Consider the following 54,706-nt stretch of genomic DNA (forward strand, 5'->3'; position numbering starts at 1 on the left):
CTGGCCAGCAGCGGCAGGATCCCGGCACTTGCCGCGCTGCACGACAGGGCGCTCAGGCAACTGGCGCCGAACAACTCGGACAGTTCGGATTCGTATTGGTCCAGAATCGCCAGTTTGCAGCGGTTCCTGGAATTGGCGATGCGAAGTGTGCCGGTTTCCCACAGCGTGGTCATGGCGCCGTCGAGAATATCGGGATGGTGATCCAGACCCAGGTATGACGTCGTACAGAAATCATGAAACGCTCTCCCGTACTGATCGAGCATGCGGTTGGCACTTTTTATCTCAACGTTGAGCCCCGCGATTTTTCCGGTTTCGGCGGCCTCCCAATCATGGTCAGCCAATGAAACGAGTTTGCGGTAGTTGGTGAAGGTGTGCGCCGTGTACGGTATCTGGCTCATGTGTAAGTGACATTCCTTGAATGAATCTATCCGTGGGTTTGTTGCAGTTTGTGTGTGTTGCCAGACTTTACAGAGAGTCCCGATGGGCTTTGAATCGGCTGTTTCCGGTAGTACTGAGAGTTGTAAGAGAATTAGTTGTAGGGCGATGCCCTGGGGTGCTGTGGGTAATTGGATGGCGGGCACGAATCGAATCCGGGCTATCCTGCCGACTCAGTCGAACCGAAATCATCGAGCCCTGCCATGCTGCAAAAAAGCCTGATCCGCCGTCTCGACCTGATCACTCTCCAGCTGTTTGTGGCCGTTCACGAAGAGGGCACCTTGACCCGTGCTGCCGCCCGCGAAGCGATCGCGGTGTCGGCGGCCAGCAAGCGGTTGATGGAGTTGGAGGAGGCGCTGGGCATCAGCCTGTTCGTACGCCAGGCCAAGGGCATGACGCTGACACCGGCCGGTGAAACCCTGCTGCACCATGCCCGGCAGATGCTGTTCAACGTCGAGAAAATGGGCCTCGAACTGGGCGAACACAGCCACGGTGTACGCGGTTATGTGCGGATGCTCGCCAACCTGTCGGCGATCATTCAATTCCTGCCCGAAGACCTGCGGGACTTTTCCGCGCGCCATCCGCAAGTCAAGACCGACCTCGAAGAGCGCCCCAGCAGCGGGGTGATTCAAGGCGTGCTCGATGGCGTGGCGGACCTCGGGATCTGCTCCAGCGACAGCGACGTCAAAGGGCTGCACAGCGTTGTTTATCGCCAGGACAAACTGGTCGTGCTGATGCCGGCCGATCATCCGCTGGCGAGTCGTTCGGCCTTGGCTTTTGCCGACACGCTGGACAGCGATTACGTCGGTCTGCATTCGGCCAGTTCCATCAACATGCGCACCCATGCGGCCGCGCGCAAGGCCGGCAAGGTGCTGAGGTTGCGGATCCATGTGCCGGGGTTCGACGCCATGTGCCGGATGGTCCAGGCCAACATGGGCATCGGCATCCTGCCGCTAAAGGCCTACGAACTGTTTGGCCGGGCGCTGGGGTTGCACGCGGTGCCGCTGACGGATGACTGGTCGGATCGTGCGTTGATTCTGGTGGTGCGCGATGAAGTGGCGCTGTCGCCGGTGAGCCGGATGTTGTTTGAGCATTTGCGCGGCCAGACCTGACAGTTCTCGATTGCATGGACGGGCATTCGCGTTTCGCGAACGGTCGTTGCCAACAGAAGGTTGGATTCCATGCCACTCGGTCCTCTAGCCTTGGCGCATATTCCAAGAACAAGAGGTACCCCCGCGATGACTGCCCCCTTGAGTGCAATCAAAGTGATCGAGATCGGCACGCTGATCGCCGCGCCGTTTGCCGCGCGCATGCTGGCCGAGTTCGGCGCCGAAGTGATCAAGATCGAAGCCATGGGTCAGGGCGATCCTCTGCGTAAATGGCGCAAGCTGCACGAAGGCACTTCGTTGTGGTGGTACCTGCAATCGCGAAACAAGAAGTCCCTGGCGCTGAATCTGAAATCCCCTGAAGGCATCGAACTGGTCAAGCAACTGGCGACCGATGCCGATGTGCTGATCGAAAACCTGCGCCCCGGCGCCCTGGAGAAACTCGGCCTGGGCTGGGACGTGCTGCACGCCCTCAATCCCAACCTGACGCTGGTGCGCATTTCCGGTTACGGCCAGACCGGCCCGTACCGTGATCGTCCGGGTTTCGGGGCGATCGGCGAGGCGATGGGCGGGATTCGCTACACCACCGGTACTCCCGGTTCGCCGCCGGCCCGAGTGGGGGTCAGCCTCGGTGATTCCCTGGCTTCGCTGCACGCGGTCATCGGTGCCTTGATGTCGCTGCTGCGGGTCAAGACCGGGCAGGGCGGCGGGCAAGTGGTCGATGTGTCGTTGGCCGAAAGCGTGTTCAACGTCATGGAAAGCCTGGTGCCGGAATACGACATGCTCGGTCATGTGCGTGAGCGCAGCGGCGGGGCGTTACCGGGTATTGCGCCGTCCAATACCTACCTGACTGCCGACGGTGCCTACGTGGTGATCGCCGGCAACAGCGACCCGATCTACAAGCGTCTGATGGCGGTGATTGGCCGGGCCGACCTGGCCGAAGCGCCGGAGTTTGCGCATAACGATGGCCGCGCCGCCAAAAGTAATGTGCTCGACGCAGCCATTACTCACTGGACCAGCAGCCTGCCCATCGATGAGGTGTTGGCGGCTCTGGAAGCTGCCGAAGTCCCGGCCGGGCGCATCTATTCGGTGGCCGACATCGTTGCCGATCCTCACTATCAAGCGCGGGGCATGCTGCTCAACGCCGAACTGCCGGGTGGTGCCTCGGTGAAGATGCCGGGCATCGTTCCGAAACTGTCAGAGACCCCCGGTGGCGTGAACTGGTCGGGGCCGAGTCTGGGTCAGCACACCGACGGCATCCTCGCGGGGCTGGGCCTGACTGACCAGGACATCGAACGGTTGAAAGCTGAAGGGGTGGTGCAATGATCACTGATTATTCCCAGACGCTGATCGTTCAGGAGGTTTCCCCGCGTGACGGCTTGCAGATCGAGCCTACCTGGGTCGAAACCGCCGACAAGATTGCGTTGATCGATCAGTTGTCGCTGGCGGGTTTCAGCCGCATCGAAGCCGGTTCGTTCGTGTCGCCCAAGGCGATTCCGGCGCTGCGCGATGGCGAGCCAGTGTTCAAGGGCATCGCCCGACAGCCGGGCGTGATCTATGTCGCGTTGATCCCTAACCTCAAAGGCGCACAACGAGCACTGGACTCGGGGGCTGACGAGCTGAACCTGGTGATGTCCGCCAGCCAGACCCATAACCTGGCAAACATGCGGATGCGTTGCGAGGCGTCATTGGCCGCGTTTGGCGAGATCGTCGAGTTCGTTCGCAGCACGCCGGTGCGGCTCAACGGCAGCATCGCCACGACCTTCGGATGCCCGTTTGAAGGCACGATCGATGAGGATCGCGTGCTGCAGATTGTCGAGGCTTATCAGGAGCTCGGCATTACGGGCATTACCCTGGCCGACACCACCGGCATGGCCAATCCACGCCAGGTCGACCGTGTGGTGCGACGGGTGTTGCAACGGGTTTCACCGGCTGATCTGACCCTGCATTTCCACAACACGCGCGGCCTCGGTCTGTGCAACGTATTGGCAGCTTACGAGGCCGGAGCCCGGCGCTTTGACGCAGCCCTCGGTGGTCTTGGCGGTTGCCCGTTTGCACCGGGTGCCTCGGGCAATATCTGCACCGAAGATTTGGTCAACCTGTGCGATGAAGTCGGCATTCGCACCGGCATCGACTTGCCGTTGTTGCTGCGATTGTCGCGAGGCTTACCCGCATTGCTGGGCCATGAAGTGCCCGGGCAGCTCGCCAAGGCCGGACGTAACTGCGACCTGCACCCGACACCGTCCTGAACCACCGAACAAACACTGTAGGAGCGAGGCTTGCCCGCGAAAGCGGTCTGACATTCAGCATCGATGGAGGCCGACACACCGCCTTCGCGGGCAAGCCTCGCTCCTACAAAAGCCGCAACGAACCAGACAACAAAAACAATCGGACGCCCACGGGACGTCTGCCTGGAGAAACCACGATGAGCCTCAATGTTCTGGAGGCGGGCGTGAGCCCGTCCGTTAGTCACGACGCCGAAAAAGCCCTGGTCCGCAAAGTCGCCTGGCGACTGATGCCGCTGATCATGGTCTGCTACCTGTTCGCATTTTTCGACCGCATCAACATCAGCTTCGCCAAGTTCCAGTTGCAGGCCGACCTGAGCCTGAGCGATACCGCTTACGGCCTCGGCGCCGGGCTGTTTGTAGTCGGTTATGTGATCTTTGAAGTGCCGAGCAACATGATGCTTTACAAGGTGGGTGCCCGGCGCTGGATCGCCCGGATCATGATGTCGTGGGGGCTCGCGACGGCGGCCATGGTCTTCGTCAACAGCGAATGGCAGTTCTACGCCCTGCGTTTCGTGATCGGCGCGATGGAGGCGGGTTTTGCGCCGGGCGTGCTGTATTACCTGACGCTGTGGTTCCCGCAGCACTATCGCGGGCGCATCACCTCGATGCTGTTTCTCGCGTCGGCGTTTGCCGGGCTGGTTGGCGCACCGTTCTCCGGGTTGGTGCTGCAACACCTTGATGGCTTCCTCGATATGCGCGGCTGGCATTGGCTGTTTCTGCTCGGTGGCGTGCCTTGCATCGGCCTCGGTTTGTTGGTGCTGACCGTGCTCAAGGACCGCATCGAAGATGCCCATTGGTTGACCCCGTCGGAGAAGACACTGCTCGCCAGCCGTATCGCGCACCACGAACCCCACAAGAGCGGCGGCTCCTTGCTGGCCGCACTCCGGATTCCGGGTTTCCTGATGCTGGGGCTGATCTACTTTCTGATTCAGGTGGCGTCCTACGGCTTGAATTTCTGGGCGCCGCAACTGATCCGTAGTGCCGGCACCGAGAGCCCGGTGATGATCGGCTTGCTGACCGCCATTCCCTACATCTGCGGCGCCATCAGCATGGTGGTGATCGGGCGGTTATCCGATGCCACCGGCGAGCGGCGCAAGTTTGTCGCAGGTCTGGTGGTGGCAGGCGCGGTGGGATTCTTCTGCGCAGGAATTTTCGCCAACCACACGACTTTCCTGATTGTTGCCCTGGGCTTGCTCGGTGCCGGGATCATCGCGTCCATCCCGAGCTTCTGGACCCTGCCACCGAAACTGCTGGCCGGTGCCGGGGCAGGCGCCGCTGGCGGGATCGCGGTGATCAATACCCTTGGCCAGTTCGGTGGGATCGTCAGCCCGGTCATGGTCGGGCGGATCAAAGACCTGACCGGCAGCACCACCCCGGCGCTGTACGTCATCGGCGTCGCCGCGCTGATCGCCGCTGCGTTGTTGCTGTGGGGGTTGCCGCAGAAGCTGCGCACGCTCGACAAGTTCTGAAGTTCGCGGCGTCAGAAATACCGCTTTCGCGAGCAAGCCCGCTCCCACATTGACCGCGTCGGGCACAGGATTCGTGCCCGCCGCCACTCCCTGTGGGAGCGGGCTTGCTCGCGAAGACTGACTATCAGCCAACAAAGCCCCCGTCGGCTGTACGCTCAAGGATGTTTAAGCTTTACTCTCCGCTCGCGACCACCCAGAGAGACTCAAGGTTACCCAACCCATGCTAACCGGCCTCAACCACCTGACCCTCGCCGTCACTGACCTGAACCGCAGCGTGGCGTTCTATCGCGATCTGCTGCAGCTTCAGCTTTCAGCCACTTGGGACACCGGCGCCTATCTCTCGCTACCCGGTCTGTGGCTGTGCCTTTCTTTCGATCCACTGCGCGAATCCACGCCCGCCGCCGACTACACCCATTACGCCTTCAGCCTCGAAGCTGTGGACTTCCTGCCGTTCGTCGAACGCCTGCGATCCGCCAACGTGCGGGAATGGCGGGATAACCGCAGCGAAGGTGCGTCGTTCTATTTTCTCGACCCGGACGGGCACAAGCTCGAGGCGCATGTCGGGTCTCTGGCGTCGCGGCTGGCGGCTTGTCGGCAGCGACCCTATGCGGGGATGAAGTTCTTCGACGATCAGTGAGTCGATATTCGGCGTCCTGAGATAGAATTGCGCCCCTTCACCCGGCGTCCTCAGGAATTTCCATGACACCATCGCTGCTAATGGCCGTTCTCGCCTCGGGTTTCATTTATGGCATTACGCCGGGGCCCGGTGTGCTGGCGGTGTTCGGCATCGGCGCGGCACGCGGACGGCGGGCCGGGGCGGGGTTTCTGTGCGGGCATTTGCTGGGCGACGTGGTCTGGTGCAGCACTGCACTGATCGCGATTGTCGGTGCGCGGGAAATCGGCAGCACTGCCTTCGATGTGCTGGGTGTGCTCAGCGGGCTTTACTTGTTCTGGCTGGGCCTGCGCGCGGTTCGCGCTCGTCGCGCCAGTGCCGAGGCGCCTCAGGGCCCGGCGCGGCAGCCATTCTGGCACGGCATCCTGTTCGGCCTGACCAACCCCAAGGCATACCCGGTGGCGGTGGCGACCTTTACTGCGCTGTTGTCCAGCCGTGCAGAGTTGCTGCATTGGTCAATGTTGCCCTGGTTGATCATCTTGAGCTTCATTGGTGGCCTTTTGGCCTACGCTATTCTCATTGGCATCGTCGGTGCGCGTCAGGTGCGCACGTTGTATCAGCGTCATGAACTGGCGATCACCCGCTTGTGCGGGGTCATGTTCATCGGTTTCGCCATCAATGCCCTGGTGCATGCGCTTCCGGGGTTGGTGACGAACAAGGCTTGAGGCTGAACGCAGGGAAGCGTCGGCTGCACAGTCATCGCTCGGGCGTATGACCGGTCAGGGAGGGTTGTTCAATGTTGCATTGTCCGGACATGCTCTCGGCATCATGGAAACCAGAAATTCCGCGCCACTGGCGAGCTACATCGATCTCTTGCTGGACGCCGTCTGTGCGGTGGACAAACAAGGTCGCTTCGTATTTGTCAGCGCGGCCTGCGAGCGCATTTTCGGTTACACCCCCGACGAGCTGATCGGCCAGTCGATGATCGACCTGGTTCACCCTGCCGACCGACAGCGTACCCTCGACGCCGCGCGGGAGATCATGGGGGGCGAACCCAAGCTCAACTTTGAAAATCGTTACCTGCGCAAGGACGGTCGGGTGGCGCACATTCTCTGGTCGGCACGTTGGTCGGAGGTCGATCAGTTGCGTATCGCCGTGGCGCGCGACATCACCGAGCGCAAACAGGCCGAGTCCCGACAAGCGGCGCTGTATGCGATCTCCGAAGCGGCCCACGCGGCGGAAGATTTGCTGGCGCTGTTCAAACGCATCCATTCGATCATCGGCGAATGGCTGCCGGCGTTGAATTTCTCCGTAGCACTGTATGACGAACACTGCGCGCAGCTGAATTTCCCCTATCACGTCGACGACCATGAGCTGCAACCCGAGGATCCCGGGACTGTTACCGGGCGTTTGTGCGCAGAAGTGATTCGCAGTGGCTTGCCGATCCTGCTGACCCCGGATCAGGACAATCTGCCGGAGGGGTTTGCAGCGTTGGTCGAGGGCCAGGATTCACCCTGCTGGCTGGGCGTGCCATTGAGTTCGCAGAACGGCACCATTGGCGCGCTGATCGTCAAAAGCGTGCCGGGTGGCGAGCGCTACACCGAACAAGACAAGGAGTTGCTGCAGTATGTTTGCGCCCAAGTCGCGACCGCGATCGAACGCAAGCAATTGCACGCCCGGCTCCAGCGCATGGCCCAGTACGATCAACTGACTCAGCTGCCCAATCGCGAATTGCTGCGTGAACGCCTCAAAGCTTCGCTGGCGCTGGCCCGGGCAGACTCCGGTCGAATGGCGTTGCTCTATGTCGACCTCGACCGCTTCAAGCAAGTCAATGACACCTTCGGTCATGCGGTCGGCGACATGCTGCTGCAAGCGGTCTCCAATCGGCTCAAGGGCTGCGTGCGCGAAACCGACACGGTGGCGCGCATTGGTGGTGATGAATTTGTCGTGTTGTTGCACAACATCCACGCCGCCGAAGATGCCGAGAATGTGGCGGGGAAAATCCGCCAAGTGCTGGTTCAGCCCCTGCGTCTGGACGGGCACAACCTGACGATCCAGCCGAGCATCGGCGTCGCGCGATACCCCGAACATGGCACCGAAGAAAAGCAGCTGTTCAGGCATGCCGATGAGGCAATGTACGCTGCCAAGCGCCAGCACCATTCACGTCTCGGTGTCTGAAAATCCGTCACCGTTCGTCGCGGCGCTGCCAGGTTTTCTAAACCTTTTTGGGCATGGAAATTCATATCCTATGCGGGCGATTGCTCGCCGTGATCATCACCAAGAGGATGAGAACCATGCCTACTTCAAAAAATCCGAACCCGGGAGGCTTCGCCAACGATCGAACCAAGGCGTCTGAAGCGGGTCGCAAAGGTGGGAAAACCACCACGACGACCGTTGATAAAGACCCTTCGAAAGGAAGCATGGGCCGCAAAGGCGGTCAGAAGTCTCGGTAATAGGTGAAGGTGGTTTTGTTTAATAGACGGGGGCGCAAGCTCCCGTTTGAATTTCAAGAAGGAGGGCGCGACCATGAGCTGGATGGCCACCCGTTTACGCAATGCCGGTTTTGCCACGTTACTGGGCCTGTGCGCCAGCAGTGCCTTTGCCCAGTCTCCCGCCGAATTCGTCAATGAGGCGTCGGCCCAAGGCATGGCCGACATCGAAGCCAGCCGCCTGGCGCACCAGAAAACCGCATCCAAAGAGGTCAAGGATTACACCATCGTGGTGATCAACGATCGCACCACCGCCAACCAGCATCTGGCGAAAATTGCCAAGCAACTCGATTTACCGGTCGCACCACGCGAAGAAGTGGTCGACAAGGCCAAAGCCTTGATACCGGAGATTAAGGACGATACCTCTTTCGATCAGGCGTACGTCGACAGTCAGGTAAAGACCACCCAGGAAGCCATCGAGCAACTTCAACAACAAGCGCAGACAACGGACGTGCCGCAAATCAAAGCGTTCGCCGAAGAAACCCTGCCCAAGCTGCAAAACCATCTGCAAATGGCCAGGGCGCTGCAAGCCAGTCGTTAGCTGCATGCCCGCGATTGACGTTGGTCACTCGCGGGGGCATGGCTCAGCATTGATTCAAATCCTGCCTCTTTATTTCCTCGACGACGGTGCTGTCCAGGGAAATCGACCGTACGGGCATGATGAGAGTTCTGCTTGAAAATCCCGTGTTTGATGAAAAGCCAATGCTCTGAAGGGCACTTGCTGCGTTTGGAATCTTTCTTTGTGCCGGTTTGTGTCTAGTATCAATAGAGGTCAATTTGCCAGCACGCAAACACACGGATCGACATCAAGTAAGAGGTCACTCATGGAATTCTTTGAGAAGTTAGCAAGTCTAGCCGCCAAGGTTCGTTTGCAAAGCGCTGCCATTCAGACAGAGGAGGCCACCAAGAATGCTTTCGTCATGCCCTTTATCAGTACAGTGCTGGGCTACGATGTCTTTGATCCGAGTGAGGTGACTCCGGAATTCGTTTGCGATATCGGAACGAAAAAAGGAGAAAAAATTGACTACGCGATCATGAAAGAAGGGGAGGTACAGATCCTCATCGAGTGCAAAAAAATCGGCGAGCCGCTGCACATCAATCATGCCTCCCAGCTGTTTCGCTATTTCCATGTCACCAGCGCTCGAATCTCCATCCTCACCAACGGCCAGGTCTACAAATTCTTCACCGACCTGGATGCGCCCAACAAGATGGATGAAAAACCGTTTCTTGAACTCGATCTTCTGGATATCGACGAGTACTCCGTCCCCGAATTGATCAAGCTCACCAAGTCTGCATTCGATGTGGATTCGATCATCAACGCCGCGGGTGAGTTGAAATACGTCAGTCAGATCAAGAAGGTCATTGCTTCGCAGGTCCTCAAGCCTGATGACGACTTTGTAAAAGTCTTTGCCTCTCGAGTGTATGACGGGGTCATCACCCAGAAAGTCCGTGAGCAGTTTCAAGAGCTGACGAGAAAAGCGGTCGTGCAGTTTCTCAATGATCAGATCAATGACCGACTCAAATCAGCTATGAGTGGTGCCATTCAGCCTGCGCTGGCATCGGTACCGGTTCCTGCTGGCGGCAGTGATCAGACAGGTCAACGTGATGAATCAGAGGATAAAGTACTGACGACTCTGGAGGAGTTGGAGGGGTATCACATTGTCCGGGCAGTGGTTCGTTCGGTTGTGGATGCTAAACGGATAGTGCAACGCGACACGCAAAGCTACTTTGGCATTTTGCTGGATGACAACAATCGCAAACCGATTTGTCGCCTTCACTTCAATCGTTCACAAAAGTACATTGGGATTTTTGACGAAGAAAAAAACGAGACGCGACATCCGATTGGATCGGTTGATGAGATTTACAATTATTCGGACCACTTGAAGAAGACTGTTGGCTATTACGACTAGCACTGTTGGATACGTACCATAAAAAGAACCGGCCTTTGAGGCCGGTTTTTTGTGGCGCGCCGTAGAGATATTGAATGCATCTTAGAGGCCTGACGTTTGACATGAGAGGCTTGGCCAGGCTTGCCAGAACAGCCTTCGATGGAAGGGTTAGACCTCAGGGGGGCAGACAGCGCTCAGCCTTAGGGGCAGGTAGCCAGAGGCCAACCGATGCGCGCAGCACTGAGGAGGCTGGCCTTAACAACCAAGCGGTGAAATGGGGCAATAACGAAGATATAGGCCCGGCCTAGACGGTTGTGGCACTGGACCACGGTTGAAAAAACGAGTTGGCGACTGCCTTCTGGCCCTGTCTCTCCAGAACATAGGATCGATATCCGGAAGTCGAGGTGCTTGTCGTCCTCTCCCAACACGATTTCAGTCTGGTTCGTGCTGTAGACCTTGAAGATTCCAATCCGATTAGCAAGTGATGCTAAATGTTTGGCTGTCTTGAGACCAAAACAGGCAGCGATAGTGTCTCGGACTTTCATGAGCCATCCGATCCAGGATGGCTGGTGGGAAAGGATGAATCGAGCTAGCAAATCTGGATTGCTGGATGTGCCCGCAGGGAGCCGAATCGCAAAAGCGTCCGCCAGGTTCATCGACTTGTAAAGGTGGGTGATGCCGGACCTCGAGGGGACTGGCACGGACATAATGAGCTCAAATTCTCGGGGCATCGGGGATCTCTCCTGAGTTCTAACTACCAATTAGACGACATGCCATGTCGCGTCTCTTGTTGCGATGGTTTGTCGTGTAACGCTCCTTGTCGCCCTGTAAGTGCTTGTCGGATACTGAACCCGATCAAGGCATCATAGAGCTCTTGCTGCCCGGCTGGCAGAACAGGGAGCAACGTCGCACGGCGCTTGTCGACATCGAACCAGGATTCAACCAACCATCCCACCAGATAGAGCGCCGAAAGGCATCCGCCAGCGGTTGCAACGTTCCCCTGGCATACAAGAGGCTGGTCCAGGGGCTCAAGTCCCAGAGCTTGCAAGCTCGATCGTGCATCCGGATGTGTAGTTGCTTGGCCGCTGAGTAGCCCAAGCCGTTCGAGAATGAAAGCTCCGGCGCATATGGAGCCGATTCGCTGGCGTCTGGAGTCAAGTTCAAACGACGGCAGGAAATCTGGGGCGGCAAGTGCAGCGGGTATCCCTTCCTTGCCGCTGACGAACAATACCGCGTCGGCGCTATTGGCCTCGGAAAGCGGACCGTGCACCGAAACAGGCAGGCCGTGCGCCGATCGCACGATAGAGCTGGAACCCAATATTCGGACGTGCCAGTCCTCGGTGTTGCGGCCTAAGATGTCCCACATCAGGAATAGGTCGATATCAGTGAATTGGTCGAAAGCAACCAGAACGATTTTCTTCAAGGCGAGCTCCATGAAAAGTGCTGGCGTGCAAAACGCAACGGCCATCTTTGCTGGTGTTCGCAGCGTATCAATCGGTTGCGCACCATACACAGTCTGTATGGCGCTAAACATGGAGCGAAATAACGGGTGAGAAAACTAACTCGTAACCATTGGATCGCGGCTGGTTTTGAGGCTCTCGACCAAATCGGGCACATTGGCGTTTCGGCCGAGAGTCTATCGCGCCGATTGAATGTGACCCGCGGATCGTTTTATCACCATTTCCGCAATCGCGAAGACTTTGTCCGCACCTTGCTGGCCGCTTGGGAAGAAGACTACACGGAGCGCATGCTCGCTTATGCGGCGCAGGGTCGTAGCGCGGGCGAAACCTTGAAACGCTACTTGAGTATTGCCGCTGAGAAACAACCTGGGCGGGAAATTTCCATCCGAGCCTGGTCGCTGCATGATCCGTTGGTAGGCGAGTTTCAGCAGCGTGTTGATACAAGACGACTGGACTTCGCGATACGCACGTGCCGCCGCTTGGTCCATATGCCAGGCCAAGCAGAAGTGATTGGTCAGGTGGCCCATCTGTGCCTGATTGGTGGTCAACAGGCAGGGCTGCGGCGTGATGCTGCTCGCTTCAACGGTTTCTTGCATCGAGCCTTTTCACTTTTCGAAGGGGCTCTTCCACCGTGGCGGGCCTAAGTCATGAGTTAAATGGGGTAACTGAATAAATAGAGTTCGCGTGCCACTGCCAATGCGCGCCACTGGTCTCCTAGGGCTAAAAACAGGACAAATGAGGTGAGGATTGACAGGCGAATGTAATCAGGTGCGCAACTGGAATGCAGTTTCGCACCTGAAAACTATTGGAGGTTGATTGATACTCCAGACCTGACGAAATGCTGGATTAATGCAATAACGAGCGGCGCCTCGCATAGGCAAAGTAGATCACCAGGCCAATTGCCAACCACGCCCCAAATGCCAGCCAGGTCGTCTGCTTGAGGAAGGTCATCAAGGTTACGCAGAACGCGATGGCGAGCAATGGAACAATGGGCACGCCCGGGCATCTGAATGCGCGAGGAAGATCAGGTCGGGTCTTGCGCAATACGATCACTGCCACCGAGATCAGACTGAATGCGGCCAACGTACCGATGTTGATCAACTCGGCGAGGACGTTCAGCGGAATCAGTGCCGAGATCAGCCCGAAGACTATTCCGACCATCCAGGTGGCGAAAAATGGGGTGCCGAATCGTGTATGAACCCTGGAAAGGCGCTGGGGAAGCAGTCCGTCGCGCGACATTGCGTAGATGATCCTGGTTTGACCGTAAGCCATCACCAGAATGACAGTCGTCATGCCAACGATCGCGCCTAAATCAACGAACCCGGCAACCCAGCTTTCACCGGCATGTTGCAACGCCAATGAAACCGGATGATCAACGCCAAGGAATTGGGCATAGGGCACGATGCCGGTCATGATCATTGAAACGGCAACGTACAACACCGCACAAACGGCCAAGGAACCGATAATACCGATGGGGAGGTCACGCGCCGGTTTTTTCACTTCTTCGGCGGCAGAGGAAACCGCATCGAAACCAATAAAAGCAAAAAAAACCAAGGCAGAAGCACTCAAAATGCCATTGACGCCGAAGGGAGAGAAAGGTTGCCAGTTAGCCGGCTGAACATGTCGCACACCAACGGCGATGAAGAGCAGCACCACGGCGATTTTGATGATCACCATCACGTTGTTTACGCGCGCGGATTCCTTGATGCCTATAGAAAGCATCCAGGTAATCGCCAGCATAATCACCAGCGCGGGTAGGTTGAACCAGGTTTCCACGCCAGGCAAAGAGCCTGGAGCCGCCGTAAGCACAACCGGAAGATTCAGTCCAAATCCGCTCAGCAGGGACTGGAAGTAACCCGACCACCCAACAGACACAGCCGAGCTGGCCAGTCCGTATTCGAGCATCAGATCCCAGCCGATCATCCAGGCCACCAACTCTCCCAGCGTCGCGTAGCTGTAGGTGTAAATCGAGCCTGCTACCGGTACAGATGAGGCGAACTCGGCATAACAGAGCGCTGCAAATGCACAGGCCAACGCTGCTAACAGGAATGAAACCGTGAGGGCTGGTCCCGCAGTCAATGCGCCGGTTCCGGTCAATACAAAGATGCCCGTCCCCACGATTGCACCGATACCAATCAGGACCAAATCCATCGGCCCCAGCACTTTTTTCAACCCGGCAGGCGCTCGGGCAGCAGCAATCATTGCGTCCAGGTCTTTTGTTCTGAAAATGCTCAATATTGCCTCCGTTGTTACTTATTTTTATTGTCAGAGCCAGTGGCTTTGGTGTCGGAAATGACAAGAAATTGTATTTCAGTGCCTCGAAAATTAGTTTTCGAAACGGGTCTGTATTTAGTTATTTTTCAGTCGTTAATTATCCAAAATGTGTTCTTTATGTAATTTTCTTTCTAGTATTTGTAGTTTCTAGAAATGGATGCTTGATCAAGGACCTGCGGGATGGGGCCAATCGCCCTACCGCGTACGCATTGTTAAAGGGAGAGAACACATGGCGGAAATGGATAAGGTTGATCGTTCAATTCTGGAAATTCTGCAAATGAATGGTCGCCTGACGAACGCCGAGATCGCCGCTCGTGTTTGCCTGTCAGCGCCAGCCTGCTGGAAGCGCCTGAAGCGCCTGGAAGAGGAGGTGATTGTCGGGTATCACGCGCACTTGAACCCGAAGACCATAGGGCTGGGACTTTTCGCTTTCATCAGCGTCACCCTCGATAGTCACTCCGAGCAAGCCATGGAACATTTCGAAGCGGGCGTCCTGGCGCTGCCCAACATTATTGCCTGTCACAAAGTGTCGGGGAAATACGACTACCTCCTGCAGGTAGTCGTCAAAGACATGGAGGCATTCCATGAAGTCGCCATGCATCGCATACGTACGCTCGGCAATATCAAGGAAATGTACACCGGTTTTTCGCTCAAGGAGATCAAGCACTGCAATACCTTGCCACTGTAAATGCCTGGACTTGCTTGTTTCTGTACCTACGGTGGTGTGAGAGGACGACGGCTGTGAAGCCGCCTCCTACTCGATAATCTTTATTCACGCCGACAGCGTCACCTCAGTCTTCCACCTGAAATACCCGAGCGCTTCGCAGCGCTGGTTGATCAGCATGAAGCTCAGTTCGCAAGTTGCCACGCCCGTGCTCAGTTGCGAGCACTCCCAATAATGATCATCGGCCTTGTGGCTGCCCGGCTGGTTCGGGTTGGCGGGGTCGGGCGCGGGGACGGTCTGCTCGCCATGGACGATCAGCTTGGGCGGAGAAAGGATCCCGGTATCGTCCACCGTAATGTTGTGGAATACCACGCTGTGTTCGGCGAGCAAACTGACGGTCCTGCCGCGAATATGAAAGACTTTTCCGTTGTGGGTGGTCAGTGTGATATTGCTGTCGTTTTTAACATTTTTCGTTTTTGGTGTAGCGCTGATGCCGAAGATGAAGCCATCTTCAATCACGGTCGGCTTTTGCGGGTCAAGGCTGGGTTGCGGATAGCGCGAAAGCAGCGATTCGGCATCGACGACCAGCAGCACGCTATTGGCGGTCAGGTTACTCGCCGAAGGGGGGGTAATCGGTTCGGAAGTCATCATGGATTCCTTTCATGATGTTGACGCAAAACGGTAGCCGCTTCGGTTTCAAGCAAGACATCCTGTTCCAGCCGAGGCGGCAACGGACTGGGGTGACCCCTCGTTGCCGAGGGGTCGATTCCATCATCAGTTATGGATGGAAATGAATGGGTCCCACGAGCAGCAGCCGACGATCTGGCAGTTGCGGTCGACGATCAGGAAGTTGAAGTGGTAGGTCACACGACCACACGCCAGGGTTTCCGAGGACCAGTAATGGTTGTCGACTTTCTGGCAGCTAGGCACTGACGGATTGCTGGTGTTGGGGACTGCAACGCAAGCGGTAGCGCGGCGCGGCGAGGGTGGGGAGATCAGCTCGTTGCCTGCGTTGCCGATGAACTTGTAGAAAATTACGGCGTTTTCGAAGCTCTGGGACAGGCTGGTTTCACGCCAGCGAATCAGATCGCCAACCTGGGCCTTGAGGTCCAGCTCGCCACCGGCCTGGCCGCTGACCACGTTGTCCTGATTGGTGACCATGTAGACGTGCTTCCAGTCGATCAGAGTCGGCGAAGCAGGGTTTTTGCTGATGTTCGGGTAGTTTTTCAGAATGGTTTCAGTGTCGATGGAAACAAGTACATCCGTGACTCGAGACATAGTGAAGCTCCTTTTAACATAGTGATTGTCTGGCTACTTACCAGGCACGACAACGCTTGCTTGCCTTGTGGCCGTTGCGAACACACTACTGGGGAACCCACTCGATCACGGGGACGAGCTGGCCTTGCTCCTTGCCTTGAAATGACGGGTTGGGTTCCTTCCAACAGGCCGCGATAGGACTATAGATGCCATTTTTATACTGTCAAAACTGCTTTGATGGTCGGTCGACGAACGGTCATTTAGGTTATGACTTCCTACGATTTGGCGATAAAAAAGGCTCATCCAGATCCTCTGTGTTTTCCGATCGTCAAGTGATCCGGGTTCAGGCAATAGACAGACAAGACCTGTTAAAAAAGCAGTGAGCCAGGCAGGAGCATGGTGGAAAAGGGGGCGTTTTTTTGCTGGTTCACTCAACTTGGCTTTCAAGCCAGAGGAGGCGGCATGTTGTTACGTTACATGGTGTTGCTGGCAGTGGTGGTTACCGCAGCGGGTTGTGTGCAGGAACGGGTCGTTCATGACCGGCGTCCGGTGGAGCGTGAATATGTTGAGGTCATCGCACCGCAGCCGCCGCCGGAACGCGTTGTCGAGGTAGAGCCCGCGGGGCGACCGGGTTACCTCTGGTCCAGGGGGTACTGGCGTTGGGAAGGCGGGCGTTATGTCGCGGTTCATGGCCATTGGGTCCCGGAGCGACCGGGGTATCGTTATGTGCATCCGCACTGGGAGCAACGTAACGATGGCTGGCATTGGCGGGTGGGGGCGTGGGTTAACTGACGCGGACGATGTATCGTAGCCAACCGGTTGTCTGCCCCTGGCGACAACAATGCACCCGACAGGAGAGCGATATGAGTTGGTCCGCCAAACAATACGTAGCTTTCGAAGATGAGCGCACGCGCCCGGCGCGTGACTTGCTGGCCGCCATCCCAGCGGTGGACGTCCGTTCGGCCATCGACATCGGTTGCGGCCCCGGCAATTCGACCGAGTTGCTGGTGCAGCGTTTTCCCGATGCCGCGGTGCGTGGGTTGGACAGTTCGACCGATATGATCGAGGCCGCCCGCAAGCGTTTGCCTCAGGTGTGTTTCGACGTCGCTGACATTGATACCTGGAGCGACACCGGCCCGTTTGACGTGATTTTCGCCAATGCGGTGCTGCAGTGGGTGCCGGATCACGCCAGGCTGCTGCCGTCGCTGGTAAACAGGCTCACACCCGGCGGCAGCCTGGCGATCCAGATGCCCGATAACCTCAACGAACCGTCGCACCGGTTGATGCGCGAGGTCGCAGCGAACGGCCCTTGGGCTGACAAGCTGGCAAGGGCTGCTGGCCAGCGAACGGAAATGGAGGGTGCAAGCGGCTACTACTCAATGCTGCGTGGCCACTGCACTCGCGTCGATGTATGGCGCACCACTTACTATCATCCGCTCGCGGACGGCGCATCGGGCGTGGTCGAGTGGTTCAAAGGCTCCGGTTTGCGGCCTTTTCTCGAACCATTGGATGACGTGGAACGGGCGCACTATCTCAAGCAGTATCAGGCGGCAATCGAGCAGGCCTATCCGGCGCTGAGTGATGGTTCGGTGCTGCTGCCGTTTCCGCGGTTGTTCATGGTGGCAACGCGCTGACGAATCAAAGGGGACACATTCGTCCCCTTGATTGATCCGATTTTCAGGCTATCAACTTTGCTGCAAGACCTTGAGCGCCGCCGAGGCCAGAAACCCGGAGCGACTTTTCTCTTCCGGATGGTGCAATACGTACTCATCGATGCGGTTGAGCAGATAGCCGGGCAGGGTGATGTTGAGTTTCTGCGCCTTGCCCAGGTATTTGGTGACATCGATATCCACCACGGCCCACGTGCACCCTGCGTACTGTGGATTAGCCGCATGCAGGGTCACTTTGTTGGCGGGCGGAATTGGTGATCCGTCTTCGGCCAGAATCTCGAAATGACCTTCGATGGCTTCGCGAGCCATGGCCATGGCGTCATCCAGATCTTCACCGGCGGAGAAGCAACCCGGAATATCCGGAACTTCTACGCCCCAGGCGTGTTCGTCATCACCCATGGAAATCGCGATGGGGTAAAGCATGTTCGTTATCCTCCGAGGGCGCAGTCCATCGGTTCGTCAGAGCAGCGCCTGTTGCAAAATACTAATGGCCGTTTTCTTGAGCAGGTCCTTTTTCGGGTGAGGAACCGTCACCAGTCCAGGCTTGGTCGGATGCTTGAAGTGGTGATGACTCCCCCTGATTCGTACCAGATACCAGCCGTCCGCAACGATTTGGCTTATCAAAAAACGGCTATTCACATCACCTCCCTGTGGTGTGCTTATGGTTACTATACCTACTGAAAATCACTAATCAACACTATAACCACCAACGCACCCTGGATACGGATGGAAGAGCTGCATGAAACGAGTCTAGGAGGGCATGTCGCGATGGTTTGGGTAGACCCCGTTTTCTGTATTGCAGGGTTTTGCCGCAGCGCCGAAGCGCCAGGAATGCTCAAATTTCAGGCATAAAAAACCGGCCGCTGCGGACCGGTTTTTTGCGTTCCCGCGCATCATGCGGCGTTTTTAAAGCAACTGATCAATCAAAACCGCATTGGTGTAGATCAAGCTTCCATCGCTCGCTCGATGCCCGACCAAATGGAACTGACCGCGCTCGTAATGCAGATAGACGCGCATCTGGCAGTCGGACAAGGGGCCATATCCCTCTGGCAAGACCAAATCCATTGTGCTCATGTCGACATCGACCATGGCTTCGGGCTCATGGGTCTCTTGTAGACGTTCTTCAGCTTGCTCCAGACGCAGATGAAGGGGGTCATCGACGTCAAAATGGATCTCACCGATCGGGATGGACTTCTGGTCGGGGCTGGGCTTGCACCAGCCTTCGATCGTCAGGGCACTCATGACGAAACCTCCGTCGTGGACTGCTGGATTTTGTGGCTGTTGTTCTCAATACCATCACTTATCTGACTGCTACGCACAGGCAGGGTTCGTCTTTTGGGCCGCTTCTGGCCGATCCCTGCCGTCCGTAATCTGAAATTGAGTATAGCTGGCAACCGGGCCTCGCTTGCCCGCCTCACGGTACAGCCCGATGGCTCTATACTTCTTACTGGCTTTGCCACCGGGATGGGTGGCAGTTGTCTGCCCTGCTTGGACGTCAGTGGCGATGCTTTGGCATAACCAATGAGCAACAGGAACAGGATGAAGAGAACATGGCAATAGCAATTATCTTGATACTAATCGTTATTGCATCAGTACTCTTCCATATACTCGCGCCTTGGCATGCAACACCGGCAGCTTCCAACTGGGGATCCATAGACACCACCCTGTTTATCACCCTGATCATTAGCGGAATATTCTTCATCGCCATCACGGTTTTTATGGCGGTGGCGGTGATGCGTTATCGTCACAAGGAGGGATCCAGGGCGCACTACCAACCAGAAAGTAAAAAACTGGAACTATGGTTAATTATCGTTACTTCGGTAGGTATTGTCGCCATGTTGGCGCCAGGCCTGGTTGTTTACGATGATTTTATCCGGGTACCGAAAAATGCCTATGAGCTTGAAGTGATCGCCCAGCAGTGGCAGTGGGCCTTTCGCTTCCCTGGCCAAGACGGGAAGTTGGGTAAGTCAGATATCAAATTTGTTGATTCCACCAACCCCCTCGGCCTTGATCCCAATGATCCTGCCGGGCAGGACGATGTACTGATAAAAAGCAATGAAGTTCGTCTTCCGCTCGATAAGCCGGTGAAAGTTTTACTGCGATCCAAAGATGTGCTGCACGATTTCTATGTTCCGCAAATCCGCAGCAAGATGGACATGGTGCCGGGGATGGTGTCGTACTTTTGGTTTACTCCGACCAAAACCGGAAAGTATGAAATTCTTTGCGCTGAATATTGTGGTGTCGGTCATTACAACATGCGCGGCCAGATGATCGTGGAAGAGCAGGGCGCCTTCGATCAATGGCTGAAAAGCCAACCGACGTTTGCACAGACATTAGCCACGGCTGCCAAGCCCAGTCAGGACAGCGTGCTGGAAAAAGGCCGCCAGTTGGTCGAAAAATACGGTTGCGGGGCCTGCCATAGCCAGGATGGCAGTGCCAGTCTCGGCCCGGGATGGAAGGGCTTGTATGGCCGCACTGAACAGCTTGCCGATGGCAGCAGTGTGCAGGTCGATGAGGCTTACCTGAAAGAGTCGATCCTCGATCCGAAGGCCCGTCTGGTACAAGGCTACCCGCCGGTCATGGTGACCTATACTCTCAATGACGATGAACTGGGTGCACTCATCGCCCTGATCAAATCACTGGGTGCTGCGCGACAAGGCGACGAATCTGCTGCCGGCCAAGCGCCGGGCCCAGGTGAGGACCTGGCGGCGCAGGGACAGCAGTTGGCTGAATCGCTCGGCTGCCTGGCCTGCCACAGTGTCGATGGCAGCAAGGGCATCGGTCCCAGCTGGCAGGGTCTGTACGGTAAGACCGAAACCCTTGCCGACGGTACGAGCATCAAGGTCGATGAGGGCTATATAAAAGACTCGGTTCTTAATCCCGCTGCCAAAATCGTCAAGGGGTATGCACCCGTCATGCCGGTCTTTGCTCCCAGCGATAAGGAGTTGAATGCACTGATCGCTTTTATCAAATCCAAAGCGAATGCCGACGCTGATACGAGCAAGGCGCAGCCAGGGAAATAGCCGTAAGCAGCCAGCAGTACACCGAAACTTCGACAGGAGGATGACGTGATGGCCTATGCGGAGCAAGCCGAAACAGAAGCACTGCACGAGCCTAAAAGTTTCCTGACCAAATATATCTGGAGTCAGGACCACAAGGTCATAGCCATTCAATATTCCTTGACGGCTCTGTTCGTGGGGCTTATCGCCGTGGTGTTGTCCGACTTGATGCGCTTACAGATAGGCTTCCCCGGCAGTTTGGCGTTCATGGACGCCAATACTTACTATCAGGCGATGACCATGCACGGCATGATCATGGTCATTTATTTGCTGACGGCTCTGTTTCTGGGCGGCTTCGGTAACTATCTGATCCCACTGATGGTGGGCGCCCGCGACATGGTCTTCCCCTACGTCAACATGCTGAGCTACTGGTTCTACCTGGTGGCGGTACTGGTATTGCTCGCCGGTTTCTTTGTGCCGGGCGGTCCCACCGGTTCGGGCTGGACGCTCTATCCGCCGCAGTCCATCACCAAGGGGACACCGGGGGTCGAGTGGGGCATTGTCCTGATGCTCATCTCACTGGCGATTTTTATTGTCGCCGCCACCATGGGCGGTTTGAACTACGTCACCACGGTGTTGCAGGCGCGCACGCACGGCATGACCTTGTTTCGCATGCCGCTCTCCGTATGGGGAATCTTCATGGCCTCGATCATGGCCTTGCTGGCCTTCCCGGCGCTGTTTGTCAGTGCGGTCATGATGCTGTTCGACAAGCTGTTGGGCACCAGCTTCTTTATGCCGGCGATCATCTCGCTGGGGCAGCAGCTCAATCATCAGGGCGGCAGCCCGATATTATTCCAGCACCTGTTCTGGTTCTTCGGCCACCCGGAAGTCTACATCGTGGCTCTTCCTGCATTTGGCCTGGTCTCCGACTTGATCAGCACCCATGCGCGTAAAAATATCTTCGGCTACCGAATGATGGTGTGGGCGATTATTGCGATTGGCGTGCTCAGCTTTGTGGTCTGGGCGCACCATATGTATGTCAGCGGGATGAACCCGTACTTTGGCTTTTTCTTCGCCGTCACCACCTTGATCATCGCAGTGCCGACTGCACTGAAAGTCTATAACTGGGTGTTGACCCTGTGGCGGGGCGACATTCATCTGACCGTGCCGATGCTGTTTGCCCTGGCCTTTATCGTCACCTTCCTGGTGGGCGGTCTGACCGGGTTGTTTCTCGGCAATGTGATCGTGGACATTCCGCTCTCGGACACCTATTTCGTCGTCGCCCATTTCCATATGGTCATGGGGGTCGCACCGGTACTGGTGGTGTTCGGCGGCATCTATCATTGGTTTCCGAAAGTCACCGGGCGCATGTTTAACGACACCCTGGGCAAGCTGCATTTCTGGATTACCTTTCTGGGTACCTACGCCATTTTCTTCCCCATGCACTACTTGGGTTTCCAGGGTATGCCGCGCCGTTACTACGCCTATGAAAACTACGCGTTCATCCCGCAGTCGGCGCAAGAGTTGAATGCCTTCATTACGGTGGTCGCATTGACCGTCGGCGTTTCCCAGTTGCTGTTCGTGTTCAACCTGGCCTGGAGTGTATTTAAAGGCAAACCCGCGGGCAGTAACCCTTGGGGGGCGGCCAGTCTGGAATGGCAAACGCCGAACACCCCACCGGTACACGGTAACTGGGGAGCGAAGCTGCCGGTGGTGCATCGCTGGGCCTATGACTACAGCGTGCCGGGGATAGAGCAGGATTTCGTGCCGCAAACGGTCTCTTCCGAGGAGCTGGAGCAAATGCGGCAACTCAGTGCCGGAACCAAGATAGCGGACGTTAAAACATGAACAGACTGCTATTGAGAAACGCCGACGACGCTGACCCCGGCGGCAGTTGGAATCGCGATCCTGAAGGTATTCAGGCCGACGCCGATAGAAGCCGAACCGCAAGGGTAGGCCTGCGCTTGTTTCTGGCTGTGGTGAGTTCGTTATTCTTTCTCTTCCTGCTCGCCTTCATTGCCCGCTCACAAATGGCCGACTGGCTACCCCTGACAGACCCCTTGGCGCCTTTAGCCAACCCATGGCCGTTGTGGGTGAATTCGGCTTTTCTGGTACTGAGTTGCATCGCACTGCAGTGGTCGCGCATGGCCGCCCGACAGGCTCGACTGGACGCAACGGTCATGGGTTTTGTCGTGGGGGGGGTATTTGCAATTGCCTTTCTGACGGGACAAGTCTGGGTCTGGCAGCAGTTTGTCGCCTGGGGCTACTTTGTCGCCAGCAATCCGGCCAACAGTTTCTTCTACCTGTTGACCGGTGTGCATGGCCTTCACCTGCTGGGCGGGTTGATTGCCTGGGGCATAACCGTCGTTAAATTCCTGCGTCACGTGCCGTTGCCGCAACTGCGCGTCAGCGTAGAGCTCTGTACCACCTATTGGCACTACTTATTGGGTCTTTGGTTCGTGCTCTTCGCGCTGCTGACCAGCACGCCGCAAACCTATGAAGCCATCGCCAGATTCTGCGGCCTGAGGTGAAAAGCCATGGCATCGCACCCATTAGCACCGGCCGAGTCAAGTTCATCCAATCCACCAAGCCCGCCGCCTGCCCCGGGATGGCAGGGCATCGCCAGCGACTGGGCCTCGGATAGGGAGGCTTTCAGGCAGGTCCCCTGGGGCAAGGCGATGATGTGGATATTCCTGCTCAGCGACACGTTTATATTCACCTGTTTTTTAACCGGCTACATGTCGGTCCGCATGACCATCACCGCCCCCTGGCCGAACCCCAGTGAAGTGTTCGCATTGACAATCGGCGGCAGAGAAATCCCGCTTATTCTGATCGCCATCATGACCTTTGTACTGATCAGCAGCAGCGGCACCATGGCCATGGCCGTTAACTTCGCCTATCGCCGTGATCGTGCGAAAACCACGGCCCTGATGCTGGCGACCGCGGCCTTGGGCGTGACCTTCGTCAGCATGCAGGCATTTGAATGGAGCAAGCTCATCGCCGAAGGCGTGCGTCCCTGGGGGAATCCCATGGGGGCGGCGCAATTCGGGGCCAGCTTCTTCATGATTACCGGTTTCCACGGGCTGCATGTGTCCATCGGCGCCATCTATCTCAGCATTGTGGCGATGAAAGTCATGCGAGGAGATTATGAGCGCTCCGGAAACTATCAGAACGTTGAGATAGCCGGGCTTTACTGGCACTTCGTGGATTTGGTGTGGGTGTTTATTTTTGCTTTCTTCTATTTATGGTAGAGGAGCACGGGTGATGGCGCATGCTCAGGGTCAACAACATCCGATCAGTTTGTACCTCAAAATCTGGGGGCTGTTATTCGTCCTCAGCACGATGTCGTATCTGGTCGATTACTTTCACTTCCATGGCTACCTTCGGTGGGCCCTGATTATCACTTTCATGTTGTTGAAGGCAGGTTTAATTGTCTCCATCTTCATGCACATGGCCTGGGAACGGTTGGCCATGGTCTACGCCATATTGGTGCCACCGTTGTGTTTGCTGGTGCTCGTCGGGCTGATGGCCACCGAGGCGGATTATGTTTTCCTCAGCCGGGTCATCTTCTTCGGTCAATAAACAGCTTACGGAGGGCTTTGAGCCTCCGGGGTCAACCCGCAATAAATGGCGTTATATCGTTCGCTTGAACTGATGCCATTTGTGCAGCCAGGCGACTGTCCAGTGAGGGGATGCCGTACCCGTGCCGGCGATCTTCAGTTTTGGATGATGTTCAATGACCCGATCCAATACCGGCTCCTGATTCGGATCAACATCCACGAAGAAGATATGTTTGCCGTCTTCCACCATCTGTTTAAAGTTGCGGAAGTGCGCGTTAGGTACCTGAATACCAAAAAAGCCGCCTTCCCAGATGCAGAAGCCAAATATAACAATGGCAAGGAAGATAAAAGGTACCCAGCCTGCGGCGGTTTCGGTCCAGCCCAGCCAATAGGCACCGCCAAGGATCAGCGCTGCGAGTGGCACACCAACCACTGCACCAATCTCGCCAGAGTGAACAACATCCTGTTTCATCAACGAGTTGACCTCGTGGAGATGATGTTCTTCAACATCAGCCACTTGTTCGCTGAGCACATGAATTTGTTCGGTATTGATGCCGTTGGCTTCCAGTTCGGTTTCAAGGGCTTCGAGATCGTCGAGATTGTCACTGATGTAATAGTGTCGGTTCATGCCACACCTCCCATCTCGTGTTGGCCGTAGGCCTCCTCTGTCCCGCAGCCGTAAACTGAGATTTGCAGTCGGTATCTGCGCCCGTGGGGAACGTTGCACACTTCATGCAATCCGTAGGAAGTATAGCATTCGCTAGTATGCGGGGCCGGAGGTGTCAAGGACTGGAGAGCCCCCAAATCCCAGGCACAAAAAAACCGGCCATCAAGGCCGGTTTTTTCTTTACTTGCATCCCCCGTCAAGAAACGACGTGAGACTGAAATCTGATTGGAGCGGGTGAAGGGAATCGAACCCTCGTTATCAGCTTGGGAAGCTGGAGTAATGCCATTATACGACACCCGCTCAGAGCGGCTGACTTTGTACCAGATGTGAGCGCGGATTTGAAGTTTTTCTTTATGCGCGATGGCTTTAGCGCCGGGTGAAACACAAACAGGGACCGCTTGGCGGTCATTCGCGGGCAAGCCTCGCGCCTACGGGAGTGCGTTCAACACAGTAGGGCGGGACTTGCTCGCGATGACTCTGTTTCAGATTGCAAATGCATGGTGGTCCTGGACGTACTGGTAACGCGGTCGGCTTTCGAGTTGCGTCGGTTTCAGGAAGCCCAGCAGTGCGTTACGGCTGTCTTGGCAAGCGGTTTTGTGTTCCATGTCGAGGAAGTGGCCGGTGGCCTGAAGGGTGCTGAAGGTGCTGTGTTGTACATGGCCGGCGAACAGCCTGGCATCGGCGGGGGCGGTGTACTCGTCCCATTCGCCGTTCATGAACAGCACTGGCACATTGATTTTCTTTGCCGCGTTCAGGTAGCAGTTGCGGTCGCTGTTGAGCACGTCGCTGATGTGGAAGTGCATCTGCCCGTATTCGTGTTCGGCCAACGAACTGACGTGACGGTGGTTGAAGCGCTTGAACAGCGAAGGCAGGTGTTTGCCGATGGTGCTGTTCACCAGATGGCCGACGCGGTCACCGTCCCGGTTGCCGAGGTAATCGACACCGCGCTGAAGGTAGTCGAGCATGTGCTCGTTGACCACCGGCGAGAACGAGCTGATCACAGCCTTTTCGATGCGCCGTGGCCGGTGGGCTAGGGCGACGAGCGTGGCGGCGCCACCAAAGGAGAACGACAGCACGTGTTCGGCGGCGAAGTGGTCGATCAGCTCCAGGAGGATCTGCCCTTCGATTTCCTTGGTCAGCATTTTCTCATGCAGGTTGTGAGCCTTGGACTTGCCCGCGTAGGGCTGGTCGTAGCACACCACATTGAACTGCGGATAAAGGTTTTTCACGGTTTGGGCAAACGACGCAGTCGTGGACATCGAGCCGTTGACCAGAATGATGGTCTTTTCTGCGGCGTCTGCGCGATAGAACTCCGTGTAAACCCGATACTGACCCTGTATATCCAGCACAGCGATTTCTGGCCTCATGACATAAGACTCCTGGCAAGCGGGTATGCGCGCAAATCAGATTGCACGAGCTTTGTGACAGGTAGGCATACGCCTGGAATTTTTGAAGGCCCATGTCGATCCATTGCACGCCGGTCGACGGGTATTGTTATAAGCGGGCAGTTTGCCGGGGGAAGGCGGAACCTGAGGGTTCTCTGCCGGCAAAAAGTTTCTTAGAGTAGTTTTGGTGACTCGTCGGTCACATTTCGCGCCGACGTCCTGATTCAAGCAGGGGTCACGTCATCGCGCAAGTATCTTTCGAAAAATGTTCGACAACTTCTGCTGAGCGGTCGTCGGCTTAGATCAATCGGATCTCTTCGATGCTCAACGGCCGGTATTCGCCGGGCTTCAGCGCGTCGTCGAGCAGCAGCGGCCCCATGCGTTCGCGGTGCAGGCGCAATACCTTGTTGTCGAAGTGGCCGAACATCCGTTTTACCTGATGATAACGGCCCTCGACGATGCTCAGGCGCGCCGATTTTGCCCCGAGCAAGACCAGTTCGGCAGGTTGGGTTGTGAGGTCTTCGAAGGCGAAGTACAGGCCTTTGGCGAACGTGATCGCGTAGTCGGCAGTGATCTCCTGCTCCGTCTCGACGTAGTACACCTTGGGCAGTTTGGTCTGTGGCTGGGTCAGGCGTCGCGACCAGGTGCCGTCGTTGGTGATCAGCATCAGGCCGGTGGTGTTGAAGTCCAGGCGACCGGCGATGTGCAGGTCATCCTTGTCCGCTTCATGGATCAGGTCGAGCACCGTCGGGTGTTGCGGGTCGCGGGTCGCACTGACGCAGCCGGGCGGTTTGTGCAGCATGAAGTAGCGGGCCGGTTTACCGACCTGCAGCACTTCGTCGTCGACTTCTACGCGGCTGAACTCGAGAACCTCGGCGTGAGGGTCGCTGACGATAGTTCCGTCGACTCTGACGCGCTTTTCCACCAGCAACAGGCGTACCTGCTTGCGGTTGAAGCGGGGCAGGTTGCTGAGGAAACGGTCAACGCGCATGGCCAGGGATCGGTGGGAAAAGGGCTGCGTATGTTACGTGATCGGCCAGGCGGTTGCTTGCAACTGTGCCTCGACCCGGGCGCAGGCCGGGCACAGGCAGGACTTGTCGCGCAGCTCGGCCGGCAGCGTTTCGAACACCGCCGGGTCGATGCTGACGCCGTAGCACCAGCAGGCACGATCGACGGTTCGTGGATCGGCCAGGCTGCAGTCGTTGGAAGCGCCGCAGGCCGGGCAGAGGTCTGGCTTATTCATGAAAGGGTCATTCGGTAATGGCCGGTTTGCTTGGCCCGAGCTGCGCATGATCGTCCCGCAAGCTGCCATGTGCAAGCTAACGCTCGCACATTCCTGAAGGAGCCTTGCCGGTGATCAGGCGATCAACCCAGGCTTTTCAAATACGCCCGCCACCCGCCCAAATGACTGATTTCCACCGCCCCGTCCAACCCATACGGCTCACAGATAAACCCGCTCTCCCAACGCCCATCCGCCAGTTGCACCTTGCCCAATCCCAGTGGAGCGGGAATCCCGGTGAGGAACGACCCCAGCTCACTGCTCGGCAATTCCCATACTTCCACCGCAATCGCCACGCCGCCCTCTTTAACGCGGACCATGCCGGGGCGATACGGTGGGCCGCCGGCCAAGGCATACAGCTGATAATCGGGAGAACTCTGAGTTGTTTCTACCAGCCGCGCTCCACGCTGTTTGAGTTGCCAGTTCAGCGCCAGCCCCTCCAGGTGCGCGCCGCAGACCACCAGTCGTGCCCGGTCATTGTGCGCGATGGCGGCCGGTGCGGGTGACGCCAGGCCCTGCTGACGTTGCAGGGCATCTGCCACGCTCAACAGATACTGATCGGTAAACGCGCGACCAAACAAGGTCACTCCCCATGGCAAACCATTGCCCATCAATCCGCTGGGCACGGCGACGGCAGCGTAATCGAGCAGGTTCATGAAGTTGGTGTAGTAGCCCAGTTCCGAGTTGCGCAGTACCGGTTCGGCGGCAAGTTCCGCCAATGTCACCGGACGGCCAATGGTTGGCGTCAGCACGCAGTCGAGGCCCACCAATGCTCTGTCGCACAGCGCCTTCAAGACTTGCAGCCGGTAGTGGGCGCGGAAGGTTTGCACGCCGGTCACCGCCGGGGCCTTGGCCAGCACGGCACGAATCACTGGCAACACGGCTTGAGGATTTTGCTCCATCAATTTGCCGGCCACGCTGTAACGCTCAGCCACCCATGGTCCTTCGTAGAGCAACCGCGCCGCTTCAAGGAAGGGCGACAAATCCAGTTCGACCGCTTCACCGCCCAGGGCTTTAAGCTGGTCGATGGCGTCGCCAAACAACAACGGGCCTTCAGGGCAGCCGAAGAACGCCAGGTCCTGCGCACGGGGCACACCGAAACGAAACGCGCGCGGCGTGCCGAAGGCCGAGCCGTCATTCCACAGCGGATTGCTGCGGCTGTATTCATCCCGTGGGTCGAGATGAGCGGTCAGTGCCAACAACTGACTGGCTTCCCGAGCCGTGGCCGTAAAGGTCGTGACGCAATCGAGCGTGCGACAGGCCGGAACCACCCCGGCCGTGGAGATCAGCCCTTTGGTGGCTTTCAAACCGACCAGATTGTTCAGCGCCGCCGGTACGCGTCCGGAACCTGCGGTGTCGGTGCCCAGGGCAAAACTCGCCACGCCGAGCGCCACCGCCAGTGAAGAGCCGGCGCTGGAACCGCCCGACGGATACTCCGGCAACACGCTGTTCGGGCAAGCGCCATACGGCGAGCGGCTGCCGTTGAGGCCGGTGGCGAACTGGTCGAGATTGGTCTTGCCCAGCGGGATCGCGCCCAGCGCCAGCAGTTGCTCGACGATGGTTGCCGAACGCTCCGGCACGTAGGCAAACGCCGGGCACGCCGCGGTGGTCGGAATGCCCGCCAGATCGATATTGTCCTTGATCGCGAACGGCACGCCGTACAGCGGCAGGCTGCCTGGGTCACGACCATCGAGGGCGGCGAGGTACGGTTCCAGTTCCTCGGCGCTGAGTAAATGGATGAACAAGTGATAGTCCGGGTTCAGCGCCGCGGCTTTTTCCCGCAGGCTCGGCAGCAGTTGCCGAGGCGTGATGTGGCCGTCACGGTAAGCGTTGCGCAGGGCGTCGAGTTGCAGATTGATGTTCATGGTTCAGATCCTTGTTGAAATGGCTTCAGTCGAGTTCCAGCACCACGACGCGCTGTCCGGCGCGCACTGGCGAGCCCGGTTGCACACGAATCTCGCGCACCACACCGGCCATGGGCGCGAGCAGCGGGATTTCCATCTTCATCGACTCCAGAATCACTAGCACATCTCCGGCGACCACTTGGCTGCCGACCTCCACCTGAACCTGCCAGAGGTTGCCGGCGATGTGGCTGTCGATGCTCTGCTGACCGTCGGCCAACAGTGCCTCTTCGGTCACTTGCGGCGCCGGTTCTTCACTGTCGAAATGCGCCTGACCGCTGGCAATCCAGCGCTCGCGCTCGGCGTTGAACGCACCTTTTTGCTGATCCCGAAACGCCGCAATGCTGTTGGCTTCCTTCGCCAGAAACGCCTGGTAATCCGCCAGGTTCAACTGACTGTGCTCGATGTTCAGAGCGAAGCGCCCGAGCGGGAAATCCCGTCGAATGCGCAGCAGTTCGTCGGCGCTTACCGGGTAGAAGCGGATTTGATCGAAGAACCGTAGCAGCCACGGTTTGCCATCGAACGCGGCGACCTCACGGTAGCGATTCCACATCTGCAAGGTCCGGCCGACGAATTGATAACCACCGGGGCCTTCCATGCCGTATACGCACATATAGGCGCCACCGATGCCCACCGAGTTTTCGGCGGTCCAGGTGCGGGCCGGGTTGTACTTGGTCGTCACCAGGCGATGCCGTGGGTCGAGCGGGGTGGCGACCGGAGCGCCGAGGTAGACATCGCCCAGCCCCATCACCAGATAGCGGGCGTCGAACACCGTGCGCTGCACTTCGTCGAGGTTCGGCAGGTCGTTGATGCGCCGGATGAACTCCAGATTGCTCGGGCACCATGGGGCGTCCTTGCGCACGGTGGTCATGTATTTCTCGATGGCCAACTGGCAAGCCGGGTCATCCCAGGACAGCGGCAGGTGCACGATGCGCGAGGGAACCTGCAAGTCTTTGGCGGCGCACACGGCGTCCCACTCACCGGCGACGATGCCCAGCAGATCGGCGAGCGGCAGTTGCTCCGGTTGGTAATGCACTTGCAGCGAACGGATGCCCGGCGTCAGGTCGATCACCCCGTGCAGCTGTTTGCTTTCCAATGCCTGCATCAGCGCGTGGGCGCGGAAGCGCAGTACCAGGTCCAGTTCCGGTGCGCCGATTTCCAGTAACAGGTGAGTATCCCCCGACAACCGGGCGACCAACCGTGTATCTCCCTGGCCGATATCCAGCATCACAGGCGACACAACCCCCTGTGGGAGCTGGCTTGCCTGCGATGAAGTTGATGCGGTGTCTGATCGGGCCTCATCGCAGGCAAGCCAGCTCCCACAGGAATCCCATTTCAAGGCGAGGTTACGGGCGGTCTCGAGATCGACTGGTTGGAACTGCACCTTGTCTCCAGCCTTGAGCTGCCCGAGCTGCCAAAGATCCGCTTCGATCACCGTCACCGGGCAGACGAACCCACCGAGGCTCGGACCATCTGGACCGAGGATTACCGGCATATCACCGGTGAAATCCACCGCGCCAATGGCGTACGGATTGTCGTGAATATTCGAGGGATGCAACCCGGCTTCGCCACCGTCGGCCCGTACCCATTCCGGCTTCGGCCCGATCAGCCGCACACCGGTGCGGCTGGAGTTGAAATGCACTTCCCATTGAGTGGCGAAGAAGGTGCCGATGTAGTGTTCGGTGAAGTATTCCGGCGCGCCATGGGGGCCGTAGATCACCCGAATTTGCCGCACGGCCGGCAACTCGGTGACCTGCTCATCAGGCAATTGGACACCCGCGCTACGGTCGATCAAGGCTGGCACATGCAACACGTCCCCGGCACGCAACGCACGACCGCCATGGCCACCGAACTGACCGAGGGTGAAGGTACTTTTGCTGCCCAGGTAATCCGGTACTTGCAGGCCGCCGCGCAGGCACAGATAGCTGCGAGCGCCTGCACCGGCGATTGTGCCGAGATGCACTGTGGCCCCGGCCGGAATCAGCAGCGCAGTGTTCATCGGTGCCGCTTCGCCGTTCAGCGTCAATGGAATCTGCGCACCGGTCACTGCCACAACCGCATCACAATTGAAGCGCAGCATCGGCCCGCTCATGGTGATTTCCAGGGCCGCTGCGCCTTCATCGTTACCCAGTAAAAGATTACCCAAACGCAATGCACGACTGTCCATCGGCCCCGACGGCGGCACGCCCACCGCCCAGTAACCAAGACGCCCCGGATAGTCCTGAACGCTGGTCTGGGTGCCGGCGCTGATCACCTCGAAGGTGTTGGCCTGGTAGACCAGCGCTTCCAGACAACGGGTCCATGGCTGGCCGCTGGCAAAGGGCGCATCGAGCAGAATCTGTCGCAGGTAATCGCGGTTAGTTTCCACGCCGTACAACAGGCTGTCGCCCAAGGTTTGGAGCAGGTCAGCGCGGGCTTCTTCGCGAGTCGGCGCCCAGCGGATGACCTTGGCAATCATCGGGTCGAAGTACGGCGGGATCTCGCAACCGGCCTCGACCCACGTGTCGATGCGCAGGTGTTTGCCATCGGCGACGGGGAAACTTACCGCCGTCAGCAGGCCGGGGCTCGGTTGAAAATCGCGCCCCGGATCTTCGGCGTAGAGCCTTGCCTGGATCGCGTGGCCGTTGGTTTTCAAGCCTTGGCTCAATGCGTTCAATGGCGGTAAATCTCCGGCCGCCAGTTCCACCATCCAGCGCACCAGATCCACGCCCCACACTTGCTCGGTGACACCGTGCTCCACCTGCAAACGGGTGTTCACTTCAAGAAAATAGAAACGCTGGGCGTCACTGTCGAAGACGAACTCCACGGTGCCGGCGCTGCGGTAATTCACTGCCTTGGCGAGTTTGATCGCGGCAAGGCAGAGCGCTTCGGCCATGCCGTCGGGCAGGTTGGGTGCCGGGGTTTCTTCAAGGACTTTCTGGTTGCGCCGCTGCACCGAACAGTCGCGCACGCCGAGGGCAATCACCTCGCCCTGGCCGTCGCCGAACACCTGCACTTCCAGATGTCGCGCGCGCTGGATGTACTTCTCGATGAACACACCGGCGTCGCTGAAGTTGTTCTGCCCGAGGCGTTTGACCGCTTCGAAGGATTCGCCCAATTCGGCGGCGCTGCGGCACACGCGCATACCGATGCCGCCACCGCCGGCGGTGCTTTTGAGCATCACCGGGTAGCCGACCTGTTCGCCGGCGATCAATGCCGCGTCAAGGCTGTCGAGCAGCTCGGTGCCTTCGAGCATCGGCACGCCGTGTTGTTTGGCCAGGGCGCGGGCGGTGTGTTTGAGGCCAAACACGCGCAGTTGCTCTGGCGTGGGGCCGATGAAGGCGATATCGGCTGCTTCGCAGGCCTCGGCGAACGCGGCGTTTTCCGAGAGGAATCCGTAGCCGGGATGGATCGCCGTAGCGCCGGCGGATTTGGCGATGGCGAGGATTTTGTCCACGGCAAGGTAAGTGCCGACCGCGGCGCCTTCACCCAGGCTGTGAGCTTCATCGGCGTGCAGGATATGCAGGCTGGCGGCGTCGGCTTCGGAGTAAACGGCGACGCCCTTGACCTGCAACTCTCGCAGGGTCCGCAGGATGCGGCAGGCAATGGCGCCACGGTTGGCGATGAGGACTTTTTCGAACATGGCATAACCCCTGGAGGCGATAGCGCATCAGCCTCGACCTGGGATGCGGGCCGTCCCGCAGTTTTTCGAGATGCACCCGGGCCGTCCCGGATGAACAAAATTCACGCTTTTTTGTGGCGAGGGAGCTTGCTCCCGCTCGGCTGCGCAGCAGTCGCAAAACCTGCTGCTGTGGTCCGTCAGACATAGCGCGATAGCAGGGTTTGGGGCCGCTTCGCGACCCAGCGGGAGCAAGCTCCCTCGCCACAGGGATCAGCGTTGTTTGAGGCACTGGCCGGAGCGGGCCTGACACAGGGCAAATAACCACCGCCGCAAACGCGCAAGTTTCAGTTCCATACCAAAAGCTCCGCAGGCGTGGGGTTGTAGGCGTTGCACGGGTTGTTCAGTTGCGGGCAGTTGGAGATCAACACGATCACGTCCATCTCGGCGCGCAGGTCGACGTATTTGCCGGGCGCTGAAATCCCGTCTTCAAACGTCAGCCCGCCATCGGCCGTCACCGGCACATTCATGAAGAAATTGATGTTCGGCCCGATGTCGCCCTTACCCAGGCGCCCGTCGTGGGCGCAGGCGCGCAGGTAGTTGTCGCGGCAGCTGTGCATGTAGCGTTTTTCCAGGGCGTAACGCACGGTGTTGCTCTCTTGCGCGCAGGCACCGCCGAGGGTGTCGTGACGCCCGCAGGTGTCTTCGACGATGGTCAGCATTGGCTTGCCGAGGTTGGAATAGAGCACGCTGCCGGTGCTCAGGTAGACGCTGTTCTGCCGACGCAACGTGCGTTGCACGTCATAGCGCTCCTTGGGATTGGCGAGGCTGTAGAACAAGGTGTCGACCGCCTGATTGCCTTCCAGGTCGAGGATACGCAGGGTCTGGCCGGCCTTGACCTCCATCAACCAGGGTTCGCCGGCCGGGATGGTGGCGCGGTAGACCGCTGTTTCTGGTTGCTTGTGAGCGGTGGCGATAGCGAGTGACATGGCAGCGATCCTCAGGCGAACAGACGGTCGGTGTTGATGAAGCCGCGCTCGTTTTCCGGGCGCGAGGTGCGGCAGTGTTCGGCGACGCTGGCATCGGCGTTCATCCAGCTCAGCTTCAGCGGTTTCGGTGCGTATTCCGGCGACGGATCCATCGGGTGTTGCAAGGCAGTGAGCACCACCAGGGTGTCCATCGGCGCGTACAACTCGATGTAATCACCGGCCTTGGAATTGCCTTCGACGAAGTGGAGGCGGCCAGCCTCATCGACGTTCACCCGGCTGAACAGGTTGAGCGTCATCAGCAGGTCGGACAGGCCCAGTCCCCACTTGCCCAGCTCCACCAACAAGTTGTCGGTGCCGTTGCGGAAGAAACCGTTGCGCAGCTCTTGATAGCGGCCCTGGCCATATTTTTGTGCGACTTCTTCAGCGCAGAGCACGCCGCCGAGGCTGTCGCTCCAGCCACAGGTGTCGGCGGTGATGGCCGCCAGCACGCGGCCCATGTCCGAGTACAGGCAATGGCCGCTGGTGAGCTTGGCGGTGTGTTGGCATTTGAGGCTGTCGGGCAGATTCAGGCGTTCGGTTTTTTCGTTGGCGTTGAGCAACGTCAGGCTGACGTTGGCACCGCCGCGCAGGTCGGTCAGGCGCAGCAACTGGTCGCGTTTCAGGACGAATGAACGATGGCCGCCGCCGGGGAGCATTTCTTCGGCGAACGGCGGGAACAGTTGGGTCGAATCAGTCATGTGCAGATTCCTCTAAGCGATACGAAGCGTGCCTGCCAACTGAGCTGGCAGGGCGTCGACGGCGGCGCGGTTGGCGCGGCGGTCGCTGTTCAAAGGGATGTCGTAGGTGATGCGTGCGCCATAGGCGCCGGGGGCGTGCGGGTCGACGCGGACCTTGTCGAACACCAGCAAACGGGTGCCGAGACTGAAACCTTCGGACAGGTCGTGGGTGACCATGAACACCGTCAGTTGCGTCTCGCGCCACAGCTCCAGCAGCAGGCTGTGCATGTCTTTGCGGATGCCCGGATCGAGGGCGCCGAACGGTTCGTCGAGGAGCAAGACCCGCGGCTTCATGATCAATGCCTGGGCAATCGCCAGCCGTTGCTGCATGCCACCGGAGAGTTGCGCCGGATACTTGTCCAGCGAATGGCCGAGGCCGACTTTGTGCAGCAACACTGAGGCGTGTTCGTGTGCCTCTTTTTTAGCGCTGCCGAACAACCGCCCCAGTAAAGGCGAGCGCGGCAGTTCGAGGCCGAGGGCGACGTTGTCCAGCACGGTCAGGTGCGGGAACACCGAATAGCGCTGGAACACCACGCCACGGCTCGAATCCGGTTCGCCAGCCAATGCCTGACCGTCCAACAGAATCTCGCCACGACTGGCGCGTTCCTGGCCGAGCAATAGCCGCAGGAAGGTCGATTTGCCGCAACCCGACGCGCCGACCAAGGTGCAGAACTCACCTTCGTTGACGCTCAGGTTCAGCCCTTCAAGCACCACCTGATCGGCGTATTGCTGCCAGACGTTTTTCACTGTGATGAAGCTCATGCCCGCGCCTCTTCATAACTCATTTGGAGGCACCTTGGTGCCAGGGAAAGGCCCGTTGGGTCAGGCGTTTGAGGCCCCAGTCCATCAGCCAGGCGAGCAGGGTGATCCACGCCACGTAGGGCAGAATCACGTCCATCGCCAGGTAGCGGCGCACCAGGAAGATCCGGTAACCCAAACCGTCCGTGGAGGCGATGGCTTCGGCGGCGATCAAAAACAACCACGCCGAGCCGAGCATCAGTCGCAACGAGATCAGCAGGCGCGGCAGCAATTGCGGCAGCACCACGCGCAGCATCAGAGTCCAGGTTGAAGCACCGAGGGTCTGCGCCTTGATCAGCAATTCCAGCGGAATTTCCCGAGCGCGCTGTTCCAGATCACGGGCCAGGCATGGGGTGATGCCGATCACGATCAGCATCACTTTCGACAACTCCCCCAACCCGAACACGATGAACAGAATCGGCAGGATCGCCAGCGGCGGCACCATCGACAGCACTGTCAGCACGGGCGATAACGGTGTGCCAAACAGCGGTAGCGTACCGGCGGCGATGCCCAGGCACAGCCCGGCCAACGCACTGATGCCGAGGCCGATGGTCAACCGCCGCAGGCTGGAGGCGGTGTCTTGCCAGAGCAGGTATTCACCAGTGCGGGCGTCGGCGGTGAAGGCCAGGCGTTTCACCGCGTCGGTCATCTGCACGGCACTGGGCAGCAGTTTGTCGTTGGGGTTGTCCATCAGCCGTTCGGCCGAGCCCATGAAGTAGGCGAACAGCACCAGGGCGAACGGCAGGATCACCAACAGCAGGCGACTCGGGCGATCCGGGTGGCGATTGATCAGGCGCATGGCCAGCTCCTCCTGTCTTACAGCTTGGCGTCGGCGGCCATCTGCACGTAAGTCGGATCGAAGCGCAGCTTGAGGTTGCCTTTATCGCCGCTGGTCACGCCATTGGCGAAGGCCATGCCGATGGCGCTGGTGTCCTTGGCGCCTTCACCCAGCAAGCCGTGCTGGAACGAGAACTCGGCGACCTTGCGCATGGTGTCGGGCAGTTGCTTGCTGGTGGAGAACGCCAGGGCTTCTTTGGGCGTGGCGAACAGTTTGGTGGTGTCTAGTTGCGCCTGGAAACCGGCCAGGTCGGTGCCCGAAGCTTTGGCCATGTGTTCGAGGGCGGCCTGGCTGGTGGCGTTTTTCGCGTTCATCAACGCGACCACTTCGAACCAGGCGCCGGTCAGGGCTTTGCCCAGGGCCGGGTTGTCTTTGAGGGTGGCGCTGTTGACCACCATCATGTCCATGATTTCGCCGGGGATCTGGCTGGAATTGAACACTTCAGTTACCGCAGGCTTGGCCTTGATGTCCGAGAGCATCGGGTTCCAGGTGGTGACAGCGTTGACCTGCTCGGTGTTGAAGGCGGCGGAGATGTCGGCGTCGGAGGTGTTGACCACTTTCAGGTCCTTCTCGGTGAGGTCTACCGAATCCAGAGCACGGGCCAATAGATAGTGGGACACGGACAGCTCCACCAGATTGACGTCCATGCCTTTGAGGTCAGCGACTTTCTTGCCTTCGCCTTTGAGCACGATGCCGTCGTTGCCGTTGGAGAAGTCGCTGACGATCAGCGCCGTACTGTCGACGCCACCGGCAGCCGGAATGGTCAGCGCGTCCATGTTGGTCATGGTGCAGCCGTCGAACTGGCCGGCGGTGTATTGGTTGATGGATTCGACGTAGTCGTTGAGCTGCACCACATCGATCTTGATGCCGTACTTTTTCGCCCATTTGTCGACGATGCCCTGGCTGCCGGCATATTCCCAGGGCATCCAGCCGGCATAAATCGTCCAGCAGACGCTGAAATGGTCTTTCTGTGCGGCGTGGGACGAGACGCTCACGAGGGCTGCAAAAGCAGCGGCGAGCAGGGCGGGTAAACGAAGTCGGGACATGGGATGGTTCTCCAGTTGATCAAGGGCGGACAGGAAGGCAGCGGCACCGCGAACGGTGGCTTGTCTCCCGGGCTTTTGTCCCGCCGTGTAACCTCAACTGGAGGTCGCCAACTCTCGGACCAGTCACTCGCGATTGCGAGCCGGAACCCTAGTCAGCCATTGCAAATTGTGGTGCCGCGAACCTGTGATGACTCCTGCACGTCTTTGGTTAAGCGAGAGCCGTGCCAAGTTGACTTGAGCGCTCTGGCTGGGGGCATGGAAGGGAGGGCGAGACAAACAGGGGAGGGGCGCTTTGCCTTGTCATGGTGCGCAGCGCATGGGTATGCACCGTAGAAGGACAGCTAGCCGCTGATCTGAAGGTCGATGCGATCAGGCACTCGGTGCCTGTTTTAAAGTCAAAACAGGTGTGACTCGACTGCCGTTGCAGGTCTTTCAGGAGGCCTCCATGTTCTGTCAGAAAAAGCTCCGCCAAATACTGCTCAGTGTGTTTTTTGGTTTGGGTCTGTCCGGGTGTTACTACTATGTAGGGGGCGCCGATGTTTATCCGGCACCTTATTACTACCCCGGCTATTACTACTCACCTTACTACTACGGCGGCCCACGCTTTTACGGGGGTTATCGTTACTACTATTTCAGTGGGCCTCGCTATTACCATGGTGATCACGATCGCGGGCATCGCTAAACGGCTCATGAGCACAACGGCGCCTGCGGCTTACGCAGGCGCCGTTTTCTTTTGCGCAGGATGAAAAACCTTTCATCGGCTACTTGTTTCGGCGTGTTACAGAAACGCACCAGATCCCGATTTCACTGTCTGATCTTTCGACAGTCGCCGAACAATTGACTGTCGCCTGCCAGCGTCGCTGGCGTGGCTCACTCGCGGTCCAGGAGGCCGCTATGCTCTGTCGAAAACAGCTCCGCCATATTCTGCTGATCGTTCTATCGGGATTGTTTCTTGGTGCGTGCGTGCCCTATTCCGATGGCGACAGCTACTACCGCTCGGATGTCTACACGTCCCCAGCGCCGTATTACTCCGATGGTGGTTACTACACAGCTCCGCGCAGGTATTACTCGCCGCCTGCACGGTATTACCAGCCATCGCCACGTTATTACTACCAGCCGCGGGTTTATCAACCGGCACCGCGCTATTACGACTACCGCGGCAACCAGAATCGCGGATGGGACCGTCATGACCGCGGTGGTTGGGATGGTCGTCGCGACGGTTGGGATGGTCGTAGTCGCGGCAACTGGAACGACGATTCCCGGGGCCACAGTGGACGGGATCACCATGGCGGAAGAGGCGATCATGGCGATAATGATGGTCGAGGCGGCCGTCGCTAACTCCTCAATAGAAAGCGGCGCATGAAGCGCCGCTTTTTTGTGCCCGGATTTCAGTATTCCGACAGATCGGCCAACGGATGCCGACCTTCCCAGACCTTGTGAAAATGCGCTTCCACCGCCGCCTCCGGCACCGTGTTGATATCCGGCCAGTGCCAGTGAGGTTTCTGGTCCTTGTCGATCAACCGCGCGCGCACGCCCTCGCTGAATTCCGGATGACGGCAGCAATTGAGGCTCATGGTGTATTCCATCTGAAAGACTTGAGCCAGCGACAGGTGCCGGGCGCGGGCGATCTGTTCCCACACCAGATGAGCGGTCAGGGGCGAGCCTTCAATCATGGTGCAGGCCGCACGACTGAGCAGCGGGTCTTTATGAACGCGTAGCGCACTGATGGCCTTCCAGGCACAACGAACGTCGCTGACATCCAGCAACTCGTCGATCTGCTGGCGTCGCGGCAGCCACTGCGCTTCGGGCATTTTTACGAGCGCTTCTTGTTGCAAGGCCTTGAGCAGACTGTTGAGCTGCATGGCGGTCTGTTCCTGCCAGTTCAATTGCAGCAAACCTTCGATCAGCTCCGGCTGTTGTTGATCGAGCAAAAAGCGGTCCGCGAGGTCCAGATCGATTGCATCGCGACCGTTCATCCGGGCGCCGGTCAAGCCGAGAAACAACCCGAGCTTGCCGGGCAACCGCGACAGAAACCAGCTGGCGCCGACGTCCGGGTACAAACCGATACTGATCTCCGGCATCGCCAATCGGCTGCTCGGCGTGACAACCCGAATGCTCGCCCCTTGCAGCAGCCCCATGCCGCCACCCAACACGTAACCATGACCCCAGCAGATCAACGGTTTCGGGTAGGTGTGCAACTTGAAGTCGAGGCGATATTCTGCCGCGAAGAAGTGCGCAGCCAAGGGCGGTACTTCTCCGGGATGGGCGCGACACGCTTCCACCAGACTGCGCACTTCACCGCCGGCGCAAAAGGCCTTGTCGCCATTGCCGCGCAGCAGTACACAAACGATCTGTGGTTCCTTGGCCCAGGCGTCCAGTTGATCGCGCAAGGCGTTGATCATCGGCAAGGAGAGGGCGTTGAGGGACTTTTCGGCATCCAGGCTGGCGATGCCGATGCGTGCGCCGTCGGTGCCGGTGAGTTCTTCGAAGTGCAGATTCATCATGACCTCGATCGGGAATTTGAGCGTTCAGTATGATCGCTCTATAGGAAAATGCCGGATCTGCGTCAGATCAATTGACAAGCGTGATGGGCTTTCCTAGGGTTCGCCCCATTGTTTTTGCCGGATGTAACCATGACTGCTGACGACCGTATCAAACTCGAACCGAGCTGGAAGGAGGCCCTGCGTGCCGAATTCGACCAGCCTTACATGGCAGAGTTGCGCACATTCCTGCAACAGGAGCGCGCGGCGGGCAAGGAGATCTATCCGCCGGGACCGTTGATTTTCAACGCGCTCAACTCCACGCCGCTGGACAAGGTCAAGGTGGTCATCCTCGGGCAGGATCCATACCACGGCCCGGGCCAGGCCCATGGGCTGTGCTTCTCGGTGCAACCGGGTGTACCGGCGCCGCCGTCGCTGGTGAACATCTATAAAGAGTTGAAACGCGACCTGAACATCGACATCCCCAACCATGGCTACCTGCAGAGTTGGGCGGAGCAGGGCGTGTTGATGCTCAATACCACCATGACCGTGGAGCGGGCGAATGCCAACGCCCACGCGGGCAAGGGCTGGCAGCACTTTACCGACCGGATTATCGAAGTGGTCAGCGAGCGCCAGCCGCATCTGGTGTTTTTACTGTGGGGCGCGCATGCCCAGAGCAAGCAGAAACTCATCGACGCTACCAAGCATTTGGTATTGACGTCGGTTCACCCGTCACCGCTGTCGGCTTATCGCGGCTTCCTCGGGTGCGGGCATTTCAGTCGGGCGAACAAGTTTCTGGAACAGAATGGCGAGACGCCGATCGAGTGGCGGTTGCCGCCGGTGTGAAGAGTGTGAAGAGTGTGAAGAGTGTGAAGAGTGTGGCGAGGGGGCTCATATCAGACGGAATCCGGCTCCCGGTTCCAATACCTGAACAACGGCTCCGCTAAAAACAACACGAACAACAGCCGCATCACCTGCATCGCCGTCACCAGCGGTACCGATAGTTGCAGGGTTTCAGCCGTCAAACTCATCTCGGCAATCCCGCCGGGCATCATGCCCAGCGTCAGCGAACGCAGATCCAGATGGGTCAATACACTCAACCCCAGTGCCGCCAGCGTGGCGATCAACATGGTCAAGACCGTGCCGATCAGGGTCCGGCCCATGAAGGACGGTGCCCGTCGGAAGAACTGTCGATTGAAGTGGCAGCCCAACCCGCTGCCGATCAGCCACTGGCCGATCTGACTGCCGCCGTTGGGCAGGCCGATGTGCAGGTCCCAACCAATGCTCACTGCCGCACTCACCAGCAACGGCCCGAACAGCCAGGGGTTGGGTTGCCGCAGGCGCTCCCAGATCCAGGCGGCCAGGGCGCCCGCCGGGAACAGAAGGGCCAGCCACCACCAGTTGACGGTCGCTGCATGCAAGGCCGGCGCACCATCGCCCAACAGATACTTGAACGCCGCTGGCACACACAGCACCACCACCAGCACCCGCAAGCTTTGTCCCGCCGCGACACGGCTGAGCACCGCGCCATTGCGGGCGCCGAGGTTGACCATCTCCCCGGAGCCACCGGGCATGCTGGAAAAGAACGCCGTGGCGCGATCTTCGCCGGTACGCCGCATCAACCAGACCCCGACCACCGCGGACAGGCTGGTGACCAACGCACCGAAGAAGATCAGACCGAAGTGGCTCAGCACCTGCTCCATCACCACCGGGGTGAAGTGCAGGCCGATGCCGATGCCGACAACCCACTGGCCGCACTTGCGCCCGCCAGGGATTTCCGCCAGTTGCCAGGGTGTCAGGCAGCGCACGAGGATGATCGCCAGTAACGAGCCGACCATCCACGGTAGAGGCCAGCCGATCTGGCTGGCGAGGTAACCGCCCAGCAGACCGACCAGCGGTGTTCCCCACCAGGCTTTGAAGGGTGTTCGATCAGGCATCGGCGATAGCGCGCCGGGCGACCGAACGTTTGCGCCAGATGCGCAGCAGCGGCATCAGCAACATGATGGCAGTCAGCACCCAGCAACCGAACGTGATCGGGCTCGACCAGAGGATTTCCAGTGCACCGTTGGAAATCGACAGCGCGCGACGCAGGTTCTGTTCCATCAGGCCACCGAGGATGAAGCCCAGCAGTACCGGCGACAACGGGAAGTCCAGCTTGCGCAGGATGTAGCCGAAGATGCCGATGCCGATCATCAGGAACAGGTCGAAGGTGGTGGCGTGTACGGCGTAGACGCCGATCCCGGTGATGATCGCGATCACCGGCACCAGTGCCCAGTTCGGCACGGCGAGGATGCGGGTGAAGATGCGGATCATCGGGATGTTGAGGATCACCAGCATCACGTTGGCGACGAACAACGACGCGATCAGGCCCCAGACGATGTCTGGCTGCTGCTGGAATAACAGCGGGCCCGGGGTGATGTTGTACAGCGACAGTGCGCCGATCATCACCGCCGTGGTACCCGAGCCTGGAACACCGAGGGTCAGCATCGGCACCAGGGCACCGCAGGCTGCGCCACCGATGGCGGTTTCCGGAGCCGCGAGGCCACGCATGTCGCCTTGGCCGAAAGTGCCCTTGGCACCGGCGATACGTTTCTCGGTCATGTAGGCCACCGCGCTGGCCAGCGTCGCGCCGGCACCCGGCAACACGCCCATGATGAAGCCCAGCAAACCGCAACGGACGTTCACCACGAACACCGCCGAAGCTTCCTTGAAGTTGAACATCATGCGCCCGGTGGCTTTCACCGCTTCCTGGCCACGGTGGGTTTTTTCCAGCAGCAAGAGGATTTCGCTGATGGAGAACAGGCCCAATACCAGCACGACGAACTGAATGCCGTCTGTCAGATGAATGTTATCCCCGGTGAAGCGGTATACGCCGCTGTTGGCATCGATGCCGACGCTCGACAGAAACAGACCGATCAGCGCTGCAATGAAGGTCTTCAGCGGTCGGTCGCCGGCCATGCCGCCGAGACAGACAATCGCAAACACCATCAGTACGAAATACTCCGCCGGTCCGAAGGCAATCGCCCATTTCGCCAGCAGCGGGGCGAACAGCACCATGCCGCAAGTCGCGATGAAGGCACCGATGAACGAACTCCACGCCGACAGCGACAGCGCTACACCGGCCAGACCCTTGCGGGCCATCGGGTAACCGTCGAGGGTGGTCATGACGGTGGAGGCTTCGCCCGGAATGTTCAGCAGGATGGAGCTGATCCGGCCGCCGTATTCGCAACCCAGGTACACCGCCGCCAGCAGGATCAACGCCGACTCCGGTGGCAGGCCGAGGGCGAACGCGATCGGAATCAGCAACGCCACGCCGTTGATCGGCCCCAGCCCCGGCAGCAGCCCGACGACGGTCCCGATCAAGGTGCCGCACAGTGCGGTCACCAGGTTGTACGGGCTCAGCGCAACGCCGAAGCCCTGACCCAAATAGCCAAGAGTATCCATATCAGTTCTCCAGAACGTCGAGCACGCCCAACGGCAGTGGCACGTCCATCAACTTGTCGAACAGCAGATAAAGACCGATGGCCATCAGGCTGATGATCACCGCGCTGGGCAGCCAGCGGCCGCCATACAGGCGTGCCATCGGGACCCCGATCAGAATGCTGGCGACGATGAAACCAAGGGGTTCGAAGGCCCCTGCGAACACCAGCAACAGCGCCACGCAGATGCCGATCTTGATCAGGGTTTCGCGGTCCAGTTTCGGGTCGTCATCGCTGTGCACGATCGGCGCCGGCCGAAACACCATGTACAGCAAAGCCAGGCCCATCAGGCCGAGCATCAGCAGGGGGAAGGCGCGAGGCCCGACCGGTTCGTAGGAAAAAGCCGCTTGATACGGCCACGCCATCAGCGCCAGGCCGACACAGGCCAGCAACAGCACCGAAGCAAAAATGCGTTGTATGAGCATGGGGAACTCCTGGGCCACGACCCCGAGAACCGGGGCCGCAGCCGCTAGACAGAGGCGATCACTGGATCAGGCCGAACTCTTTGGCCAGCACTTTGTAGTCCGCGACCTGCTTCTTCACGTAGGTGTCGAGCTCCGGGCCGGTCATGGCGAACGGGAACAGTTCACGCTGATCGCGCAGCTTGGCGAAATCCTCGGAGGCCAGCAGTTTGTCGAAGGCGTTTTTCCACCAGGCGTAGTCTTCGTCGCTGACTTTTGGCCCGAGGTAGAAGCCGCGAACCACCGGCCAGACGATGTTGTAGCCTTGCTCTTTAGCGGTCGGAATGTCTTTCATTTCCGGCTCGTCCAGACGCTTCTCGGAGAACACCGCCAGCAGACGCATGTCACCGCTCAGGATGTGTGGCATGGAGTCGGAGATGTCGGTGCTGCCAACCTGGATGTGGCCGCCGAGCAGGGCGGTGGCGATTTCACCGCCGCCTTCGAGGGCGACGTAACGCAGGTCGCGCGGGTTGATCCCGGCCGCTTTGGCGATCAGGGCGGTTTGCATCCAGTCCTGGCTGCCGACGGTGCCGCCGGAACCGATCACCACCGAGCTTGGGTCTTTCTTCAGGGCTTTGACCAGATCGTCCAGGGTCTTGTAGGGCGAATCGCTTTTCACCGCGATGGCGCCATAACTGGTGCCAACGGCCGCCAACCAGCGCACGGCGCTTTCATCGAAACGCCCGAATTTGCCTTGCGCCAGGTTCAGCAGCGAACCGCTGGACCAGGCCACCAGCGTACCGGCATCGGCCGGGCGCTGAGCGACCACAGCGTTGTACGCCACCGCGCCGACACCGCCGGGCATGTAGGTCACGCGCATTGGTTTGGTCAGCAGTTTTTCGTTGACCAGCGCGCTTTGCGCCAGTTTGCAGGTGAGGTCGAAACCGCCGCCCGGCGAGGCCGGGGCGATGCATTCCGGGCGTTTGGGTTCGGCCAGCAATTGGCCGGCGAACAGCATGATGCCGGTGGCCAGAGCAACTTTTCGCAGTGACAGGTTCATTCAAGTCTCCTTAAGAGTTTTTGTTATGGACGTACTGAATTACCAAAGGGCAACGCTATAGCTCACCAGCAGACGCACTTCATCGGCATCGCGAGCGGAGTAGTTGGAACGGTAGGTGGCATTGCGCAGGCGTACGGCAACGTCCTTGAGGGCGCCGCTTTGTACGACGTATTTGATCTCGGTGTTGCGTTCCCACTCTTTGCCTTCATCGCCGTTCTTGAGCTTGATGTTGTCGCCGCTCACGTAACGGCTCATGAAGCTCAGGCCGGGAACGCCGAGTTTGGCGAAATCATAGTCGTAACGTGCCTGCCAGGAGTGTTCTTCGGCGCCGGCAAAGTCATTGATCTGCACGAAGTTGACCAGGTACGGATCGCTGCCATCGACGTAGGGGAAGGCGCTGTCACCGGACATGCGCTGATAGCCGGCGCTGAGTTTATGCCCGCTCAAGGCGTAGCTCACCAGCCCGTTCAGGGATTTGTTGTCGATCTTGCCGCCACGGGCCGCGCCCTCATCGTCACTGATGGCAAACCGCAGGTCGGTACCGAAAGTGCCGGGGCCGAACGGTTGCGAAGCGACAACACCGAGGAAGTGCTGGTTGTAGACTTCATCGAGTTGAGCGAAGTGGTAGCTGCCGGTGATCTTGTCGGTGAACTTGTAGTCCACGCCGCCAAAGTCAAAATGCTTGCCTGCCACGGTGCCGGCGAAGCGGCTGTTCTTGTTGTTGAGGGCGATGTCTTCGAAGTCGGTGCTGTCGCGGTCCTTGGCTTTCTCCAGACGCCCGCCGGTGAAGGTCAGGTTCTTGATCTCTTTGGAGGTCAGCATCCCGCCTTCAAAGGTCTGCGGCAGAATGCGGCCGTCGTTGGGCTTGAGGATCGGCAGTTCCGGAATCAGGCTGCCGATTTTCAGTTCCGTGGCGGAGATCTTCACTTTGCCGGTCAGGCCGAGCTTGGAATACTCGTTCGCCGCGCGCCCGTCGTCATGGGTTGGCAGCAGGCCGGTACCGGTGCGGTCCGGACTCGAATCGAGTTTTACCCCCAGCATGCCCAGCGTATCGACACCAAACCCCACGGTGCCGTCGGTGTAACCCGATTGCAGATTGAGCATGAACCCCTGGGCCCATTCGTCCCGCTTGGATTGCTGGGCGCTGGTGCCATCGCGAAAGTCGCGGTTGAAATACATGTTGCGGGTTTCGAAGGTTGCCTTACTGTCTTCGAAGAAGGCAGCCTGGCTCAACGGCGAAAAGCCGGCGAGGGCGGCGGCGCTGACAAGGGCGGTGTGGTTGAGGCGGGAAAAACGAACAGGCGGGCGAGCCTGAAGCTGCATGGACAGCATGGTGACATACTCCGTTTATTATTCTTATTGGCGAAAACGCTTCGGGGCGTTTTTCGTATCGCTATGTGCTCTGACTACGGCAGTGAAAGCTGTCCGTAGCGGGACTCTAACCGGCCAACCTTTCGCTAACCTTTCAGCTGACTTTCACGGTTTTCGGGCTTCACAGCGACGGATGCGGCTGTAAACTCCGCGCCAAAGAATGGCGTCGACCATCCCTGAATGAGGTAAAGATCCATGCGTGTTCTGCTCGTCGAAGACCATCTGCAGCTTGCCGAAAGTGTCGCTCAGGCGCTCAAGAGCACCGGGCTGACCGTGGATGTGCTGCACGACGGTGTGGCGGCCGACCTGGCCTTGAGCAGCGAGGAATACGCCATGGCGATCCTCGATGTCGGCCTGCCGCGCATGGACGGTTTCGAAGTGCTGGCGCGCTTGCGGGCCCGGGGCAAGAACCTGCCGGTGCTGATGTTGACCGCCCGCAGCGACGTCAAGGATCGGGTCCATGGCCTGAACCTGGGGGCTGACGATTATCTGGCCAAACCTTTCGAACTGACCGAACTCGAAGCCCGGGTCAAAGCCTTGCTGCGCCGCAGTGTGCTCGGCGGTGAACGCCAGCAGCGCTGTGGCGTGCTGGCTTACGATCTGGACACCCGGCGCTTCACCCTCGGCGAAGAATTGCTGACCCTGACCTCCCGCGAGCAGGCAGTGCTCGAAGCCCTGATCGCCCGTCCCGGCCGGGTGATGAGCAAGGAGCAATTGGCGGCTCAGGTCTTCGGCCTGGATGAGGAGGCCAGTCCCGATGCCATCGAGATCTACGTCCACCGCTTGCGCAAAAAACTCGACGGCCAACCGGTGGCCATCGTGACCTTCCGTGGCCTTGGCTATTTGCTGGAAAGCCGCGATGCATAAGCTCAGCAGCCTGCGTTGGCGGTTGCTGTGGAACCTCGCGCTGCTGCTGGTGGTGTTGATGCTCGCCAGTGGTTTGAGTGCGTATTGGAACGGTCGCGAAGCCGCCGACACCGCGTATGACCGGACCTTGCTGGCCTCGGCGCGGACCATCGCCGCCGGCCTGTCCCAGCGCGACGGCAGCCTCAGCGCCAACGTGCCTTACGTGGCCCTCGACACGTTCGCCTACGACAGCGCCGGGCGGATTTTTTACCTGGTCAACGACATCAATCAGAAGCTGATTTCGGGCTACGAAAACCTGCCGCCACCTCCACCGGGAACGCCGCGCACCGATGACTATCCGGCGCTGGCGCGTTTCTACAATGCCACTTATCAAGGGCAGAACGTGCGGGTGGTCAGCCTGCTCAAAGCGGTCAGCGAACCGAACATGAACGGCATGGCGGAGATCCGCGTGGCGGAAACCGATGAGGCGCGGGTCCGCATGGCGCGCAGCCTGATGGCTGACACCTTGTTGCGGCTGGGCATGCTGGCGATCGGTGCGTTGTTGCTGGTGTGGTTTGCGGTCAGTGCGGCGCTGCGTCCACTGGAGCGCTTGCGTACCGCGGTGGAAGAGCGTCAACCCGATGACTTGCGCCCCTTGCCGCTGGTGGAAGTGCAGCACGAGCTGGGGCCGCTGGTGCGTGCGCTCAATCACTTTACCGAGCGGTTGCGCGGGCAGTTCGAGCGCCAGGCGCAATTCATCGCCGATGCCGCCCATGAACTGCGCACGCCGCTGGCGGCGCTCAAGGCTCGCCTCGAACTGGGCTTGCGCTCGAACGAACCCGAAATCTGGCGCAGCACCCTGGAAACGGCCGCCCAGGGTACGGATCGCCTGACCCATCTGGCCAATCAATTGCTCTCGCTGGCACGGGTCGAGAATGGCGCCCGGGCCATCGCCGAGGGCGGTGCGCAGTTGCTCGATCTCAGTCAATTGGCCCGTGAACTGGGCATGGCCATGGCGCCGCTGGCCCATGCACGTGGCGTGGCACTGGCGCTGGAAGCTGACGAGCCGGTGTGGATGCGTGGTGAGCCGACGCTGCTGAACGAGCTGTTGAGCAATCTGGTGGACAACGCACTGGCCCACACGCCACCGGGCGGCAATGTGATTCTGCGGGTCACGGCGCCGGCGGTGCTGGAGGTCGAGGACGATGGTCCGGGAATTCCCCTTGAAGAGCGGGAACGGGTGTTCGAGCGCTTTTACCGGCGCAACCAGCAGGTGGCGGGATCGGGATTGGGGCTGGCGATTGTCGGCGAGATCTGCCGCGCCCATCTGGCGCAGATCAGCCTGCACGATGGCGAGTTGGCGGGGCTGAAAGTGCGGGTAAGTTTTATTGCGGGGGAGTGAACACACTCACACCTGTGGAGAGAGGCTTGTTGTGGTGAGGGAGCAAGCTCCCTCGCCACAGAAATCAGTAAAACATCGACCGCGACTCTTCCAGATCCTTGCACATTGCTTCGTTCTCCGGATCGATTCCCAGCTTCTTGAAGGCTGGCACACTGAACGGGTCGATACGGGCCAGGGGATGATCGGTGTCCTTGTGGCAATACAGGCTGGCCACTTGCACCAGATCGACATAGTCGACCCGCGCCGATTGCCGCTTGAAATCCAGATACAGCCCCGGCAATTGCACCAGCATTTCCGGAAAATCCCAGACCCTGAGCAATTTATCGCCGAGCAGCGGATGGATGCGCTCGATCACATGGTTGAGGCTGACCGGGTCTGACAGCAATTCATAGTGATCTTCGGCGTAGGTCAGGATCGGCAGCACGCCAATCTGATGCACCAGCCCGCCGAGCGCCGCTTGATCAGGCTTGAGTTGTGTGTAGCTGCGGCACAACGCATAGCTGACGCCGGCGATTTCCAGGCTTTTGCGCCAGACCTCGCGCATTTTCTGTTCCACCACTTCGGAACGGGCATTGAAAATCTGTTCCATCACCAGGCCGATGGCCAGGTTGCTGCTGTAATTGACGCCCAGCCGGGTGATGGCCGTGTGCAAGTCAGTCACTTCCTGGGTCGCGCGCAGCAACGGGCTATTGACCACTTTGATCAGTCGCGCCGACAGCGCGGTGTCACGGCCGATCACTTTGCTCAGGGTACTGACACTGATTTCCGGGTCTTCGGCGGCCTTGCGAATCTGCAGGGCCACTTCCGGTAATGTTGGCAGAACCAGGTCATCATTATCGATGGCCTCAACCAAATCCTGTTGGACCTTATCCGCCAGCTCACTCATTTCTTTTCTCTAGGGTATTGCGACAAGTGCTGCTGTTAACGCTGGATTTCGCGATCACGATCCAGTTGGTAAGGCAGGTCGAGCAAATGCAGGCCCGGACCTTCGAGTGCGCCAAGGTGCAGGTTGCCATCTTCTGCAGCTTCGGCTTGCAGCACGGCCAGGAGTTCAATGTTTTGATCGGTGCGAGCAGCGATCACCACTTCACCGATCGAACTGCCGTGAGTCGGGGAGAACAGTGGCGTGCCGGGTTCAGGCAGTTCACTACCTTCCAGTTGCAAGCGATACAGACGACGCTTGAGTTTGCCCAGGTATTGCATGCGCGCAACGATTTCCTGGCCAGTGTAGCAACCCTTCTTGAAGCTCACGCCGCCGACGGCTTGCAGATTGAGCATCTGCGGGATGAACAGCTCGCGGGTGCTGGGCATGACCTGGCCGATCCCAGCGCGGATCTGGCCCAGCAGCCATTGATTCAGTTCGCCTTCGGCCAGCAGGGCGGACAGCTTGCCCTTGATGGTGTCGGCTTGATCGGCGTTCACCCAGAGTTCAGCGCGCTCAGGCGAGACGCGAAGGGCGATCAGGCCGTCATTACGCACGACGCTGTCGGTGTCGACCGGTAGCGCCAGGCCCAGGCTGGCCAGTGCCGCATCGCCATGCTCAAGGCCAAAACGAACCCAGCCGGCACTTTCGTCGGTCAGTTTCGATTTGGAGAACACCGCGTACTTTTTCAGGTCCGCCAATTGCGGCTCCAGCAGCTCGCTGGCCATCGCCATGAGCACACCGTCGCCTTCCAGCAGAATGCGGAAACTCGACTGCATCCGGCCTTTCTGCGTGCAACGCGCGCCAAGGCTGGCCTGGGTTTCGCTCAGGTAATTGAGGTTGCAAGTCAATTGGCCTTGCAGGAATTTGCTGGCATCCGAGCCGCGTACCGCGAGAACGCCTTCGTGAGACAGGGTGCAGAAAAAAGCAGAATCGGCCATGGGTCATCGCAGGGTAAAGAGTCTGAGGGACATCATAAGGGGGCGCCCTTGAAATGGGTAGTTCACAAAGGATCGTCAGTGCCGACCAAAGCCGACTGTTCGGCTCGCCTCGGGGCTGTATACTTGCGGCCTATTTGAGGAGCGCTCCATGGTCGATAACGTTGAACTGAACCGCCTCTTTTGGCACAGCCGTCGCGGCATGCTGGAACTTGACGTGCTTCTGGTGCCGTTCGTGAAAGAGGTTTACGCGAATCTGAACGAGGTAGATCGCGCGCTGTATGTCCGCCTGCTGGAGTGCGAGGATCAGGACATGTTCGGCTGGTTCATGGAACGCGCCGAATCGGAAGATCCGGAGCTGCAGCGCATGGTTCGCATGATCCTGGATCGTGTCCAGCCCAAGTAACGCGTTCGAATGCCGCTGGCATGCCTCACGGCAGTTGCTGGCGGCCTATCTTCTCGCCCAGCTGTTCGCGTTGGGTTCGCTGTTTCTTCTCTCGATACCGCTCTGGGCCAACCTGCTCGGCGTAGCGTTGTGCGTGGCTCACAGCATGTGGGTATTGCCGCGACAGATTCTGCTGACACACCCACAGGCTTTTCGCGGCTTGCGTCGCGATGCCGATGGCTGGCAGTTGTGGAGTCAGGCGCAAGGTTGGCAACCCGTACAGCTACGGCCGGACAGCCTGGCGCTGCCGTTGGTTGTGGTGCTGCGCTTTCGCCTGCGGGGCGAGCGAGGTGTCAGGGCGATATGCGTGCCGCGGGATTCGCAGGCGGCGGATGTGCACCGACGCCTGCGGGTTCGGCTCAAGTTCAGTCGGCGTAGGTGGGCGGCACCAGAATAGTGTCCAGGGCGACCGGCAGCAGGTTCGGGTAGTCGAGGGTGTAATGCAGGCCGCGACTTTCCTTGCGTTCCATGGCCGACCGGATCATCAGGTCTGCTACCTGAGCCAGGTTCCTCAGCTCGATCAGGTCTCGGCTCACTTTATAGTTGCTGTAGAACTCGTCGATTTCGTCCAGCAATAACTGCACTCGGTGCTGGGCGCGTTGCAGGCGCTTGTTGGTGCGCACGATGCCCACATAGTCCCACATGAATCGCCGCAGTTCGTCCCAGTTGTGCGCGATGATCACGTCTTCGTCGGAGTCGGTGACCTGGCTGGCATCCCAGACGGGCAGGGCGGTCGGAATCGACACCTCTGGCAACTGCTCAAGAATGTCCGTCGCCGCCGAACGGGCATAAACGAAACATTCCAGCAGCGAGTTGCTGGCCATGCGGTTGGCGCCATGCAGGCCGGTGAAGCTGGTTTCACCAATCGCATACAGGCCCGGCACGTCGGTGCGGCCCCGCTGATCGACCATCACGCCGCCGCAGGTGTAGTGCGCCGCCGGCACCACCGGAATCGGTTGTTTGGTGATGTCGATCGAGAATTCCAGGCAGCGTTCATAGACCGTCGGGAAGTGCGTCTTGATGAAGTCTTCAGGCTTGTGGCTGATGTCCAGGTAAACGCAGTCGATACCCAGGCGCTTCATCTCATGGTCGATGGCGCGGGCGACGATGTCCCGTGGTGCCAGTTCGGCCCGTGGATCGAAGCGCTGCATGAAGCGTTCGCCGTTAGGCAGCTTCAAGTGTCCGCCTTCGCCGCGCAGGGCTTCGGTGATCAGGAAACTCTTGGCTTGCGGGTGATAAAGGCAGGTCGGGTGGAACTGGTTGAACTCCAGGTTCGCCACCCGGCAGCCCGAACGCCAGGCCATGGCGATGCCATCACCGCAGGCGCCATCAGGGTTGCTGGTATAGAGGTAGACCTTCGCCGCGCCGCCCGACGCAAGGATCACGAAGCGCGCACCGTAAGTGTCGACTTCACCCGTGCTGCGGTTGAGGACGTAGGCACCGAGGCAGCGGTCGCCTTCAAGGCCCAGGCGCTTTTCGGTGATCAGATCGATTGCGACCCGCTGTTCCAGCAGCTCGATGTTGGGCCGCTGTATGGCCTGGTCGAGCAGGGTTCTGAAGATCGCCGCACCTGTCGCATCGGCGGCGTGGATGATGCGTCGATGGCTGTGACCGCCTTCGCGGGTCAGGTGAAACTCGAAACCGCCGTCTTCGGTGCCGGACTGTTCGTCACGGGTAAAGGGTACGCCTTGGTCGATCAGCCATTGAATCGCTTCTCTGCTGTGCTCGACGGTAAAGCGCACGGCGTCTTCATGGCACAGGCCACCCCCGGCGTTGAGGGTATCGTCGACGTGGGACTCGACAGTATCGGTGTCATCCAGGACGGCGGCGACACCGCCCTGGGCCCAGAAGGTCGAGCCATTGGCGAGGTCGCCTTTACTCAATACGGCGATGCGCAAATGACCGGGCAAGGTCAGCGCAAGACTCAAGCCGGCAGCACCGCTGCCAATTACCAGAACATCGTGTTGAAACTGTTGGCTCATTTCAGGATTCCGCTCAAAGCGACCCGGGTCGGGGGTGGCGCAAGACAGCTGGATCGGCGAGTCAGGACAGCCACACAGCCCACTAGTATATAGAGGGGGGGAGCGGCACAATAGCCGGGCCCACATGGCATTGTGAAACTACTGTGACGGAAAAGACTGGACTCTTCGTCGGAAGTTTTTTTGACTGTGTTGGCGACAAGGCGACTGTATCGTGGATTTAACAGTCTTTTTCGTTTCACGGTTGCACAATGTTGGTTTCAGGCGGCTATAAATATGGAACTTTTGCCAAAGGCTCAAGATCAATAGACGGTTGCCTGGAACAAGGGACAGTGTCGGTTTCGGTGCGGGACTTGCGGTTAGGTCCCTGCTGACGAATCCGATGACAAGATTATTCGCGCAGCCTGGGTTTCCCGCGCTGCGCTTTTCGTGCGTGCCAAATCAGAGCCCGCAGGAAACTTGCTTGGAGGGGGAGAACTTTTGCGAAAAGCCCGAGTCTATGTTTGCAAGTCTGGTCGTTCAGTAATGCAAGCCTCCTTCGAGCTTATCGAGGAGTGTTCATGCTAACCCAGGAAGAGGATCAGCAGCTGGTCGAGCGCGTTCAACGCGGCGACAAGCGAGCTTTCGATCTGCTAGTGCTGAAATACCAGCACAAAATTCTCGGGTTGATCGTGCGTTTCGTGCACGACACCCATGAAGCCCAGGATGTCGCACAGGAAGCCTTTATCAAGGCATACCGTGCACTTGGTAATTTTCGCGGAGATAGCGCGTTTTATACGTGGCTTTACCGTATCGCCATCAACACGGCGAAAAACTATCTGGTTTCACGCGGCCGTCGGCCGCCGGATAGCGATGTCAGTTCCGAGGATGCAGAGTTCTACGATGGCGATCATGGCCTCAAGGATCTCGAGTCGCCAGAACGTGCATTGCTGCGGGATGAGATCGAAGGCACCGTCCATCGAACCATTCAGCAACTGCCAGAAGATTTGCGTACGGCTTTAACTTTACGTGAATTCGATGGTCTGAGTTACGAGGACATTGCCAGCGTCATGCAGTGTCCGGTGGGTACCGTGCGCTCCCGGATCTTCCGCGCCCGGGAGGCCATCGATAAAGCCCTGCAGCCGTTGTTGCAGGAAAACTGAGACAGCGGCGACAGCCAAGAGAGGAACGCCATGAGTCGTGAAGCCCTGCAGGAATCGCTGTCCGCAGTGATGGATAACGAAGCGGACGAACTGGAATTGCGTCGGGTGTTGAATGCCTTCGACGATGTTGAAACCCGCGAAACCTGGGCTCGTTACCAGATCGCTCGGGCAGTCATGCACAAGGACCTGCTGCTCCCTCGTCTGGACATCGCTGCGGCAGTTTCTGCTGCGCTGGCTGACGAAGCCGTACCGGCAAAAACCTCTCGTGGTCCATGGCGCAGCCTGGGTCGTCTGGCAGTCGCTGCTTCGGTGACCATTGCCGTGCTGGCAGGTGTACGTCTGTACAACCAGGACGAGATCGCAGGTGTCGAACTGGCTCAGCATTCTAATCAGCCAAGTCTGACCACTCCTCAGGTCAAGGGTCCCGCTGTATTGGCAGGCTACAATGAGAGTTCGGACGCCACTGGCCCTATGGCCAACGGTGTATTGCAAGGTCAGCCAGGCTGGCACGATCAGCGTCTGCCAGGTTACTTGCGCCAACATGCTCAACAGGCTGCACTGAAAGGTACTGAGAGCGCTCTGCCTTACGCTCGTGCAGCAAGCCTGGAAAACCGTTAAGGAGGATCATGCGCGCCATACCTCTACTTACGCTTCTGCTCAGTGGCTGGTTTATTGTTCCAGCCCATGCCGATGAAGCCCAGGACTGGCTGAAGCGTCTGGGACAGGCGGAGCAAACGCAGAGCTTTCACGGTACTTTCGTCTACGAGCGTAACGGTAGTTTTTCTACCCAT

General features: G+C 58.9%; 58 protein-coding genes, 1 tRNA gene and 1 riboswitch (2 of these 60 running past the window's edge). Of the genes, 29 read left to right on the forward strand and 30 right to left on the reverse strand.

Annotation, left to right across the window (positions count from 1 at the left end; translation table 11 throughout):
* Positions 1 to 398, reverse strand: partial view of an aminotransferase class I/II-fold pyridoxal phosphate-dependent enzyme gene (locus ACEN8R_RS02195; protein ID WP_018926833.1) — the 5' end (the start) only. Its footprint begins 838 nt before the window's first position; 398 of the gene's 1,236 nt are visible here — the first part of the coding sequence; the start codon lies at positions 396 to 398; its stop codon lies beyond the left edge, outside the window.
* A 240-nt stretch (positions 399 to 638) separates the two neighbouring features.
* Here ACEN8R_RS02195 and ACEN8R_RS02200 point away from each other — a divergent pair, with 240 nt between their 5' ends.
* From ACEN8R_RS02200 to ACEN8R_RS02245, 10 genes are all read left to right on the forward strand, one after another.
* Positions 639 to 1,547: a LysR family transcriptional regulator gene (locus ACEN8R_RS02200; protein ID WP_018926832.1), complete on the forward strand. Its 909-nt coding sequence runs from the start codon at positions 639 to 641 to the stop codon at positions 1,545 to 1,547.
* Positions 1,548 to 1,673: 126 nt separating this feature from the next.
* Positions 1,674 to 2,867 (forward strand): CaiB/BaiF CoA transferase family protein, encoded by a 1,194-nt coding sequence (locus ACEN8R_RS02205; RefSeq protein ID WP_018926831.1) that lies wholly within the window; start codon positions 1,674 to 1,676, stop codon positions 2,865 to 2,867.
* Positions 2,864 to 3,790: a hydroxymethylglutaryl-CoA lyase gene (locus ACEN8R_RS02210; RefSeq protein ID WP_018926830.1), complete on the forward strand. Its 927-nt coding sequence runs from the start codon at positions 2,864 to 2,866 to the stop codon at positions 3,788 to 3,790. Before ACEN8R_RS02205 ends, ACEN8R_RS02210 begins: the two co-directional genes overlap by 4 nt.
* Before the next feature lie 176 nt (positions 3,791 to 3,966).
* Entirely contained in the window at positions 3,967 to 5,298 is a 1,332-nt protein-coding gene (locus ACEN8R_RS02215; protein WP_018926829.1) for an MFS transporter, read from the forward strand.
* A 220-nt stretch (positions 5,299 to 5,518) separates the two neighbouring features.
* Positions 5,519 to 5,935 carry a fosfomycin resistance glutathione transferase gene (fos, locus tag ACEN8R_RS02220; protein ID WP_018926828.1) on the forward strand — a complete coding sequence of 139 codons (417 nt, stop codon included), beginning with the start codon at positions 5,519 to 5,521 and terminating at the stop codon, positions 5,933 to 5,935.
* Positions 5,936 to 5,997: 62 nt separating this feature from the next.
* On the forward strand, positions 5,998 to 6,636 hold the full coding sequence (locus ACEN8R_RS02225; protein ID WP_007935730.1) for a LysE family translocator: 639 nt from the start codon (positions 5,998 to 6,000) through the stop codon (positions 6,634 to 6,636).
* A 103-nt stretch (positions 6,637 to 6,739) separates the two neighbouring features.
* The gene (locus ACEN8R_RS02230; RefSeq protein ID WP_026286478.1) at positions 6,740 to 8,089 is read left to right on the forward strand and encodes a sensor domain-containing protein; all 1,350 of its coding nucleotides are present in this window, start codon (positions 6,740 to 6,742) and stop codon (positions 8,087 to 8,089) included.
* A gap of 116 nt (positions 8,090 to 8,205) precedes the next feature.
* Positions 8,206 to 8,364, forward strand: coding sequence for a KGG domain-containing protein (locus tag ACEN8R_RS02235; protein ID WP_081499461.1), 159 nt, complete (start codon positions 8,206 to 8,208; stop codon positions 8,362 to 8,364).
* A 73-nt stretch (positions 8,365 to 8,437) separates the two neighbouring features.
* A complete protein-coding gene (locus ACEN8R_RS02240; protein WP_018926825.1) occupies positions 8,438 to 8,941 on the forward strand; it encodes a DUF4142 domain-containing protein in 504 nt (167 codons plus the stop codon).
* A 283-nt stretch (positions 8,942 to 9,224) separates the two neighbouring features.
* Positions 9,225 to 10,310, forward strand: a complete 1,086-nt coding sequence (locus tag ACEN8R_RS02245; protein WP_018926824.1) for a type I restriction endonuclease — start codon at positions 9,225 to 9,227, stop codon at positions 10,308 to 10,310.
* 179 nt (positions 10,311 to 10,489) lie between these two features.
* Here ACEN8R_RS02245 and ACEN8R_RS02250 read toward each other — a convergent pair whose 3' ends face one another.
* Both ACEN8R_RS02250 and ACEN8R_RS02255 read right to left on the reverse strand, forming a co-directional pair.
* Entirely contained in the window at positions 10,490 to 11,020 is a 531-nt protein-coding gene (locus ACEN8R_RS02250; protein ID WP_018926823.1) for a DUF2867 domain-containing protein, read from the reverse strand.
* A gap of 23 nt (positions 11,021 to 11,043) precedes the next feature.
* Complete coding sequence (locus ACEN8R_RS02255) at positions 11,044 to 11,712, reverse strand: DJ-1/PfpI family protein (protein WP_026286477.1); 669 nt, start codon at positions 11,710 to 11,712, stop codon at positions 11,044 to 11,046.
* A 126-nt stretch (positions 11,713 to 11,838) separates the two neighbouring features.
* On the opposite strand from ACEN8R_RS02255, the gene ACEN8R_RS02260 reads away from it, so the two are divergent.
* The gene (locus ACEN8R_RS02260) at positions 11,839 to 12,393 is read left to right on the forward strand and encodes a TetR/AcrR family transcriptional regulator (protein ID WP_081625760.1); all 555 of its coding nucleotides are present in this window, start codon (positions 11,839 to 11,841) and stop codon (positions 12,391 to 12,393) included.
* 202 nt (positions 12,394 to 12,595) lie between these two features.
* Here ACEN8R_RS02260 and bcaP read toward each other — a convergent pair whose 3' ends face one another.
* Positions 12,596 to 13,984 carry a branched-chain amino acid transporter BcaP gene (bcaP, locus tag ACEN8R_RS02265; RefSeq protein ID WP_026286476.1) on the reverse strand — a complete coding sequence of 463 codons (1,389 nt, stop codon included), beginning with the start codon at positions 13,982 to 13,984 and terminating at the stop codon, positions 12,596 to 12,598.
* Positions 13,985 to 14,180: 196 nt separating this feature from the next.
* Between bcaP and ACEN8R_RS02270 the strand changes: the two genes are divergently transcribed.
* Positions 14,181 to 14,711 carry an Lrp/AsnC family transcriptional regulator gene (locus ACEN8R_RS02270; protein WP_225603008.1) on the forward strand — a complete coding sequence of 177 codons (531 nt, stop codon included), beginning with the start codon at positions 14,181 to 14,183 and terminating at the stop codon, positions 14,709 to 14,711.
* Positions 14,712 to 14,795: 84 nt separating this feature from the next.
* Here the strand turns inward: ACEN8R_RS02270 and ACEN8R_RS02275 are convergent, their stop codons facing one another.
* Both ACEN8R_RS02275 and ACEN8R_RS02280 read right to left on the reverse strand, forming a co-directional pair.
* On the reverse strand, positions 14,796 to 15,335 hold the full coding sequence (locus tag ACEN8R_RS02275) for an AidA/PixA family protein (RefSeq protein ID WP_018926818.1): 540 nt from the start codon (positions 15,333 to 15,335) through the stop codon (positions 14,796 to 14,798).
* A gap of 126 nt (positions 15,336 to 15,461) precedes the next feature.
* Positions 15,462 to 15,965, reverse strand: a complete 504-nt coding sequence (locus tag ACEN8R_RS02280) for an inclusion body family protein (protein ID WP_018926817.1) — start codon at positions 15,963 to 15,965, stop codon at positions 15,462 to 15,464.
* Positions 15,966 to 16,406: 441 nt separating this feature from the next.
* Between ACEN8R_RS02280 and ACEN8R_RS02285 the strand changes: the two genes are divergently transcribed.
* Both ACEN8R_RS02285 and tam read left to right on the forward strand, forming a co-directional pair.
* Entirely contained in the window at positions 16,407 to 16,736 is a 330-nt protein-coding gene (locus ACEN8R_RS02285; RefSeq protein ID WP_018926816.1) for a YXWGXW repeat-containing protein, read from the forward strand.
* Between the two features lie 71 nt (positions 16,737 to 16,807).
* Entirely contained in the window at positions 16,808 to 17,578 is a 771-nt protein-coding gene (gene tam / locus ACEN8R_RS02290; RefSeq protein ID WP_018926815.1) for a trans-aconitate 2-methyltransferase, read from the forward strand.
* Between the two features lie 51 nt (positions 17,579 to 17,629).
* On the opposite strand, the gene ACEN8R_RS02295 is transcribed toward tam, so the two are convergent.
* The 3 genes from ACEN8R_RS02295 to ACEN8R_RS02305 form a co-directional block, all read right to left on the reverse strand.
* The gene (locus tag ACEN8R_RS02295; RefSeq protein ID WP_008036180.1) at positions 17,630 to 18,037 is read right to left on the reverse strand and encodes a type II toxin-antitoxin system HicB family antitoxin; all 408 of its coding nucleotides are present in this window, start codon (positions 18,035 to 18,037) and stop codon (positions 17,630 to 17,632) included.
* Positions 18,038 to 18,073: 36 nt separating this feature from the next.
* Positions 18,074 to 18,253, reverse strand: coding sequence for a type II toxin-antitoxin system HicA family toxin (locus ACEN8R_RS02300; protein ID WP_007984690.1), 180 nt, complete (start codon positions 18,251 to 18,253; stop codon positions 18,074 to 18,076).
* Positions 18,254 to 18,520: 267 nt separating this feature from the next.
* The gene (locus tag ACEN8R_RS02305; RefSeq protein ID WP_018926814.1) at positions 18,521 to 18,856 is read right to left on the reverse strand and encodes a hypothetical protein; all 336 of its coding nucleotides are present in this window, start codon (positions 18,854 to 18,856) and stop codon (positions 18,521 to 18,523) included.
* Between the two features lie 308 nt (positions 18,857 to 19,164).
* Here ACEN8R_RS02305 and ACEN8R_RS02310 point away from each other — a divergent pair, with 308 nt between their 5' ends.
* From ACEN8R_RS02310 to ACEN8R_RS02330, 5 genes are read left to right on the forward strand one after another with little or no spacing between them, the layout of a single operon-like run.
* Positions 19,165 to 20,637, forward strand: a complete 1,473-nt coding sequence (locus ACEN8R_RS02310) for a cytochrome c oxidase subunit II (protein ID WP_026286475.1) — start codon at positions 19,165 to 19,167, stop codon at positions 20,635 to 20,637.
* Between the two features lie 48 nt (positions 20,638 to 20,685).
* The gene (gene ctaD, locus ACEN8R_RS02315) at positions 20,686 to 22,461 is read left to right on the forward strand and encodes a cytochrome c oxidase subunit I (RefSeq protein WP_018926812.1); all 1,776 of its coding nucleotides are present in this window, start codon (positions 20,686 to 20,688) and stop codon (positions 22,459 to 22,461) included.
* Positions 22,458 to 23,144, forward strand: coding sequence for a cytochrome c oxidase subunit 3 (locus tag ACEN8R_RS02320; RefSeq protein WP_018926811.1), 687 nt, complete (start codon positions 22,458 to 22,460; stop codon positions 23,142 to 23,144). Before ctaD ends, ACEN8R_RS02320 begins: the two co-directional genes overlap by 4 nt.
* A gap of 6 nt (positions 23,145 to 23,150) precedes the next feature.
* Positions 23,151 to 23,864 carry a heme-copper oxidase subunit III family protein gene (locus ACEN8R_RS02325; RefSeq protein WP_026286474.1) on the forward strand — a complete coding sequence of 238 codons (714 nt, stop codon included), beginning with the start codon at positions 23,151 to 23,153 and terminating at the stop codon, positions 23,862 to 23,864.
* Between the two features lie 13 nt (positions 23,865 to 23,877).
* The gene (locus ACEN8R_RS02330) at positions 23,878 to 24,195 is read left to right on the forward strand and encodes a cytochrome C oxidase subunit IV family protein (protein ID WP_007935708.1); all 318 of its coding nucleotides are present in this window, start codon (positions 23,878 to 23,880) and stop codon (positions 24,193 to 24,195) included.
* A 51-nt stretch (positions 24,196 to 24,246) separates the two neighbouring features.
* Here ACEN8R_RS02330 and ACEN8R_RS02335 read toward each other — a convergent pair whose 3' ends face one another.
* The 12 genes from ACEN8R_RS02335 to ACEN8R_RS02390 all read right to left on the reverse strand — a co-directional run bounded on the left by ACEN8R_RS02335 (position 24,247) and on the right by ACEN8R_RS02390 (position 37,450).
* A complete protein-coding gene (locus ACEN8R_RS02335) occupies positions 24,247 to 24,801 on the reverse strand; it encodes a hypothetical protein (protein ID WP_018926809.1) in 555 nt (184 codons plus the stop codon).
* A 265-nt stretch (positions 24,802 to 25,066) separates the two neighbouring features.
* Positions 25,067 to 25,140: transfer RNA gene (locus ACEN8R_RS02340), tRNA-Gly, on the reverse strand.
* Positions 25,141 to 25,322: 182 nt separating this feature from the next.
* Positions 25,323 to 26,207: an alpha/beta fold hydrolase gene (locus ACEN8R_RS02345; protein WP_018926808.1), complete on the reverse strand. Its 885-nt coding sequence runs from the start codon at positions 26,205 to 26,207 to the stop codon at positions 25,323 to 25,325.
* Between the two features lie 316 nt (positions 26,208 to 26,523).
* Entirely contained in the window at positions 26,524 to 27,216 is a 693-nt protein-coding gene (locus ACEN8R_RS02350; RefSeq protein WP_018926807.1) for a pseudouridine synthase, read from the reverse strand.
* 33 nt (positions 27,217 to 27,249) lie between these two features.
* Positions 27,250 to 27,468 carry a cysteine-rich CWC family protein gene (locus tag ACEN8R_RS02355; protein WP_018926806.1) on the reverse strand — a complete coding sequence of 73 codons (219 nt, stop codon included), beginning with the start codon at positions 27,466 to 27,468 and terminating at the stop codon, positions 27,250 to 27,252.
* Positions 27,469 to 27,590: 122 nt separating this feature from the next.
* Positions 27,591 to 29,369, reverse strand: a complete 1,779-nt coding sequence (gene atzF, locus ACEN8R_RS02360; protein WP_018926805.1) for an allophanate hydrolase — start codon at positions 29,367 to 29,369, stop codon at positions 27,591 to 27,593.
* A 25-nt stretch (positions 29,370 to 29,394) separates the two neighbouring features.
* Entirely contained in the window at positions 29,395 to 33,027 is a 3,633-nt protein-coding gene (uca, locus tag ACEN8R_RS02365; protein ID WP_018926804.1) for an urea carboxylase, read from the reverse strand.
* Positions 33,028 to 33,350: 323 nt separating this feature from the next.
* Positions 33,351 to 33,992, reverse strand: coding sequence for an urea amidolyase associated protein UAAP2 (locus ACEN8R_RS02370; protein ID WP_138866194.1), 642 nt, complete (start codon positions 33,990 to 33,992; stop codon positions 33,351 to 33,353).
* A gap of 11 nt (positions 33,993 to 34,003) precedes the next feature.
* Positions 34,004 to 34,729, reverse strand: coding sequence for an urea amidolyase associated protein UAAP1 (locus ACEN8R_RS02375; RefSeq protein ID WP_495624555.1), 726 nt, complete (start codon positions 34,727 to 34,729; stop codon positions 34,004 to 34,006).
* Positions 34,730 to 34,741: 12 nt separating this feature from the next.
* Positions 34,742 to 35,530, reverse strand: a complete 789-nt coding sequence (locus tag ACEN8R_RS02380; RefSeq protein WP_477743387.1) for an ABC transporter ATP-binding protein — start codon at positions 35,528 to 35,530, stop codon at positions 34,742 to 34,744.
* Positions 35,531 to 35,549: 19 nt separating this feature from the next.
* On the reverse strand, positions 35,550 to 36,365 hold the full coding sequence (locus ACEN8R_RS02385) for an ABC transporter permease (protein WP_495624556.1): 816 nt from the start codon (positions 36,363 to 36,365) through the stop codon (positions 35,550 to 35,552).
* Between the two features lie 17 nt (positions 36,366 to 36,382).
* Entirely contained in the window at positions 36,383 to 37,450 is a 1,068-nt protein-coding gene (locus tag ACEN8R_RS02390; protein ID WP_064619754.1) for a putative urea ABC transporter substrate-binding protein, read from the reverse strand.
* A 62-nt stretch (positions 37,451 to 37,512) separates the two neighbouring features.
* Positions 37,513 to 37,613, reverse strand: a riboswitch (guanidine-I (ykkC/yxkD leader).
* A 282-nt stretch (positions 37,614 to 37,895) separates the two neighbouring features.
* Here ACEN8R_RS02390 and ACEN8R_RS02395 point away from each other — a divergent pair.
* Both ACEN8R_RS02395 and ACEN8R_RS02400 read left to right on the forward strand, forming a co-directional pair.
* Entirely contained in the window at positions 37,896 to 38,132 is a 237-nt protein-coding gene (locus ACEN8R_RS02395; RefSeq protein ID WP_018926798.1) for a hypothetical protein, read from the forward strand.
* 212 nt (positions 38,133 to 38,344) lie between these two features.
* Positions 38,345 to 38,788, forward strand: a complete 444-nt coding sequence (locus ACEN8R_RS02400; RefSeq protein WP_081626522.1) for a hypothetical protein — start codon at positions 38,345 to 38,347, stop codon at positions 38,786 to 38,788.
* Positions 38,789 to 38,838: 50 nt separating this feature from the next.
* On the opposite strand, the gene dspII is transcribed toward ACEN8R_RS02400, so the two are convergent.
* A complete protein-coding gene (gene dspII / locus ACEN8R_RS02405; RefSeq protein WP_495624557.1) occupies positions 38,839 to 39,951 on the reverse strand; it encodes an enoyl-CoA hydratase/isomerase DspII in 1,113 nt (370 codons plus the stop codon).
* A 132-nt stretch (positions 39,952 to 40,083) separates the two neighbouring features.
* Between dspII and ung the strand changes: the two genes are divergently transcribed.
* Positions 40,084 to 40,776: a uracil-DNA glycosylase gene (gene ung / locus ACEN8R_RS02410; protein ID WP_018926795.1), complete on the forward strand. Its 693-nt coding sequence runs from the start codon at positions 40,084 to 40,086 to the stop codon at positions 40,774 to 40,776.
* A 50-nt stretch (positions 40,777 to 40,826) separates the two neighbouring features.
* On the opposite strand, the gene ACEN8R_RS02415 is transcribed toward ung, so the two are convergent.
* Genes ACEN8R_RS02415 through ACEN8R_RS02435 form a run of 5 tightly spaced genes read right to left on the reverse strand, consistent with a single transcriptional unit; the run spans position 40,827 to position 46,202 of the window.
* Positions 40,827 to 41,867, reverse strand: coding sequence for an AbrB family transcriptional regulator (locus ACEN8R_RS02415; RefSeq protein WP_018926794.1), 1,041 nt, complete (start codon positions 41,865 to 41,867; stop codon positions 40,827 to 40,829).
* The gene (locus ACEN8R_RS02420; protein ID WP_064619745.1) at positions 41,860 to 43,374 is read right to left on the reverse strand and encodes a tripartite tricarboxylate transporter permease; all 1,515 of its coding nucleotides are present in this window, start codon (positions 43,372 to 43,374) and stop codon (positions 41,860 to 41,862) included. Before ACEN8R_RS02420 ends, ACEN8R_RS02415 begins: the two co-directional genes overlap by 8 nt.
* Before the next feature lies 1 nt (position 43,375).
* On the reverse strand, positions 43,376 to 43,834 hold the full coding sequence (locus ACEN8R_RS02425; protein ID WP_018926792.1) for a tripartite tricarboxylate transporter TctB family protein: 459 nt from the start codon (positions 43,832 to 43,834) through the stop codon (positions 43,376 to 43,378).
* 58 nt (positions 43,835 to 43,892) lie between these two features.
* Positions 43,893 to 44,870 carry a Bug family tripartite tricarboxylate transporter substrate binding protein gene (locus tag ACEN8R_RS02430; protein ID WP_018926791.1) on the reverse strand — a complete coding sequence of 326 codons (978 nt, stop codon included), beginning with the start codon at positions 44,868 to 44,870 and terminating at the stop codon, positions 43,893 to 43,895.
* A 39-nt stretch (positions 44,871 to 44,909) separates the two neighbouring features.
* Positions 44,910 to 46,202, reverse strand: a complete 1,293-nt coding sequence (locus ACEN8R_RS02435; protein WP_495624558.1) for an OprD family porin — start codon at positions 46,200 to 46,202, stop codon at positions 44,910 to 44,912.
* Between the two features lie 234 nt (positions 46,203 to 46,436).
* Here ACEN8R_RS02435 and ACEN8R_RS02440 point away from each other — a divergent pair, with 234 nt between their 5' ends.
* The gene (locus tag ACEN8R_RS02440; RefSeq protein WP_007941432.1) at positions 46,437 to 47,108 is read left to right on the forward strand and encodes a response regulator; all 672 of its coding nucleotides are present in this window, start codon (positions 46,437 to 46,439) and stop codon (positions 47,106 to 47,108) included.
* The gene (locus ACEN8R_RS02445) at positions 47,101 to 48,489 is read left to right on the forward strand and encodes a sensor histidine kinase (RefSeq protein ID WP_086944830.1); all 1,389 of its coding nucleotides are present in this window, start codon (positions 47,101 to 47,103) and stop codon (positions 48,487 to 48,489) included. Before ACEN8R_RS02440 ends, ACEN8R_RS02445 begins: the two co-directional genes overlap by 8 nt.
* A gap of 64 nt (positions 48,490 to 48,553) precedes the next feature.
* On the opposite strand, the gene ACEN8R_RS02450 is transcribed toward ACEN8R_RS02445, so the two are convergent.
* Together ACEN8R_RS02450 and ygfZ are read right to left on the reverse strand one after the other, a co-directional pair.
* Positions 48,554 to 49,375 (reverse strand): HDOD domain-containing protein, encoded by an 822-nt coding sequence (locus ACEN8R_RS02450; protein WP_018926787.1) that lies wholly within the window; start codon positions 49,373 to 49,375, stop codon positions 48,554 to 48,556.
* A gap of 35 nt (positions 49,376 to 49,410) precedes the next feature.
* Positions 49,411 to 50,352 (reverse strand): CAF17-like 4Fe-4S cluster assembly/insertion protein YgfZ, encoded by a 942-nt coding sequence (gene ygfZ / locus ACEN8R_RS02455; protein ID WP_495624559.1) that lies wholly within the window; start codon positions 50,350 to 50,352, stop codon positions 49,411 to 49,413.
* 148 nt (positions 50,353 to 50,500) lie between these two features.
* Here ygfZ and ACEN8R_RS02460 point away from each other — a divergent pair, with 148 nt between their 5' ends.
* Both ACEN8R_RS02460 and ACEN8R_RS02465 read left to right on the forward strand, forming a co-directional pair.
* Positions 50,501 to 50,755 carry an FAD assembly factor SdhE gene (locus ACEN8R_RS02460; RefSeq protein ID WP_007941436.1) on the forward strand — a complete coding sequence of 85 codons (255 nt, stop codon included), beginning with the start codon at positions 50,501 to 50,503 and terminating at the stop codon, positions 50,753 to 50,755.
* A complete protein-coding gene (locus tag ACEN8R_RS02465; protein ID WP_064619733.1) occupies positions 50,739 to 51,191 on the forward strand; it encodes a protein YgfX in 453 nt (150 codons plus the stop codon). The genes ACEN8R_RS02460 and ACEN8R_RS02465 overlap by 17 nt, the downstream gene beginning before the upstream one ends.
* Here the strand turns inward: ACEN8R_RS02465 and nadB are convergent.
* Positions 51,160 to 52,776, reverse strand: a complete 1,617-nt coding sequence (gene nadB, locus ACEN8R_RS02470; protein WP_018926784.1) for an L-aspartate oxidase — start codon at positions 52,774 to 52,776, stop codon at positions 51,160 to 51,162. The two genes, ACEN8R_RS02465 and nadB, sit on opposite strands and share 32 nt — an antisense overlap.
* A 557-nt stretch (positions 52,777 to 53,333) precedes the next feature.
* Between nadB and rpoE the strand changes: the two genes are divergently transcribed.
* The 3 genes in view from rpoE to ACEN8R_RS02485 are tightly spaced (at most 30 nt apart) and all read left to right on the forward strand, a layout consistent with a single transcriptional unit that may run on beyond the window.
* On the forward strand, positions 53,334 to 53,915 hold the full coding sequence (gene rpoE / locus ACEN8R_RS02475; protein WP_003172477.1) for an RNA polymerase sigma factor RpoE/AlgU: 582 nt from the start codon (positions 53,334 to 53,336) through the stop codon (positions 53,913 to 53,915).
* A 30-nt stretch (positions 53,916 to 53,945) separates the two neighbouring features.
* On the forward strand, positions 53,946 to 54,533 hold the full coding sequence (locus ACEN8R_RS02480; protein ID WP_086944833.1) for a sigma-E factor negative regulatory protein: 588 nt from the start codon (positions 53,946 to 53,948) through the stop codon (positions 54,531 to 54,533).
* Positions 54,534 to 54,541: 8 nt separating this feature from the next.
* Positions 54,542 to 54,706: the start of a MucB/RseB C-terminal domain-containing protein gene (locus ACEN8R_RS02485; protein WP_064619726.1), read on the forward strand. Its footprint extends 798 nt past the window's final position; only the first 165 of its 963 coding nucleotides appear in the window; it begins with the start codon at positions 54,542 to 54,544; the stop codon falls past the right edge of the window.

The organism is Pseudomonas sp. Pseusp15 (assembly GCF_059492165.1).

Excerpts from the sequence above, each read along its gene's own strand:
- ACEN8R_RS02200 (WP_018926832.1), top strand. The coding sequence starts at position 639 with ATGCTGCAAAAAAGCCTGATCCGCCGTCTCGACCTGATCACTCTCCAG.
- ACEN8R_RS02205 (WP_018926831.1), top strand. The coding sequence starts at position 1,674 with ATGACTGCCCCCTTGAGTGCAATCAAAGTGATCGAGATCGGCACGCTG.
- ACEN8R_RS02210 (WP_018926830.1), top strand. The coding sequence starts at position 2,864 with ATGATCACTGATTATTCCCAGACGCTGATCGTTCAGGAGGTTTCCCCG.
- ACEN8R_RS02215 (WP_018926829.1), top strand. The coding sequence starts at position 3,967 with ATGAGCCTCAATGTTCTGGAGGCGGGCGTGAGCCCGTCCGTTAGTCAC.
- fos (WP_018926828.1), top strand. The coding sequence starts at position 5,519 with ATGCTAACCGGCCTCAACCACCTGACCCTCGCCGTCACTGACCTGAAC.
- ACEN8R_RS02225 (WP_007935730.1), top strand. The coding sequence starts at position 5,998 with ATGACACCATCGCTGCTAATGGCCGTTCTCGCCTCGGGTTTCATTTAT.
- ACEN8R_RS02230 (WP_026286478.1), top strand. The coding sequence starts at position 6,740 with ATGGAAACCAGAAATTCCGCGCCACTGGCGAGCTACATCGATCTCTTG.
- ACEN8R_RS02235 (WP_081499461.1), top strand. The coding sequence starts at position 8,206 with ATGCCTACTTCAAAAAATCCGAACCCGGGAGGCTTCGCCAACGATCGA.
- ACEN8R_RS02240 (WP_018926825.1), top strand. The coding sequence starts at position 8,438 with ATGAGCTGGATGGCCACCCGTTTACGCAATGCCGGTTTTGCCACGTTA.
- ACEN8R_RS02245 (WP_018926824.1), top strand. The coding sequence starts at position 9,225 with ATGGAATTCTTTGAGAAGTTAGCAAGTCTAGCCGCCAAGGTTCGTTTG.
- ACEN8R_RS02250 (WP_018926823.1), bottom strand. The coding sequence starts at position 11,020 with ATGCCCCGAGAATTTGAGCTCATTATGTCCGTGCCAGTCCCCTCGAGG.
- ACEN8R_RS02270 (WP_225603008.1), top strand. The coding sequence starts at position 14,181 with ATGCTTGATCAAGGACCTGCGGGATGGGGCCAATCGCCCTACCGCGTA.
- ACEN8R_RS02275 (WP_018926818.1), bottom strand. The coding sequence starts at position 15,335 with ATGACTTCCGAACCGATTACCCCCCCTTCGGCGAGTAACCTGACCGCC.
- ACEN8R_RS02280 (WP_018926817.1), bottom strand. The coding sequence starts at position 15,965 with ATGTCTCGAGTCACGGATGTACTTGTTTCCATCGACACTGAAACCATT.
- ACEN8R_RS02285 (WP_018926816.1), top strand. The coding sequence starts at position 16,407 with ATGTTGTTACGTTACATGGTGTTGCTGGCAGTGGTGGTTACCGCAGCG.
- tam (WP_018926815.1), top strand. The coding sequence starts at position 16,808 with ATGAGTTGGTCCGCCAAACAATACGTAGCTTTCGAAGATGAGCGCACG.
- ACEN8R_RS02295 (WP_008036180.1), bottom strand. The coding sequence starts at position 18,037 with ATGCTTTACCCCATCGCGATTTCCATGGGTGATGACGAACACGCCTGG.
- ACEN8R_RS02305 (WP_018926814.1), bottom strand. The coding sequence starts at position 18,856 with ATGAGTGCCCTGACGATCGAAGGCTGGTGCAAGCCCAGCCCCGACCAG.
- ACEN8R_RS02310 (WP_026286475.1), top strand. The coding sequence starts at position 19,165 with ATGGCAATAGCAATTATCTTGATACTAATCGTTATTGCATCAGTACTC.
- ctaD (WP_018926812.1), top strand. The coding sequence starts at position 20,686 with ATGGCCTATGCGGAGCAAGCCGAAACAGAAGCACTGCACGAGCCTAAA.
- ACEN8R_RS02320 (WP_018926811.1), top strand. The coding sequence starts at position 22,458 with ATGAACAGACTGCTATTGAGAAACGCCGACGACGCTGACCCCGGCGGC.
- ACEN8R_RS02325 (WP_026286474.1), top strand. The coding sequence starts at position 23,151 with ATGGCATCGCACCCATTAGCACCGGCCGAGTCAAGTTCATCCAATCCA.
- ACEN8R_RS02330 (WP_007935708.1), top strand. The coding sequence starts at position 23,878 with ATGGCGCATGCTCAGGGTCAACAACATCCGATCAGTTTGTACCTCAAA.
- ACEN8R_RS02335 (WP_018926809.1), bottom strand. The coding sequence starts at position 24,801 with ATGAACCGACACTATTACATCAGTGACAATCTCGACGATCTCGAAGCC.
- ACEN8R_RS02345 (WP_018926808.1), bottom strand. The coding sequence starts at position 26,207 with ATGAGGCCAGAAATCGCTGTGCTGGATATACAGGGTCAGTATCGGGTT.
- ACEN8R_RS02350 (WP_018926807.1), bottom strand. The coding sequence starts at position 27,216 with ATGCGCGTTGACCGTTTCCTCAGCAACCTGCCCCGCTTCAACCGCAAG.
- ACEN8R_RS02355 (WP_018926806.1), bottom strand. The coding sequence starts at position 27,468 with ATGAATAAGCCAGACCTCTGCCCGGCCTGCGGCGCTTCCAACGACTGC.
- atzF (WP_018926805.1), bottom strand. The coding sequence starts at position 29,369 with ATGAACATCAATCTGCAACTCGACGCCCTGCGCAACGCTTACCGTGAC.
- uca (WP_018926804.1), bottom strand. The coding sequence starts at position 33,027 with ATGTTCGAAAAAGTCCTCATCGCCAACCGTGGCGCCATTGCCTGCCGC.
- ACEN8R_RS02370 (WP_138866194.1), bottom strand. The coding sequence starts at position 33,992 with ATGTCACTCGCTATCGCCACCGCTCACAAGCAACCAGAAACAGCGGTC.
- ACEN8R_RS02375 (WP_495624555.1), bottom strand. The coding sequence starts at position 34,729 with ATGACTGATTCGACCCAACTGTTCCCGCCGTTCGCCGAAGAAATGCTC.
- ACEN8R_RS02380 (WP_477743387.1), bottom strand. The coding sequence starts at position 35,530 with ATGAGCTTCATCACAGTGAAAAACGTCTGGCAGCAATACGCCGATCAG.
- ACEN8R_RS02385 (WP_495624556.1), bottom strand. The coding sequence starts at position 36,365 with ATGCGCCTGATCAATCGCCACCCGGATCGCCCGAGTCGCCTGCTGTTG.
- ACEN8R_RS02390 (WP_064619754.1), bottom strand. The coding sequence starts at position 37,450 with ATGTCCCGACTTCGTTTACCCGCCCTGCTCGCCGCTGCTTTTGCAGCC.
- ACEN8R_RS02395 (WP_018926798.1), top strand. The coding sequence starts at position 37,896 with ATGTTCTGTCAGAAAAAGCTCCGCCAAATACTGCTCAGTGTGTTTTTT.
- ACEN8R_RS02400 (WP_081626522.1), top strand. The coding sequence starts at position 38,345 with ATGCTCTGTCGAAAACAGCTCCGCCATATTCTGCTGATCGTTCTATCG.
- dspII (WP_495624557.1), bottom strand. The coding sequence starts at position 39,951 with ATGAATCTGCACTTCGAAGAACTCACCGGCACCGACGGCGCACGCATC.
- ung (WP_018926795.1), top strand. The coding sequence starts at position 40,084 with ATGACTGCTGACGACCGTATCAAACTCGAACCGAGCTGGAAGGAGGCC.
- ACEN8R_RS02415 (WP_018926794.1), bottom strand. The coding sequence starts at position 41,867 with ATGCCTGATCGAACACCCTTCAAAGCCTGGTGGGGAACACCGCTGGTC.
- ACEN8R_RS02420 (WP_064619745.1), bottom strand. The coding sequence starts at position 43,374 with ATGGATACTCTTGGCTATTTGGGTCAGGGCTTCGGCGTTGCGCTGAGC.
- ACEN8R_RS02425 (WP_018926792.1), bottom strand. The coding sequence starts at position 43,834 with ATGCTCATACAACGCATTTTTGCTTCGGTGCTGTTGCTGGCCTGTGTC.
- ACEN8R_RS02430 (WP_018926791.1), bottom strand. The coding sequence starts at position 44,870 with ATGAACCTGTCACTGCGAAAAGTTGCTCTGGCCACCGGCATCATGCTG.
- ACEN8R_RS02435 (WP_495624558.1), bottom strand. The coding sequence starts at position 46,202 with ATGCTGTCCATGCAGCTTCAGGCTCGCCCGCCTGTTCGTTTTTCCCGC.
- ACEN8R_RS02440 (WP_007941432.1), top strand. The coding sequence starts at position 46,437 with ATGCGTGTTCTGCTCGTCGAAGACCATCTGCAGCTTGCCGAAAGTGTC.
- ACEN8R_RS02445 (WP_086944830.1), top strand. The coding sequence starts at position 47,101 with ATGCATAAGCTCAGCAGCCTGCGTTGGCGGTTGCTGTGGAACCTCGCG.
- ACEN8R_RS02450 (WP_018926787.1), bottom strand. The coding sequence starts at position 49,375 with ATGAGTGAGCTGGCGGATAAGGTCCAACAGGATTTGGTTGAGGCCATC.
- ygfZ (WP_495624559.1), bottom strand. The coding sequence starts at position 50,352 with ATGGCCGATTCTGCTTTTTTCTGCACCCTGTCTCACGAAGGCGTTCTC.
- ACEN8R_RS02460 (WP_007941436.1), top strand. The coding sequence starts at position 50,501 with ATGGTCGATAACGTTGAACTGAACCGCCTCTTTTGGCACAGCCGTCGC.
- nadB (WP_018926784.1), bottom strand. The coding sequence starts at position 52,776 with ATGAGCCAACAGTTTCAACACGATGTTCTGGTAATTGGCAGCGGTGCT.
- rpoE (WP_003172477.1), top strand. The coding sequence starts at position 53,334 with ATGCTAACCCAGGAAGAGGATCAGCAGCTGGTCGAGCGCGTTCAACGC.
- ACEN8R_RS02480 (WP_086944833.1), top strand. The coding sequence starts at position 53,946 with ATGAGTCGTGAAGCCCTGCAGGAATCGCTGTCCGCAGTGATGGATAAC.